General features: G+C 73.5%; 53 protein-coding genes and 1 tRNA gene (2 of these 54 only partly in view). 37 read left to right on the plus strand and 17 right to left on the minus strand.

Translation table 11 applies throughout. From position 1 onward, the window contains the following. The 4 genes in view from ACFY00_RS10700 to ACFY00_RS10715 are tightly spaced (at most 25 nt apart) and all read right to left on the minus strand, a layout consistent with a single transcriptional unit that may run on beyond the window. Positions 1-146, minus strand: the start of a protein-coding gene (locus ACFY00_RS10700) for an N-acetylmuramic acid 6-phosphate etherase (protein ID WP_388029567.1). It extends 784 nt beyond the left edge of the window; only the first 146 of its 930 coding nucleotides appear in the window; the start codon lies at positions 144-146; its stop codon lies beyond the left edge, outside the window. Further along, the gene (locus ACFY00_RS10705) at positions 130-1,362 is read right to left on the minus strand and encodes a discoidin domain-containing protein (protein ID WP_388029570.1); all 1,233 of its coding nucleotides are present in this window, start codon (positions 1,360-1,362) and stop codon (positions 130-132) included. Before ACFY00_RS10705 ends, ACFY00_RS10700 begins: the two co-directional genes overlap by 17 nt. Before the next feature lie 25 nt (positions 1,363-1,387). Further along, positions 1,388-2,263, minus strand: coding sequence for a MurR/RpiR family transcriptional regulator (locus tag ACFY00_RS10710; RefSeq protein ID WP_388029572.1), 876 nt, complete (start codon positions 2,261-2,263; stop codon positions 1,388-1,390). Then, the gene (locus tag ACFY00_RS10715; protein WP_388029573.1) at positions 2,253-3,275 is read right to left on the minus strand and encodes a hypothetical protein; all 1,023 of its coding nucleotides are present in this window, start codon (positions 3,273-3,275) and stop codon (positions 2,253-2,255) included. Before ACFY00_RS10715 ends, ACFY00_RS10710 begins: the two co-directional genes overlap by 11 nt. Positions 3,276-3,498: 223 nt before the next feature. Here ACFY00_RS10715 and ACFY00_RS10720 point away from each other — a divergent pair, with 223 nt between their 5' ends. The 6 genes from ACFY00_RS10720 to ACFY00_RS10745 all read left to right on the plus strand — a co-directional run bounded on the left by ACFY00_RS10720 (position 3,499) and on the right by ACFY00_RS10745 (position 8,905). Further along, positions 3,499-4,536, plus strand: a complete 1,038-nt coding sequence (locus ACFY00_RS10720; protein ID WP_388029575.1) for an ABC transporter substrate-binding protein — start codon at positions 3,499-3,501, stop codon at positions 4,534-4,536. 3 nt (positions 4,537-4,539) lie between these two features. Beyond that, positions 4,540-5,370, plus strand: a complete 831-nt coding sequence (locus ACFY00_RS10725) for an ABC transporter permease (protein ID WP_388029577.1) — start codon at positions 4,540-4,542, stop codon at positions 5,368-5,370. After that, positions 5,349-6,116, plus strand: coding sequence for an ABC transporter ATP-binding protein (locus ACFY00_RS10730; protein ID WP_388029579.1), 768 nt, complete (start codon positions 5,349-5,351; stop codon positions 6,114-6,116). Before ACFY00_RS10725 ends, ACFY00_RS10730 begins: the two co-directional genes overlap by 22 nt. A 115-nt stretch (positions 6,117-6,231) precedes the next feature. After that, complete coding sequence (locus tag ACFY00_RS10735) at positions 6,232-6,789, plus strand: hypothetical protein (RefSeq protein ID WP_388029581.1); 558 nt, start codon at positions 6,232-6,234, stop codon at positions 6,787-6,789. Positions 6,790-6,833: 44 nt separating this feature from the next. Further along, positions 6,834-7,529 (plus strand): demethylmenaquinone methyltransferase, encoded by a 696-nt coding sequence (locus ACFY00_RS10740; protein ID WP_285736149.1) that lies wholly within the window; start codon positions 6,834-6,836, stop codon positions 7,527-7,529. A gap of 95 nt (positions 7,530-7,624) precedes the next feature. Beyond that, the gene (locus ACFY00_RS10745) at positions 7,625-8,905 is read left to right on the plus strand and encodes a geranylgeranyl reductase family protein (protein WP_388029583.1); all 1,281 of its coding nucleotides are present in this window, start codon (positions 7,625-7,627) and stop codon (positions 8,903-8,905) included. Positions 8,906-8,976: 71 nt separating this feature from the next. Here ACFY00_RS10745 and ACFY00_RS10750 read toward each other — a convergent pair whose 3' ends face one another. After that, positions 8,977-9,384, minus strand: a complete 408-nt coding sequence (locus ACFY00_RS10750; RefSeq protein ID WP_388029586.1) for a PIN domain-containing protein — start codon at positions 9,382-9,384, stop codon at positions 8,977-8,979. Next, positions 9,381-9,614: a type II toxin-antitoxin system VapB family antitoxin gene (locus ACFY00_RS10755; protein WP_388029588.1), complete on the minus strand. Its 234-nt coding sequence runs from the start codon at positions 9,612-9,614 to the stop codon at positions 9,381-9,383. The genes ACFY00_RS10750 and ACFY00_RS10755 overlap by 4 nt, the downstream gene beginning before the upstream one ends. Before the next feature lie 222 nt (positions 9,615-9,836). Between ACFY00_RS10755 and ACFY00_RS10760 the strand changes: the two genes are divergently transcribed. The 21 genes from ACFY00_RS10760 to rarD all read left to right on the plus strand — a co-directional run bounded on the left by ACFY00_RS10760 (position 9,837) and on the right by rarD (position 33,822). Further along, positions 9,837-10,742, plus strand: a complete 906-nt coding sequence (locus ACFY00_RS10760; RefSeq protein WP_388029590.1) for a DMT family transporter — start codon at positions 9,837-9,839, stop codon at positions 10,740-10,742. Positions 10,743-11,197: 455 nt separating this feature from the next. Beyond that, positions 11,198-11,557, plus strand: coding sequence for an NADH-quinone oxidoreductase subunit A (locus ACFY00_RS10765; protein WP_014137597.1), 360 nt, complete (start codon positions 11,198-11,200; stop codon positions 11,555-11,557). An 88-nt stretch (positions 11,558-11,645) separates the two neighbouring features. After that, positions 11,646-12,200, plus strand: a complete 555-nt coding sequence (locus ACFY00_RS10770; RefSeq protein WP_388029592.1) for a NuoB/complex I 20 kDa subunit family protein — start codon at positions 11,646-11,648, stop codon at positions 12,198-12,200. After that, positions 12,197-12,916 (plus strand): NADH-quinone oxidoreductase subunit C, encoded by a 720-nt coding sequence (locus ACFY00_RS10775; RefSeq protein WP_388029594.1) that lies wholly within the window; start codon positions 12,197-12,199, stop codon positions 12,914-12,916. The genes ACFY00_RS10770 and ACFY00_RS10775 overlap by 4 nt, the downstream gene beginning before the upstream one ends. Beyond that, positions 12,916-14,244, plus strand: a complete 1,329-nt coding sequence (locus ACFY00_RS10780; protein ID WP_388029596.1) for an NADH-quinone oxidoreductase subunit D — start codon at positions 12,916-12,918, stop codon at positions 14,242-14,244. Before ACFY00_RS10775 ends, ACFY00_RS10780 begins: the two co-directional genes overlap by 1 nt. Positions 14,245-14,261: 17 nt before the next feature. After that, positions 14,262-14,981, plus strand: a complete 720-nt coding sequence (nuoE, locus tag ACFY00_RS10785) for an NADH-quinone oxidoreductase subunit NuoE (RefSeq protein ID WP_388029812.1) — start codon at positions 14,262-14,264, stop codon at positions 14,979-14,981. Then, entirely contained in the window at positions 14,981-16,339 is a 1,359-nt protein-coding gene (gene nuoF, locus ACFY00_RS10790; protein WP_388029597.1) for an NADH-quinone oxidoreductase subunit NuoF, read from the plus strand. Before nuoE ends, nuoF begins: the two co-directional genes overlap by 1 nt. Beyond that, the gene (locus tag ACFY00_RS10795) at positions 16,336-18,777 is read left to right on the plus strand and encodes an NADH-quinone oxidoreductase subunit G (RefSeq protein WP_388029599.1); all 2,442 of its coding nucleotides are present in this window, start codon (positions 16,336-16,338) and stop codon (positions 18,775-18,777) included. Before nuoF ends, ACFY00_RS10795 begins: the two co-directional genes overlap by 4 nt. Further along, positions 18,774-20,099 (plus strand): NADH-quinone oxidoreductase subunit NuoH, encoded by a 1,326-nt coding sequence (gene nuoH, locus ACFY00_RS10800; RefSeq protein ID WP_388029601.1) that lies wholly within the window; start codon positions 18,774-18,776, stop codon positions 20,097-20,099. Before ACFY00_RS10795 ends, nuoH begins: the two co-directional genes overlap by 4 nt. A gap of 6 nt (positions 20,100-20,105) precedes the next feature. Continuing rightward, positions 20,106-20,687: an NADH-quinone oxidoreductase subunit NuoI gene (gene nuoI, locus ACFY00_RS10805; protein WP_388029603.1), complete on the plus strand. Its 582-nt coding sequence runs from the start codon at positions 20,106-20,108 to the stop codon at positions 20,685-20,687. Next, on the plus strand, positions 20,684-21,535 hold the full coding sequence (locus ACFY00_RS10810) for an NADH-quinone oxidoreductase subunit J (RefSeq protein ID WP_388029604.1): 852 nt from the start codon (positions 20,684-20,686) through the stop codon (positions 21,533-21,535). Before nuoI ends, ACFY00_RS10810 begins: the two co-directional genes overlap by 4 nt. Continuing rightward, positions 21,532-21,831: an NADH-quinone oxidoreductase subunit NuoK gene (nuoK, locus tag ACFY00_RS10815; RefSeq protein ID WP_033215314.1), complete on the plus strand. Its 300-nt coding sequence runs from the start codon at positions 21,532-21,534 to the stop codon at positions 21,829-21,831. Before ACFY00_RS10810 ends, nuoK begins: the two co-directional genes overlap by 4 nt. A gap of 15 nt (positions 21,832-21,846) precedes the next feature. Further along, entirely contained in the window at positions 21,847-23,766 is a 1,920-nt protein-coding gene (gene nuoL / locus ACFY00_RS10820; protein ID WP_388029607.1) for an NADH-quinone oxidoreductase subunit L, read from the plus strand. Next, positions 23,766-25,379, plus strand: a complete 1,614-nt coding sequence (locus tag ACFY00_RS10825; protein WP_388029609.1) for an NADH-quinone oxidoreductase subunit M — start codon at positions 23,766-23,768, stop codon at positions 25,377-25,379. Before nuoL ends, ACFY00_RS10825 begins: the two co-directional genes overlap by 1 nt. Further along, a complete protein-coding gene (gene nuoN / locus ACFY00_RS10830) occupies positions 25,376-27,013 on the plus strand; it encodes an NADH-quinone oxidoreductase subunit NuoN (protein ID WP_388029612.1) in 1,638 nt (545 codons plus the stop codon). Before ACFY00_RS10825 ends, nuoN begins: the two co-directional genes overlap by 4 nt. A 143-nt stretch (positions 27,014-27,156) precedes the next feature. Further along, positions 27,157-27,741 (plus strand): Uma2 family endonuclease, encoded by a 585-nt coding sequence (locus tag ACFY00_RS10835; RefSeq protein ID WP_388029614.1) that lies wholly within the window; start codon positions 27,157-27,159, stop codon positions 27,739-27,741. A gap of 151 nt (positions 27,742-27,892) precedes the next feature. Next, positions 27,893-28,906, plus strand: a complete 1,014-nt coding sequence (locus tag ACFY00_RS10840; RefSeq protein WP_388029617.1) for a polyprenyl synthetase family protein — start codon at positions 27,893-27,895, stop codon at positions 28,904-28,906. A gap of 48 nt (positions 28,907-28,954) precedes the next feature. After that, positions 28,955-29,614, plus strand: coding sequence for a LuxR C-terminal-related transcriptional regulator (locus tag ACFY00_RS10845; RefSeq protein ID WP_388029814.1), 660 nt, complete (start codon positions 28,955-28,957; stop codon positions 29,612-29,614). Between the two features lie 140 nt (positions 29,615-29,754). Beyond that, positions 29,755-31,704: a 2-oxoacid:acceptor oxidoreductase subunit alpha gene (locus ACFY00_RS10850; protein ID WP_388029619.1), complete on the plus strand. Its 1,950-nt coding sequence runs from the start codon at positions 29,755-29,757 to the stop codon at positions 31,702-31,704. Beyond that, positions 31,701-32,738, plus strand: a complete 1,038-nt coding sequence (locus ACFY00_RS10855; RefSeq protein WP_388029621.1) for a 2-oxoacid:ferredoxin oxidoreductase subunit beta — start codon at positions 31,701-31,703, stop codon at positions 32,736-32,738. The genes ACFY00_RS10850 and ACFY00_RS10855 overlap by 4 nt, the downstream gene beginning before the upstream one ends. A gap of 160 nt (positions 32,739-32,898) precedes the next feature. Then, positions 32,899-33,822, plus strand: a complete 924-nt coding sequence (rarD, locus tag ACFY00_RS10860) for an EamA family transporter RarD (protein ID WP_388029624.1) — start codon at positions 32,899-32,901, stop codon at positions 33,820-33,822. 10 nt (positions 33,823-33,832) lie between these two features. Here rarD and ACFY00_RS10865 read toward each other — a convergent pair whose 3' ends face one another. Further along, entirely contained in the window at positions 33,833-35,083 is a 1,251-nt protein-coding gene (locus tag ACFY00_RS10865) for an ABC transporter substrate-binding protein (RefSeq protein ID WP_388029627.1), read from the minus strand. A gap of 218 nt (positions 35,084-35,301) precedes the next feature. Between ACFY00_RS10865 and ACFY00_RS10870 the strand changes: the two genes are divergently transcribed. After that, positions 35,302-35,631 (plus strand): hypothetical protein, encoded by a 330-nt coding sequence (locus ACFY00_RS10870; RefSeq protein WP_388029628.1) that lies wholly within the window; start codon positions 35,302-35,304, stop codon positions 35,629-35,631. 192 nt (positions 35,632-35,823) lie between these two features. On the opposite strand, the gene ACFY00_RS10875 is transcribed toward ACFY00_RS10870, so the two are convergent. Further along, the gene (locus ACFY00_RS10875; RefSeq protein ID WP_388029630.1) at positions 35,824-37,032 is read right to left on the minus strand and encodes an outer membrane lipoprotein carrier protein LolA; all 1,209 of its coding nucleotides are present in this window, start codon (positions 37,030-37,032) and stop codon (positions 35,824-35,826) included. 185 nt (positions 37,033-37,217) lie between these two features. On the opposite strand from ACFY00_RS10875, the gene ACFY00_RS10880 reads away from it, so the two are divergent. Then, positions 37,218-39,830 (plus strand): bifunctional FO biosynthesis protein CofGH, encoded by a 2,613-nt coding sequence (locus ACFY00_RS10880; protein ID WP_388029631.1) that lies wholly within the window; start codon positions 37,218-37,220, stop codon positions 39,828-39,830. Between the two features lie 6 nt (positions 39,831-39,836). Here the strand turns inward: ACFY00_RS10880 and ACFY00_RS10885 are convergent, their stop codons facing one another. Beyond that, positions 39,837-40,937 carry a tyrosine-protein phosphatase gene (locus ACFY00_RS10885; RefSeq protein WP_388029633.1) on the minus strand — a complete coding sequence of 367 codons (1,101 nt, stop codon included), beginning with the start codon at positions 40,935-40,937 and terminating at the stop codon, positions 39,837-39,839. A gap of 193 nt (positions 40,938-41,130) precedes the next feature. Here ACFY00_RS10885 and ACFY00_RS10890 point away from each other — a divergent pair, with 193 nt between their 5' ends. After that, the gene (locus ACFY00_RS10890) at positions 41,131-42,234 is read left to right on the plus strand and encodes an ADP-ribosylglycohydrolase family protein (protein ID WP_388029635.1); all 1,104 of its coding nucleotides are present in this window, start codon (positions 41,131-41,133) and stop codon (positions 42,232-42,234) included. A gap of 88 nt (positions 42,235-42,322) precedes the next feature. Here the strand turns inward: ACFY00_RS10890 and ACFY00_RS10895 are convergent, their stop codons facing one another. The 3 genes from ACFY00_RS10895 to ACFY00_RS10905 form a co-directional block, all read right to left on the minus strand. After that, positions 42,323-42,529, minus strand: a complete 207-nt coding sequence (locus ACFY00_RS10895; RefSeq protein ID WP_388029637.1) for a DUF397 domain-containing protein — start codon at positions 42,527-42,529, stop codon at positions 42,323-42,325. Further along, positions 42,526-43,383: a helix-turn-helix domain-containing protein gene (locus ACFY00_RS10900; protein WP_388029639.1), complete on the minus strand. Its 858-nt coding sequence runs from the start codon at positions 43,381-43,383 to the stop codon at positions 42,526-42,528. Before ACFY00_RS10900 ends, ACFY00_RS10895 begins: the two co-directional genes overlap by 4 nt. Positions 43,384-43,829: 446 nt before the next feature. Beyond that, a complete protein-coding gene (locus ACFY00_RS10905; RefSeq protein WP_388029641.1) occupies positions 43,830-44,558 on the minus strand; it encodes a GPP34 family phosphoprotein in 729 nt (242 codons plus the stop codon). A 300-nt stretch (positions 44,559-44,858) separates the two neighbouring features. Here ACFY00_RS10905 and ACFY00_RS10910 point away from each other — a divergent pair, with 300 nt between their 5' ends. Continuing rightward, entirely contained in the window at positions 44,859-47,057 is a 2,199-nt protein-coding gene (locus ACFY00_RS10910; protein WP_388029643.1) for a serine hydrolase, read from the plus strand. Between the two features lie 120 nt (positions 47,058-47,177). On the opposite strand, the gene ACFY00_RS10915 is transcribed toward ACFY00_RS10910, so the two are convergent. Then, positions 47,178-48,080 carry a YhjD/YihY/BrkB family envelope integrity protein gene (locus ACFY00_RS10915; protein WP_388029646.1) on the minus strand — a complete coding sequence of 301 codons (903 nt, stop codon included), beginning with the start codon at positions 48,078-48,080 and terminating at the stop codon, positions 47,178-47,180. Positions 48,081-48,153: 73 nt separating this feature from the next. Further along, positions 48,154-48,915, minus strand: a complete 762-nt coding sequence (locus tag ACFY00_RS10920) for a polyprenol monophosphomannose synthase (protein ID WP_388029649.1) — start codon at positions 48,913-48,915, stop codon at positions 48,154-48,156. A gap of 365 nt (positions 48,916-49,280) precedes the next feature. Between ACFY00_RS10920 and ACFY00_RS10925 the strand changes: the two genes are divergently transcribed. The 4 genes from ACFY00_RS10925 (at position 49,281) to ACFY00_RS10940 (ending at position 52,151) form a co-directional block, all read left to right on the plus strand. Then, positions 49,281-49,353 (plus strand) — tRNA-Arg (locus tag ACFY00_RS10925). Positions 49,354-49,519: 166 nt separating this feature from the next. Next, entirely contained in the window at positions 49,520-50,803 is a 1,284-nt protein-coding gene (locus tag ACFY00_RS10930) for an MFS transporter (RefSeq protein WP_388029651.1), read from the plus strand. A gap of 91 nt (positions 50,804-50,894) precedes the next feature. Beyond that, positions 50,895-51,500, plus strand: coding sequence for a CGNR zinc finger domain-containing protein (locus ACFY00_RS10935; RefSeq protein ID WP_388029653.1), 606 nt, complete (start codon positions 50,895-50,897; stop codon positions 51,498-51,500). Between the two features lie 159 nt (positions 51,501-51,659). Further along, positions 51,660-52,151: an HPP family protein gene (locus ACFY00_RS10940; RefSeq protein ID WP_388029654.1), complete on the plus strand. Its 492-nt coding sequence runs from the start codon at positions 51,660-51,662 to the stop codon at positions 52,149-52,151. Positions 52,152-52,164: 13 nt separating this feature from the next. Here the strand turns inward: ACFY00_RS10940 and ACFY00_RS10945 are convergent, their stop codons facing one another. The 3 genes from ACFY00_RS10945 to ACFY00_RS10955 all read right to left on the minus strand — a co-directional run bounded on the left by ACFY00_RS10945 (position 52,165) and on the right by ACFY00_RS10955 (position 54,625). Next, positions 52,165-52,650, minus strand: coding sequence for an ATP-binding protein (locus ACFY00_RS10945; RefSeq protein WP_388029656.1), 486 nt, complete (start codon positions 52,648-52,650; stop codon positions 52,165-52,167). Positions 52,651-52,874: 224 nt separating this feature from the next. Further along, positions 52,875-53,684, minus strand: a complete 810-nt coding sequence (locus ACFY00_RS10950; protein ID WP_388029657.1) for an ABC transporter permease — start codon at positions 53,682-53,684, stop codon at positions 52,875-52,877. Beyond that, on the minus strand, positions 53,681-54,625 hold the full coding sequence (locus ACFY00_RS10955) for an ABC transporter ATP-binding protein (protein WP_388029659.1): 945 nt from the start codon (positions 54,623-54,625) through the stop codon (positions 53,681-53,683). Before ACFY00_RS10955 ends, ACFY00_RS10950 begins: the two co-directional genes overlap by 4 nt. Positions 54,626-54,900: 275 nt before the next feature. On the opposite strand from ACFY00_RS10955, the gene ACFY00_RS10960 reads away from it, so the two are divergent. Both ACFY00_RS10960 and ACFY00_RS10965 read left to right on the plus strand, forming a co-directional pair. Beyond that, a complete protein-coding gene (locus ACFY00_RS10960) occupies positions 54,901-55,065 on the plus strand; it encodes a hypothetical protein (RefSeq protein ID WP_157845508.1) in 165 nt (54 codons plus the stop codon). A gap of 122 nt (positions 55,066-55,187) precedes the next feature. Continuing rightward, positions 55,188-56,042: the 5' portion of a cytochrome P450 gene (locus ACFY00_RS10965; RefSeq protein WP_388029661.1), read on the plus strand. 396 nt of this gene lie beyond the right edge of the window; only the first 855 of its 1,251 coding nucleotides appear in the window; the start codon lies at positions 55,188-55,190; its stop codon lies beyond the right edge, outside the window.

The following is a 56,042-nucleotide window of genomic DNA, read 5'->3' on the forward strand; positions in this document are numbered from 1 at the left end:
GTGCGGACGGCGGGGGCCACGGTGGCGTCCTGGGCGTTGATCAGTTCCAGCAGGGCCCGGGTGCCGAGGGTGTCCAGTCCGGTGCTGAGCGGGTGGCGGCGTTCGGTCGGGGGCAGCCGGTCGAGGGTGTCAGACGGCGTAGGCATCGAGGCTCCACAGCGAGTAGGCGTAGGCGGTGCCCCGGGCGGTGAGGTCGAGCCGCAGGTAGCGGCCGGTGCCGTGCAGGCCGGTCAGGTACTCGACGCCGCCGGTGCCGCCGGTGACGGTGCGGACGGTGCTCCAGACGGTGCCGTCGGTGGACAGCTGGACGCGGTAGGCGCTGCCGTAGCCGGTGTTCCACACCAGCCGGACGCCCTCCACGGCGCGGACGGATCCGAGGTCGACGGTGATGTCCTGCGGGTCGGCGTAGGCGCTGGCCCACCGGGTGTACGGGTTGCCGTCGACGGCGTTGGGCCCGGTCAGGGTGGAGGCGTAGCTGCTGGAGACGGTGACGGGCCGGCCGGCGGCGAGGTCCTGGGCGGTGGCCTCGGGGCCGGCCGACCAGTCGAGGAAGGCCCGGGTGGCGGGGAGCCAGCCCTGGGCGCCGGCGCCGTCCTGGCAGGCGGTGTCGCAGACGGCGGGGTTGGAGCCGCCCCAGATCACGGCGCCGGGCAGGCCGAGGTCGCGCAGGGTGGCGAGCTGGAAGGCGAACTGGGCGGCGGGCACCCAGGTGAGCGAGAGCGCGCCGGTGCCGTCGTGGTACTGCGGCCAGACGTACGGCAGGACGGGCACCGCCGGGTCGATCTGCGCGGCGGCGGCCAGGTTGTCGCGCAGGGTGGACAGCCAGCTGTCGTAGCCGGTGGCGTAGGTGTACGCGGACGGGAAGAACGCGGTGTTCCGGTCCTGGGCGATCAGCTGCCGGTACAGGCCCTGGTGGGCGGTGGCGGTGTTGCCCAGCAGGCCGTACCAGCCGATGGTCTGGGTCGGGGCGACCTGCCGGGCCCAGGCCTGGAGGGTGGCGAGCCGGTTCAGGTGCTCGGCGGCGGTGGCGGCGGTGCCGGTGAGGTAGAGGCTCTCGCAGTCGAGGACCAGCGGGGCGCCCGGGTGGGTGTCGTACTGGGCGACCAGGGCCTTCCAGTCGGCTTCGGCGGGCAGGGCGCCGCCGGTCACCAGCGGGGTGCAGACCCGGTTGGGCACCAGGTTGGCGGGCACGGCGCCGTGGCCGACGGCGGCGGTGGCGTACGCGGTGTCGTCGTACAGGGTGAAGCCGGCCGGGGCGGCGTGCGCCGGGGCCGGGACGAGCGGCAGCAGGGCGGCGGCGAGGGTCAGCAGCAGGGTCAGGACGCGGCGCGGCCCGGGGGCCGGGCGGGGGGTGGCGGGCATCGGCGGGCTCCGTACGGGCTCGGGGTCAACGGGGGCGGCGCAGGCTGTGGCGGCGGACGGCGTCGTGGGCGCGTTCCAGGCCGTCCAGGATGCGGGCGTGGTCGTGCTGGGCGAGCGTGACGTAGAGGGCGTCCACGACGGTGAGCTGGGCGGTGCGGGAGGCGGTGCCGCCGCTGCGGAACTCGGTCTCGCGGGCGGCGGTGAGCAGCACCAGGTCGGCGGGCGCGGCGGCGGGGGAGCGGGGGTTGCTGGTGACGACGGCCGTGGCGGCCCGGGCCAGCCGGGCCTCCTCCAGCACCTCGACCACCTCGCGGGCCCGGCCGGAGTGGCTGATGCCGAGGGCGAGGTCGTCCGGGCCCAGCAGCGCGGCGGTCATCAGCGCGGCGTGCACGTCGCTGGCGAACACCGCGGCGTAGCCCAGGCGTTGGAGCTTCTGGGTGGCGTCGAGGGCGGCCAGGGCGCTGGAGCCGACGCCGACCACCAGGATCCGGCGGGCCTGCCGGACACGGTCGCCGAGGGCGGCCAGTGCGGCCAGGTCGAGGGCGGCGGCGGTCTCCTCGGCGGCCCGGGCGTTGGCCCAGCCGACCTTGCGGACCAGCTGCTCGGGGGTGTCGTCCGGGCCGAGGTCGGTGCCCAGGCCGAGGTCGGGGCGGGTGTCGGCGCGCAGCCGCTCGGCCTCGGCGGCGAGGCCGAGCCGCAGTTGGGCGTAGCCGCGCAGTTCGAGGCTGCGGCAGAAGCGGTGCACGGTGGCTTCGGAGGTGCCGGCGGCGCGGGCGAGTTCGGTGATGGTGCGGGTCGCGGCGGCGCCGGGGTCGGCGAGCACCAGGTCGGCGATGCCGCGTTCGGCCCGGGGCAGTTGGTCGCGGCGGCTGCGGACGCGGGCGAGGAGGTCATCGGGCACGGAGCGGTCCTTCCAGCGGGCGGTGCGGCGGTCGGTTCCGGGCCAGTCGCCCGGCCAGGACGTCCCACCGGACGGGGCCGAGCCCCTCGCCGGGGAACAGGCAGATGCTGCCCGATCCGGCCGCCAGGGTGTGGTCGAGCAGCGCCGCGAACCCGGCGTCGCCGACCGGCGGGCCCCAGTCGGCGTCCCGGCCGAGCACGGCGGCCGCGTCGGAGGTGGTCTGCACGACGGGCACCAGCGGGACGGCGGACTCGGTGGCCAGGACGGCCCGGGCCGGCCAGTCGGGGCCGCGGTGCAGGATCGCGTGGTACGTCATCGGCAGCAGCAGGTCGAGGAAGCCGGCCAGCCGGCGGGCGTCCTGGCCGACCGCGGCGCGGCGCCCGGCCTCGTCCGCGGCGGGGACCAGGAAGGCGCCGACCGGAAGGCCGGGGCGGGCGGCGCGGGCCGCCCCGGTGAGGAGGCGGGCGGCGGCGGTGACGGCGGCGGTGCGGAACTCCTCCCAGGCGGCGGCGTGGTGCGCGGCGATCCAGCGGGCGGCGGCCGCGCCCGGTCCGGGGGGCCGCAGGCCGGTCCGGGCGGTGAACTGCCGCAGCGTGTCGGGGTCGTAGGAGGCGGAGCGGGGCCGGGCGCCGGGGCGCAGTTCCTGCTCCCAGTGCAGCGGCCAGCGCAGGAAGTCCAGCAGCAGCCCGTCGACCGGGGCGGCGCGCAGGACGGCGGCGAGCCGGTCGGCGAGGCGGGCGTTCCACCCGGGGTCGTTGGGGCGGACGCCGGTGTACCACTCCATGGGCCGCCAGGTGCGGCCGTCCTGGTCGACGGCGGGCGGGCCCTTGGGGCCGCGGAAGCAGGCGAAGCTCCCGTACACCCGCAGGCCGCGGCGGCGGGCCCGGTCGGCGAGGGCGGGGGTGACCGCGTCGAGCTTGGTGACGACGGTGTCCAGCCCGGTCGCGGCGGCCCGGTCCAGCAGCCGGGGCAGCGACGGCGAGCCCGGATCGAGGAGGTAGCAGGAGCGCACGGGCCGACCCTAGCCACGTGGCAGAAAGTCGTAAATAACTTTCACGTCGATTCGAGAGATAGCAGGCCATCGCGTAGTACGGCGCAATGCTGGGAAACACTTCCGCAATTTACCGAGTGAGATTGAAAGTTATTTACGAGATTTCGTTGACACCGGCGGAACCCCGCACCCAGCATGAGGCCACCTCACCCCCAGCCCACACGGCCCGTCCGGGAGTCCCGCCATGCCCACGTACCGCCAGACCGCCGCCGCCCTCGGCACCGCCGTGCTCGCCGCCGCGGTGCTCTCCGGCTGCTCCTCCACCACCGGCCGGGCCGCGCCGGCCGGGCCCGTCGACAAGCCGCTGTCCACCGCCGTGCCGGCCGGCTTCACGCTGCGCGTCGCCGACCAGAACGACCTGCTGAGGACCACGCTGGCCGCCGCCGGGCAGGACAAGGACCTCCCGTACGGGATCAGCTGGTCCTCGTTCCAGGGCGGCCCCGCCGTGCTGGAGGCGTTCCGGGCCGGTGCCGCCGACGTCGGCTTCGTCTCCGACGCGCCGGTGGTCTTCGCCCGGGCGCACGGACAGGACGCCCGGGTGGTCGGCGTGGTGCAGAACAGCCCGGACGCCGTCCACCTGTGGACCTCGCCCGGCAGCACCGCGAGGACCGTGGCCGACCTCAAGGGCAAGAAGATCGCCTACACCGAGGGCACCACCTTCCAGCCGGCCGTGCTCAACGCCCTGGAGAACGCCGGCCTGAAGCCCGGCGACGTCACCCTGGTCAAGCTCAACCCGCCGGAGATCCCCGCCGCACTGGCCGCGGGCCAGGTCGACGCCGGGACCCTCACCGAGCCGCTGGTCAGCAAGTACGCCACCGGCTACCAGGACAGGGGCGCCCACGAGCTCGACGGGGACAAGGGCCTCACCAGCGGCCTGCAACTGCTCATCGCCCCCGGCAAGGCCGTCGCCGACGACGCCACCGCCGCCGCCCTCGCCGACCTGGCCGCCCGCTTCACCCGCGCCGAACTGTGGATCACCCAGCACAAGGACGCCTGGGTGCAGTCCTACTACGTGGACTCCCAGAAGCTGCCCGCCGAGGTCGGCCGCGCCGTGGTCGCCAACAACGGCACCGCCACCATTCCCGACCAGGCCACCGCCGCCGCCCGGCTGCAGAAGATCGCCGATGTGCTGACCGGGGCCGGGGTGATCGGCGGGCTCGACGTCTCCGCCGTCTTCGACCGCCGCTTCGACGCCGTCCAGGCCGCCGCGGCCAGGGGCTGACCGATGACGGCCACCGAAGCCCCCGCCGCCCGACGCCCCCGGGCCCGGCGCACCGGCCCGAGGCCCGGCCCGGGCGCCCGGCGGCGGATCCCGTTCGCCCGCGCGCTCGGCCCGCTGCTGCTGCTCGCCCTCTGGCAGCTCGCCTCCGCCACCGGCGTGCTGGACCCGCAGACCCTCGCCCCGCCCGGCGCGGTCGGACGGCAGGCCTGGGACCTGCTGAGCAGCGGCCAACTCGGCCACCACCTGTGGGTGTCTCTCCAGCGCGCCGCCCTCGGACTGGCCTTCGGCACCACCGCCGGGGTGCTGCTCGCCCTGCTGGCCGGGCTCTCCCGGCTGGGCGAGGCCCTGATCGACGGGACGGCGCAGTTGTTCCGGGCGCTGCCGATCCTCGCCCTCGTCCCGCTGGCCATCCTCTGGTTCGGCATCGGCGAGGAGGTGAAGGTCGTCCTGGTGGCGCTCGGCACCTTCTTCCCGGTCTACGTCAACACCCACGCCGCGCTCACCGGCCTCGACCTGCGCTGGGCCGAACTCGCCCGCACCGTCGGCCTCGGCCGCCTCGGCTTCCTGCGCCGGATCGCCCTGCCCGGCGCCGCACCCGGCTTCTTCACCGGCCTGCGACTGGCGGTCACCGTCTCCTGGCTGGTGCTCGTGGTCAGCGAGCAGATCAACGCCGACAGCGGCATCGGCTACCTGATGGAACAGGCCCGCACCTTCGGCCAGACCGACGTCATCGTGGTCGGCCTGGCCGTCTACGGGCTGCTCGGCCTGGCCTCCGACACCCTGGTCCGACTCCTGGAGAGGCGAGCCCTGCGATGGCGCACGACACTCGGCTGACCACCCCGACCCCGGCCCCGGCCCCGTCGCCGGGCGGGGTGCGGCTGCGCGGCCTGCGCCGCTCCTACGGCGGGCGCACCGTCCTGGACGGCGTCGAACTCGACATCCCCAAGGGCGGGTTCACCGCATTGCTGGGCCACAGCGGCTCCGGCAAGTCCACCCTGCTGCGCGCCGTCGGCCACCTGGACGACGGCGCGGACGGGGACGGCCTGGTGGAGGTCCCCGAACCCAGCGCGGTGGTCTTCCAGGACGCCCGGCTGCTGCCCTGGGCCCGGGTCCTGGACAACGTGGTGCTCGGCCTGCCGGGCCCCCGCGCCGCCGCGCGCGCCCGCGGCCGGGCCGCCCTGGCCGAAGTCGGCCTGGCCGACCGGGAGCGCGCCTGGCCCGGCACGCTCTCCGGCGGCGAGGCGCAGCGCACCGCCCTCGCCCGCGCCCTCGTCCGGGAACCGGAACTCCTGCTGCTGGACGAGCCGTTCGGCGCCCTCGACGCGCTCACCCGGATCCGGATGCACGCCCTGCTGCGCGACCTGTGCGCCCGGCACCGCCCCGCGGTGCTGCTCGTCACCCACGACGTCGACGAGGCGCTGCTGCTCGCCGACCGGGTCCTCGTCCTCACCGACGGCCGGTTCTCCCTCGACCTCCCCCTCCCCGGCCCCGCCGGACCGGACCGGCGCCGCGACCCGGCCTTCGCCGTCCACCGCGAGCGCCTGCTGGCCGCGCTCGGCGTCCCGGACGGCGGGAGGTGAGGGCCGGTTCCCGGAGCCCCGGTCGCCGCCCCGCTTTCTGACTCCCCGTGACCCGGGGAGCCCTTTGCGGCTAACATCCCGGTTCAGACCTCAGCCCGAGTCAGGAACAGGACGTATGCGAGCCGCGACCCCCGAACGTCCTCGGAGCCGCACCGGCCGGGGGTGGTACGTCGGAGCCGTGCTGAGCGCGGTGGTGGCGGTGGCGATGTGCCTGCTGGGGTGGCGCCAGGCCGACCAGGCCGACCGGATCGACGCCCATCCGGTGCGGGTCGAGGGGACGGTCACCCAACTCCCCGGCGGCAGCGGCACGTACAGCCAGGTCGCGTACCCGGTGGACGGGCGGCGGCTGACCGCCGCGGACCTGTGGCTGCCGTCGGACGCGCGGGTCGGCGACCCGATCTGCCTGGAGCACGCGGCGGACGACCCCGGCGCGGTGCGGGTGTGCGGGAAGACCTACCCGCAGCCGGTGGGCGTCGGGTTGGCGCAGACCAGCGTGCCCGCGGCGGTGCTGCTGTGCGCGCTGTGCCTGTGGCGGATCCGACGCGGTCGGGCGGGCGCGGAGCGGGAACGGGCCGCGTTCACGGTCGCGTTCGCCGCGGAGGGGATGCCCGCGCTGACCCACGGCAAGCGCTCCCGGCGCCGCCGCAAGGGGGGCCGCCGCGCCCTGCGGTGAGCCCTGGTGGAGGTTCCCGGCACCGCAAGGTGAACAATGGGCCCGTGACCCGAGCCCATCTGGACAAGCAGCCGCAGGACGTCGCCGCCATGTTCGACGACGTCGCGGCCAAGTACGACCGCACCAACGACGTGCTCTCGCTGGGCCAGGCCCGGCTGTGGCGGCGGGCGGTGGCCGATGCGGTGGGGGCCGTCGCGGGCCAGCGGATCCTGGACCTCGGTGCCGGCACCGGGACGTCCTCGCTGCCGTTCCTGGAGGCCGGTGCCGACGTGGTGCCGTGCGACTTCTCGATCGGGATGCTGACCGAGGGCAAGAACCGCCACCCCGAACTCGCGCTGACCGCGGGCGACGCGACCCGGCTGCCGTTCGCGGACGAGTCCTTCGACGCCGTGACGATCTCGTTCGCGCTGCGCAACGTGCAGGAGCACGAGGTCGCGCTGCGGGAGATGCTGCGGGTGACCAAGCCCGGCGGCAAGTTGGTGATCTGCGAGTTCTCCACGCCGACCTGGACGCCGTTCCGCACGGTGTACACCGAGTACCTGATGCGCGCGCTGCCGCCGGTGGCGACCAGGGTGTCGTCCAACCCGGAGGCGTACGTGTACCTCGCGGAGTCGATCCGGTCCTGGCCGGACCAGCCCGCGCTGGCCGCCCAGTTGCAGCAGGCGGGCTGGACGAAGGTGGCGTGGCGCAACCTGACCGGTGGCATCGTCGCCCTCCACCGCGGCTTCAAGGCCCCGTAGACTGCGGTGGTTCGGCACCCCGTCCGCCGGGAAGGCGTCGGCGGGGCGGCCGTGCCCGACTCCGTGACCCCGACGCGCTCAGGAGAGAGCCCCGTATGACCGAGACCGCCGTCGAGTCCACCGCCGACGTCATCGTGGTCGGCGCCGGTCCGGCCGGCTCCAGCACCGCGTACTGGCTGGCCCAGGCGGGCCTGGACGTGCTGCTGCTGGAGAAGACCGAGTTCCCGCGCGAGAAGGTGTGCGGGGACGGCCTGACCCCGCGCGCCGTCAAGCAGTTGGTCGACATGGGCATCGACGTGTCCGCCGAGAACGGCTGGCTGCAGAACAAGGGCCTGCGGATCATCGGCGGCGGCGTCCGGCTGGAGCTGGACTGGCCGGACCTGGCCGCGTTCCCCGACTACGGCCTGGTCCGCAAGCGCGCCGACTTCGACGAACTGCTGGCCCGGCAGGCGCAGAAGGCCGGTGCCCGGCTGTACGAGAACTGCAACGTCAGCGGCCCCGTCCAGGACCGCACCGGGCGGATCACCGGCGTCACCGCCAAGCTCGGACCGGACAAGCGCGAGGTCGAGTTCCACGCGCCGCTGGTGGTCGCCGCGGACGGCAACTCCACCCGGCTGTCGCTGGCGATGGGCCTGCACCGGATCGAGTCCCGGCCGATGGGCGTCGCCTACCGGACGTACTTCACCTCGCCCCGGCACGACGACGACTACCTGGAGTCCTGGCTGGAGCTGTGGGACACCCGCGGCGGGCAGAAGAAGCTGCTGCCCGGCTACGGCTGGATCTTCGGCATGGGCGACGGCACCTCCAACGTGGGCCTGGGCATCCTCAACTCCTCGCCCGCCTTCGGCGACCTGAACTGGCGCGAGGTGCTGAAGAGCTGGTGCGCCAGCATGCCCGAGGAGTGGGGCTACACGCCGGAGAACATGACCGAGCCGATCCGCGGCGCCGCCCTGCCGATGGCCTTCAACCGGCAGCCGCACTACACCCGCGGCCTGCTGCTGGTCGGCGACGCGGGCGGCCTGGTCAACCCGTTCAACGGCGAGGGCATCGCCTATGCGATGGAATCCGGCCAACTCGCCGCGGGCGTCATCGTCCAGGCGATGGCCCGGATCACCCCCGAGGGCCGCGAGCGCGCCCTGGCCCGCTACCCGCAGCTGCTCAAGGACACCTACGGCGGCTACTACACGCTCGGCCGGGCCTTCGTGAAGCTGATCGGCAACGACAAGGTGATGCGGATCGCCGCCGAGCGCGGCCTGACCCACCCCGTGCTGATGAAGTTCGTCCTCAAGCTGCTGGCCAACCTGACCGACCCGACCGGCGGCGACGTCGCGGACCGGATCATCAACGGCCTGACCAAGGTGGCGCCGCGCGCCTGACCCCGGGCCCCGGAAGGCGGCGGACGGGCGCGGAGAGCGCTTGCCCACCGCCTTTCGCGCGGGGCGGTTGCTCAGCGCCGGGCGTCCCGCTCGCGGAGGTCGGGCACGACGGACGCGACGGTGGTGAAGTCGTTGTCGACGTGCAGCACCGTGAGGTCGTGGTGGGCGGCGGTGGCACAGACCAGCAGGTCGATCGCACCGGCCGAGCGGTGCAGGCCCCGCTGCGTCAGCCTGTACTGGGCCGAATCCACCCACCGCCAAGCCGCCTTGGGCACCGCGGCGGTGCCGCACAGGGTGTCCAGTTCGTCGGCCAGCTCGTCGCGGTGCGCCGGACTCGTGGCGGAGTACAGGAACTCGGCGCGGGTGGGCTCGCAGACGTGCAGCGCCCCGGCGGCGATGTGCCCCTCCCAGGCGCGCAGCGCCCCCGGGACGCGGAACAGGTGCCACAGGGCCGAGGCGTCGACCAGGTAGCCGATCAATCGAGGCCCTCCTGGCGGGCCTGCTTGGCGGCGGCCTGCGCCGCCGCGGCCGCGTCGAACTCGCCCCGGGCACCCCTGGCGGCGAGCCGTTCCGCCGCCTCCAGCCGCTTCATGCGCGCCGTGTACTCGCGGAGGGCGTTGTTGACGGTGTCCTTCTTGGTGGTGGTGCCCATCAGCTTCATCGCCGCGGCGAGGGCCTCGTCGTCGATGTCGATCTGCGTGATGCTCACTCCGCACCTCCAGGACTGTGGCCGATGTTGACGAACAGCATATGTCATCAACATCAGCGCTTCGAGTACGCCGCCGGGTGCTGCGGGCACCGCGACGTCGGCGCCCGCGGCGGGCCGGAAAGCGTTTGCCCGCCGCCTTCCGGGTGCGGGAGAGTGGCGGCTTCCGTACCCCTCCCGTTCGACGTCGCACGGGCCCCCGTCGAGTGCTCCGGGAGCCGTGCCGTGGCCGTCGTGTCGATCGAAGCCGTCCGTCCGCAGGTGGTGCGGGACCTGCCGTTGCTGCTGGTGGCGGTGGTGTGGGGGTCGAGTTTCTGGGCGGTCCGGCAGGTGGCGGAGGACCGGACGGTGGTGGCGGTGCTGGTGCTGCGGTTCGCCCTGGTGCTGCCGGTGCTGGGGGTGGTGGCGTGGCGGCGGCTGCGCGGGCTGTCGGTGGCGCAGTGGGGCGGCGGGGCGGTGCTGGGGGTGGTGCTGGGGGCGGTGTTCCTGCTGGAGACGTACGGGGTGGTGCACACCTCGGCGACCAACGCGGGGCTGGTGATCAGCCTGACGATGGTGTTCACGCCGCTCGCGGAGGCGGCGCTGCGGCGGACGGCGCCGCCCGTGGCGTTCCTGGCGGCGGTGGGGCTGTCGGTGCTGGGGGTGGCGCTGCTGACGGGGCTGCGGGCGCCGTCGGCGGGTGACCTGCTGGTGCTGGGCGCGGCGGTGGCGCGGACGGTGAACGTGCTGGCGACCGCCCGGCTGCGGTCGGTGCGCGGGGTGGACGCGCTGGCCCTGACCTGGGTCCAACTGGCCTTCGCCACGGCGGTGTTCGCGCTGGCGGCGCCGCTGGCGGGCCCGTCCCCGCTGAGCGTGGCGGCCTCCTTCGACGCGGCGCGCTGGGGCCTGCTGCTGTACCTGTCGCTGCTGTGCACGCTGTTCGCGTTCTTCGTGCAGCTGTGGGCGGTGCGGGCGACCTCGGCGTCCCGGGTGAGCCTGCTGCTGGGCACCGAGCCGCTGTGGGCGGCGCTGTGCGGGATCGCGCTGGCGGGGGACCGGCCGGGCCCGGCGGCGCTGCTGGGGGCGGTGGCGGTGCTGGCGGGCACCGAGTGGGGGCGGCGCCGGGCGCCGCGCTTCGCCGGGAGCGCCTGAGGACCCCCGAAGGCCCGTGCGGGCTCTTGAGAGCTTGTGAACGAAGGGTCAAGCGGCTGCCGCTCCGGGTCCACCGCCAGGGTGAGATCCACTATCACGTAAACCCGATCACTCCGAAATTTGCCTCGACCGCCGCAGAATTGATATAGGGCGTGGCCGAACGACGGTCGTTTCGCTCCGGGTTGCGACTGTATGTGGTCAATCGCCCGCTCTGGGTCGAACAGTGGTGATCGATCCGCCTTCGCGGGCCTTCGTCGGGTGGCGAAGATCACAAAGATCATCGGGAACTGCGTGTCGCAGATCACAAGCGGACGGGCATAGGATGCGCTCCAACCTGGCTTTGTGAACTGCCTCACATGGAGCCGGATCCCACGAAGTGGATCATCGTTTCACCCTTGGTGACCTGGTGGTTCCGATATGCAGTCAAGGACGACTGGACGGAGGGAGCGGGGGCTATGAATGCCTACGCGCCGATCCTCGTACTCGGTGCCATCGCGGCGGCGTTCGCGGTCGGCTCCGTCGTGATGGCCTCGCTCACCGGCCCGAAGCGTTACAACCGGGCCAAGTTGGAGGCGTACGAGTGCGGCATCGAACCGACCCCGCAGCCGGTGGGCGGCGGTCGGTTCCCGATCAAGTACTACCTGACGGCGATGCTGTTCATCGTCTTCGACATCGAGATCGTCTTCCTCTACCCCTGGGCGGTCAGCTTCGACGCCCTGGGGATCTTCGGGCTGGTCGAGATGCTCCTGTTCATCGCCACCGTGTTCGTCGCCTACGCCTACGTCTGGCGCCGCGGCGGCCTGGAGTGGGACTAGACCACGGGCCGCCGCCGCGCACGGGACGCGCGGACGTTTGTGAACGGGCGGACAAGCCACCGGACTCGAGGGCATTGAGAGGGAACTGATGGGTATCGAGGAGAAGCTGCCGAGCGGCTTTCTGCTCACCAGCGTGGAGGCCGCCGCGGGCTGGGTGCGGAAGGCGTCGCTCTTCCCGGCCACCTTCGGTCTGGCCTGCTGCGCGATCGAGATGATGACCACCGGCGCGGGCCGCTACGACCTGGCCCGGTTCGGCATGGAGGTCTTCCGCGGCTCGCCCCGGCAGGCCGACCTGATGATCGTGGCCGGCCGGGTCAGCCAGAAGATGGCGCCGGTGCTGCGGCAGGTCTACGACCAGATGCCGAACCCGAAGTGGGTCATCTCGATGGGCGTGTGCGCCTCCTCCGGCGGCATGTTCAACAACTACGCGATCGTCCAGGGCGTCGACCACATCGTCCCCGTGGACATCTACCTGCCGGGCTGCCCGCCCCGCCCGGAGATGCTGATGGACGCGATCATCAAGCTGCACGAGAAGATCCAGCACGAGAAGCTCGGCGTGCACAAGCGCCGGGCCGAGGAGGAGGCCGAGCGCCTCGCGCTGCAGGCCACCCCGACCAGCGAGATGCGGGGGCTGCTGCGATGAGCGAGGAGCAGAAGCCCCAGCGGCCCGAGGTCCCGGCGACCCGGCGGGAGATCCCGGTCGAGGTGGTCGGCGCCCGGCAGGGCATGTTCGGCGCCCACGGCACCGGCGACACCTCCGGCTTCGGCGGCCTGACCGCGCCGATCGTGCTGCCCGGCCCCAGCGAGCGCCCGTACGGGGGCTACTTCGACGAGGTGGCCGACGAGTTCGAGGGCGCGCTGGAGGAGCAGGGCCTCGACGTCGCCGACGTGATCGGGAAGACCGTCGTCGACCGCGGCGAGCTGACCTTCCACGTCGAGCGCGAGCACCTGCTCACGGCGGTGCGGATCCTGCGCGACGACCCGGCGCTGCGCTTCGAGCTGTGCCTGGGCGTCAGCGGCGTGCACTACCCGCAGGACAAGGGCCGGGAGCTGCACGCGGTCTACCACCTGCGCTCGATCACCCACGGCCGGCTGATCCGGCTGGAGGTCACCGCGCCCGACGCCGACCCGCGGATCCCGTCCGTGGTCAGCGTCTACCCGACCAACGACTGGCACGAGCGGGAGACCTACGACTTCTTCGGCCTGGTCTTCGAGGGCCACCCGGCGCTCACCCGGATCATGATGCCGGACGACTGGCTGGGCCACCCGCAGCGCAAGGACTACCCGCTCGGCGGCATCCCCGTCGAGTACAAGGGCGCCCAGATCCCGGCTCCCGACCAGCGGAGGTCGTACAGCTGATGAGCAGCACCCACTACGAAGCAGGCGCCCGGGAGACCACCGAGGGGCGGGTCTTCACCGTCACCGGCGGCGACTGGGGCGAGGTCGCCCAGGCGGTGGCCGGCGCCGACGACGAGCGGATCATCGTCAACATGGGCCCGCAGCACCCGTCCACCCACGGCGTGCTGCGGCTGATCCTGGAGATCGACGGCGAGACGGTCACCGAGGCCCGCTGCGGCATCGGCTACCTGCACACCGGCATCGAGAAGAACATGGAGTTCCGCTCCTGGGTGCAGGGCACCACGTTCGTGACGCGGATGGACTACCTCACCCCGCTCTACAACGAGACCGCCTACTGCCTGGCCGTGGAGAAGCTCCTCGGGATCACCGCGGACGTGCCCGAGCGGGCCACCGTGATCCGGGTGCTGATGATGGAGCTCAACCGGATCTCCTCGCACCTGGTGGCGCTGGCCACCGGCGGCATGGAGATCGGCTCCACCACCCTGATGATCTACGGCTTCCGGGACCGCGAGGTCGTGCTGGACATCTTCGAGCTGGTCACCGGCCTGCGGATGAACCACGCCTACGTCCGCCCCGGCGGCCTGGCCCAGGACCTGCCGCCCGGCGCGGTCGACAAGATCCGCGAGGGCGTCAACCTGCTGCGCTCGCGGATGCACGAGTACGACAAGCTGGCCACCGACAACCCGGTGTTCAAGGCCCGGCTGGTCGACGTCGGCTTCCTCGACCTGCCCGGCTGCCTGGCGCTCGGCGCCACCGGCCCGATCCTGCGGGCCACCGGACTGCCGCACGACCTGCGCAAGTCCGACCCGTACTGCGGGTACGAGACCTACGACTTCGACGTCGCGGTGGCCGACACCGCGGACTCCTACGGGCGGTTCCTGATCCGCCTGGAGGAGATGAAGCAGTCGCTGCGGATCGTCGAGCAGTGCCTGGAGCGGCTGGCCCCCGGGCCGGTCATGGTGGCCGACAAGAAGATCGCCTGGCCGTCCCAACTGGCCGTCGGCCCCGACGGCATGGGCAACTCGCTGGACCACATCCGGAAGATCATGGGCACCTCGATGGAGGCCCTGATCCACCACTTCAAGCTGGTCACCGAGGGCTTCAAGGTGCCGGTCGGCCAGGCCTACGCCGCGGTGGAGTCGCCCAAGGGCGAACTCGGCGTGCACGTGGTCAGCGACGGCGGCACCCGGCCCTACCGGGTGCACTTCCGCGACCCGTCCTTCACCAACCTGCAGACGATGGCCGCGATGTGCGAGGGCGGCCCGCTGGCCGACGTGATCGTGGCGGTGGCCGGGATCGACCCGGTGATGGGAGGCGTGGACCGGTGAGCAGCACTGAACTCGGCCTGCCGGCGCTGCCGGCCAAGCCCTACCCGCCGGAGGTGGAGGCCCGACTCGCCGCCGACGCGCGGGAGTTGATCGACCGCTACCCGCAGTCCCGCTCCGCCCTGCTGCCGCTGCTGCACCTGGTGCAGGCCGAGGACGGCTGCGTCACCCCGACCGGGATCCGGTTCTGCGCCGAGCAGTTGGACCTGACCACGGCCGAGGTCACCGCCGTCGCGACCTTCTACACGATGTACCGGCGGCGCCCCGCGGGCGAGTACCACGTCGGCGTGTGCACCAACACGCTGTGCGCGGTGCTCGGCGGCGACCAGATCTTCGACGAGCTCTCCGAGCACCTCGGCATCGCCAACAACCGCACCACCGAGGACGGTTCGGTCTCGATCGAGCGGATCGAGTGCAACGCCGCCTGCGACTACGCCCCCGTGGTGATGGTCAACTGGGAGTTCTTCGACAACCAGACCCCGGAGAGCGCCAAGCAACTGGTCGACCAGCTGCGCGCCGGGCAGGAGGTCCGCCCCACCCGCGGCGCCAAGCTCTGCACGTTCAAGGAGACCTCCCGGATCCTGGCCGGCTTCGCCGACGAGCGCCCCGGCGCCGTCGACGAGTCCGGCGCGGGCGGCGCGCCCTCGCTGGCGGGCCTGCGGCTGGCCAAGGGCGAGGCGCTGCCCGGCACTTCGGCCACCAAGGTGGTCTCCCCGCGGCACGAAGGGACGGAAGCGTGATGACCTCCGCCGAACCGGCCGAGAAGCTCCTCTCCCCGGTCCTGTCCGCGTCCTGGGACGACCACCGCCCCTGGACGCTGGAGACCTACCGCCGCCACGGCGGCTACGACGGCCTGCGCGCCGCCCTCGCGATGGCCCCGGACGACGTGATCGCCCTGGTCAAGGACGCGGGCCTGCGCGGGCGCGGCGGCGCCGGCTTCCCCACCGGCATGAAGTGGCAGTTCATCCCGCAGAACGACGGCAAGCCGCACTACCTGGTGGTCAACGCCGACGAGTCCGAGCCGGGCACCTGCAAGGACATCCCGCTGCTGTTCGCCAACCCGCACTCGCTGATCGAGGGCATGGTCATCGCCTCGTACGCGATTCGCTGCGAGCACGCCTTCGTCTACCTGCGCGGCGAGGTCGTCCCGGTGCTGCGCCGCCTGCAGGCGGCCGTCGCCGAGGCCTACGCGGCCGGGTACCTCGGCAAGGACATCCAGGGCTCCGGCATCAACCTGGACATCACCGTCCACGCCGGTGCGGGCGCGTACATCTGCGGCGAGGAGACCGCGCTGCTCGACTCGCTGGAGGGCCGCCGCGGCCAGCCCCGGCTGCGGCCGCCGTTCCCGGCGATCGCGGGCCTGTACGCCTGCCCGACCGTGGTGAACAACGTCGAGTCGATCGCCTCGGTGCCGCCGATCCTGGCCCGCGGCAAGGACTGGTTCAAGTCGCTGGGCACCGAGAAGTCGCCCGGCTTCACGCTCTACTCGCTCTCCGGGCACGTCACCAACCCCGGCCAGTACGAGGCGCCGCTCGGCATCACGCTGCGCCAACTGCTGGAGATCACCGGCGGCGTCCGGGCCGGGCACCGGCTCAAGTTCTGGACCCCGGGCGGCTCCTCGACCCCGATGTTCACCGACGAGCACCTGGACGTCCCGCTGGACTACGAGGGCGTCGGCGCGGCCGGGTCGATGCTCGGCACCAAGGCGCTGCAGGTCTTCGACGAGACCACCTGCGTGGTGCGGGCCGTCACCCGGTGGACCGAGTTCTACGCCCACGAGTCCTGCGGCAAGTGCACCCCGTGCCGCGAGGGCACCTACTGGCTGGTCCAGTTGCTCAAGCGGATCGAGGCCGGCCAGGGCGCGCCGGGCGACCTGGAGAAGCTGCTGGACATCGCCGACAACATCAACGGCAAGTCCTTCTGCGCGCTGGGCGACGGCGCGGCCAGCCCGATCGTCTCCTCGCTGCAGCACTTCCGCGCCGAGTACGAGCAGCACATCGACGAACACCGCTGCCCGTTCGACCCGGCGGCCTCCACCGTCTGGGCCGACCGGGCCCCCGTCCACGAGTCCGCCACCGAGAGGGAGGTGCACGCGTGACGGTCACGGAGCCTTCCACCCAGACCGAGCTGGTCACGCTCACCATCGACGGCGTCGAGGTCAGCGTCCCCAAGGGCACGCTGGTGATCCGCGCCGCCGAGCAGATCGGCACCCAGATCCCGCGCTTCTGCGACCACCCGCTGCTCGACCCCGCCGGGGCGTGCCGCCAGTGCATCGTGGAGGTGGAGGGGCAGCGCAAGCCGGTCGCCTCCTGCACCATCCCGGTCGCCGAGGGCATGGTGGTGCGCACCCAACTGTCCTCGCCGGTCGCCGAGAAGGCGCAGCGCGGCGTGATGGAGCTGCTGCTGATCAACCACCCGCTGGACTGCCCGGTCTGCGACAAGGGCGGCGAGTGCCCGCTGCAGAACCAGGCGATGTCCACCGGCGACACCGACTCCCGGTTCGAGGGCGTCAAGCGGACGTACGAGAAGCCCGTCCCGCTCTCCACCCAGGTGCTGCTGGACCGCGAGCGCTGCGTGCTGTGCGCGCGCTGCACCCGCTTCTCGCAGCAGATCGCCGGCGACCCGTTCATCGACCTGGTGGAGCGCGGCGCGCTCCAGCAGATCGGCACCGGCGTCGACCAGCCGCTGGACTCGTACTTCTCCGGCAACACCATCCAGATCTGCCCGGTCGGCGCGCTCACCTCCGCCGCCTACCGGTTCCGCTCCCGCCCGTTCGACCTGGTGTCCTCCCCGTCCGTGTGCGAGCACTGCTCGGCGGGCTGCGGGCAGCGCACCGACCACCGACGCGGCAAGGTGCTGCGGCGCCTGGCCGGCAACGAGCCGGAGGTCAACGAGGAGTGGAACTGCGACAAGGGCCGGTTCGCGTTCCGCTACGCCCAGCAGCGCGACCGCTTCACCACGCCGATGGTCCGCCGCGGCGGCGAACTCGTCGCCGCGTCCTGGCCGGAGGCGCTGGCCCGGGCCGCCGAGGGGCTGCGCGGGGCGCGCGCCGCGGTGCTCGCGGGCGGCCGGGTCACCGTCGAGGACGCGTACGGCTACGGCAAGTTCGCCCGCCTCGCGCTCGGCACCAACGACGTCGACTTCCGGGCCCGGCCGCACAGCGGCGAGGAGGCCGACTTCCTGGCCGCAGCCGTCGCCGGGACCGGCGTCGACCTGGGCGGACCCTCGGTGAGCTACCGGGACCTCGAAGCCGCCCCGGCCGTCCTGCTGGTCGGCCTGGAGGCCGAGGAGGAGGCGCCGATCGTCTTCCTGCGGCTGCGCAAGGCCAACCGGGCGAGCGGGCTGCGGGTCTTCTCGATCGCCTCGCACGCCACCCGCGGCCTGGCCAAGCTGCGCGGCGCGCTGCTGCCCGCCGCCCCCGGCACCGAGGTCGAGTGGCTGGCCGCGCTCGCGGGCGACGAGGTGCTCGCCGACGACGCCGGACGCTGCGCCGACGCGCTGCGCTCCCCGGGCGCCGTCGTGCTGGTCGGCGAACGGCTCGCGCAGACCGCGGGCGGCCTGACCGCCGCGCTGCGGCTGGCGCACGCCACCGGGGCGAAGCTCGCCTGGGTGCCGCGCCGGGCCGGCGAGCGGGGCGCCGTCGAGGCGGGCGCGCTGCCCGGGCTGCTGCCCGGCGGCCGGTCCGTCGCGGTGCCCGCCGCCCGCGCCGAGGCCGCCGCGCACTGGGGCGTCGCCGAGCTGCCCGCCCGCCCCGGCCGCGACACCGGCCAGATCCTGGCCGCCGCCGCCGCGGGCGAGCTGGACGCGCTGGTGGTCGGCGGCGTCGACCCGGACGACCTGCCGGACCCGGCGCTCGCCGACGAGGCGCTGGCCCGGGTCGGGTTCGTGCTCTCGCTGGAGCTGCGCCCGTCCGCCGTCACCGCGCACGCCGACGTGGTGCTGCCGGTCGCGGCGGTCGCCGAGAAGGCGGGCACCTTCCTGGACTGGGAGGGCCGGGTGCGGATGTTCGAACCGGCGCTCAAGCCCGACCAGTTGATGCAGCGCCACCTGCACGCCGACGTCCGGGTGCTGAACATGGTCGCGGACGCGCTGGGCAGGCCGATCGGCCTGCCCGACGTCCGGGCGGCCCGGCTGGAGCTGGACCGGTTCACCCCGTGGACGGGCGACCGTCCGGCCGGGCCCGCCGCCCACCCCGCCGCGCTGCCCCGCCCGGCCACCGGGCAGGCCGTGCTGGCCGGGCACCGGATGCTGCTGGACAACGGCTCGCTGCAGGAGGGCGACGCCCACCTGGCCGGGACGCGGCACGCCGCCGTCGCCCGGCTGTCCGCCGCCACCGCCGCCGAGGTCGGCGCGACGACGGCGCTGCGGGTCACCGGCCCGGCCGGGTCGCTGACCCTGCCGCTGGAGATCACCGACGCGATGCCGGACCGCACGGTCTGGCTGCCGCTCAACTCGACGCCGGACGGCGGCGCGCACCGCACGCTCGGCACCACGGTCGGCCACCTGGTCACCATCGCCCCGGCGGAGGAGTCATGAGGGTCCTTGCTGCTGCCGACACGCTCGGCTTCTTCGGCCGCGACCCGTGGTGGCTGGTGCTGCTGAAGGCGGTGTTCTGCTTCGCGTTCCTGGTCCTGACGGTGCTGATCGCCATCGTCTGGGAGCGCAAGGTGGTCGCCTGGATGCAGCTGCGGATCGGCCCGAACCGGCACGGCCCGTGGGGCCTGCTGCAGTCGCTGGCCGACGGCGTGAAGCTGGCGCTGAAGGAAGACCTGGTGGTCAAGAACGCCGACAAGGCGGTCTACGTCCTGGCGCCGATCGTCGCGGCGATCCCCGCGTTCATGGCGTTCGCGGTGATCCCGTTCGGCCCGGCCGACAACGAGGTGTCGATCTTCGGCACCCGGACGCCGCTGCAGCTGACCGACCTGCCGATCGCGCTGCTGTACATCCTGGCCACCGCCTCGGTGGGCATCTACGGCATCGTGCTGGCGGGCTGGTCCTCCGGGTCCACGTACCCGCTGCTGGGCGGCATCCGCTCCTCCGCGCAGATGATCAGCTACGAGATCGCGATGGGCCTGTCGTTCGCGGCGGTGTTCATCTACTCGGGCTCGATGTCGACCTCGGAGATCGTCTCCTCGCAGCAGCCGACCTGGTTCGCGGTGCTGCTGCCGGTGTCGTTCATCGTCTACATCATCGCGATGGTCGGCGAGACCAACCGGGCGCCGTTCGACCTCCCGGAGGCCGAGGGCGAGCTGGTCGGCGGCTTCAACACCGAGTACTCCTCGCTGAAGTTCGCGATGTTCATGCTGGCCGAGTACGTCAACATGGTCACCGTCTCGGCGGTCGCCTCCACGCTGTTCCTGGGCGGCTGGCGCGCCCCGTGGCCGGTCTCGACCTTCTGGGAGGGCGCGAACCACGGCTGGTGGCCGATGCTGTGGATCGTGCTGAAGATCCAGCTGCTGCTGTTCTTCTTCATCTGGCTGCGCGGCACCCTGCCCCGGCTGCGCTACGACCAGTTCATGAAGCTCGGTTGGAAGGTGCTGATCCCGGTCTCCCTGGTGTGGCTGGTGATGGTCTCCACCGTGCGGGCGCTGCGCAACGAGGGCTACGACTTCGCCAAAGTGGTGCTGTACGTGGGCGCGCCGCTGGCGGCGGTGCTGCTGGTCGCGCTGGTGGTCGACCTGCTGCGCAAGAAGCCCGAGCCCGCGCCGGAGGCCGCCCCGGCCTTCGACCCGATGGCCGGGGGCTACCCGGTGCCGCCGCTGCCCGGGCAGGAACTGCCGCCCGTGCCGCGCCGCCGCCGCCGGACCCCGCAACTCCAGGACGCCCTCAACGGCGCCGACCATTCCGAAGGGAGCTGATCCGAGATGCCTGACGAGTCGTCAGAGAAGTCGGTCCTCGGGCCGGCCGCCGGCTTCGGCGTGACCTTCAAGGCCATGTTCAAGAAGCGGCTCACCGAGCAGTACCCGGAGTACAAGAAGCCCACCGCTCCGCGCTTCCACGGCCGCCACCAGCTGAACCGGCACCCGGACGGCCTGGAGAAGTGCGTCGGCTGCGAGCTGTGCGCCTGGGCCTGTCCGGCCGACGCGATCTACGTCGAGGGCGCCGACAACCGGGACGAGGAGCGCTACTCGCCCGGCGAGCGGTACGGCGCGGTGTACCAGATCAACTACGCCCGCTGCATCCTGTGCGGGCTGTGCGTGGAGGCGTGCCCGACCCGGGCGCTGACCATGACCAACGAGTACGAGCTCGCGGACTCCTCCCGGCAGGACCTGATCTTCACCAAGGAGCAGCTGCTGGTCGGGCTGACCGAGGGCATGGTCGACTCCCCGCACGCGATCTTCCCGGGCGCCGACGAGGGCGCGTACTACCGGGGCGAGGTCACCGGCGCGGCGCCGGGCACCGTCCAGCAGGAGCGGCACGACCGCGAGAAGGAGGAGCAGTCATGACCTCCACCGGCGAGGCCGTGCAGTTCTGGGTGCTGGCCGTGATCGCGGTCGGCGGGGCGCTCGGCATGCTGCTGATGAAGAAGGCCGTGCACTCGGCGCTCTGCCTGGCGGCGACCATGCTGGCGCTGGCGGTCTGCTACATGGCGCAGGGCGCGGTGTTCCTGGGCGTGGTGCAGATCGTGGTGTACACCGGCGCGATCATGATGCTGTTCCTGTTCGTGGTGATGCTGGTCGGCGTCTCGTCGGCGGACTCGCTGAAGGAGCAGCTGAGGGGCCAGCGGATCGCCGCGGTGCTCTGCGGCCTGGGCTTCGGCGTGCTGCTGGTCGCGGGCCTGGCCAACGCGCACCTGCGGAACTTCACCGGCCTGTCCGAGGCGAACGCCGAGGGCAACGTGCAGGGCCTGGCCCGGCTGATCTTCACCAAGTACGTGTGGGCGTTCGAGGTGACCGGCGCGCTGCTGATCACCGCGGCGGTCGGCGCGATGGTGCTGACCCACCGCGAGAAGGTCCGCGCCCCGCTGACCCAGCGCCAGTTGGCCGCGCAGCGGGTCAAGGACAACATCCAGGTGCCGCCGCTGCCCGCCCCCGGCGTGTACGCCCGGCACAACGCGGTGGACGTCCCGGCGCTGCTGCCGGACGGCACGGTCGCCGAGGACTCGGTGATGGGCACCCTGCGCGAGCGCGGCCAGGTCCGCGACGTCAGCCAGGAGATGCTGCGGCGGATGGCCGAGCTGGAGGAGACCACGGCCGACTGGCTGGGCCGCCCGTCCTCCGCCCGCCCGCAGGTCACCGGGCCGCGCCAGGCGCTGGAGACCGTGCCGACCAAGGACAAGGAGGAGGCGGAGTGAACCCGGCCAACTACCTGTACCTCGCCGCGCTGCTGTTCACCATCGGGGCCTCCGGGGTGCTGCTGCGGCGCAACGCGATCGTGCTGTTCATGTGCGTGGAGCTGATGCTGAACGCCTCGAACCTGGCGCTGGTCACCTTCTCCCGGATGCACGGCAACCTGGACGGCCAGATCCTCGCGTTCTTCACGATGGTGGTCGCGGCGGCCGAGGTCGTGGTCGGCCTCGCCATCATCGTCTCCATCTTCCGGACCAGGCACTCCGCTTCGGTCGACGACAGCAACCTGATGAAGCTGTAGGCGGAGGGCCCCTCAGTGAACTCTCTCATTCCGCTGCTGGTCGCGGCGCCGCTGGCCGGTGCTGCCCTGCTGCTGCTCGGCGGACGGGCCCTGGATCGGCTCGGGCACTGGATCGCGACGGCCCTGGCCGCGCTCTCCTTCGCCCTCGGCCTGGCCCTGTTCGCGGACATGCTCGGCCGGGACGCCGAGCACCGCGCCGTCATCGAGCAGGTGTACACCTGGATCCCGGTGGACGGCTTCCGGGCCGACGTCGCCTTCCAGCTCGACCAACTCTCGATCACCTTCGTCCTGCTGATCACCGGCGTCGGCACCCTGATCCACCTGTACTCGGTGGGCTACATGGCGCACGACGAGCGCCGCCGCCGCTTCTTCGCCTACCTGAACCTGTTCCTGGCCGCCATGCTGGTCCTGGTGCTGGCCGACAACTACCTGCTGCTGTACGTCGGTTGGGAGGGCGTGGGCCTCGCGTCCTACCTGCTGATCGGGTTCTGGCAGCACAAGCCGAGCGCCGCGACGGCCGCCAAGAAGGCGTTCATCGTCAACCGGGTCGGCGACATGGGCCTGTCCATCGCGATCATGCTGATGTTCGTCGAGTTCGGGTCCTTCGCCTTCCGGCCGGTGTTCGCCACCGCGGGCGACGCGAGCGAGGGCAAGCTCACCGCGATCGGCCTGATGCTGCTGCTGGCGGCCTGCGGCAAGTCGGCGCAGGTGCCGCTGCAGTCCTGGCTGGGCGACGCGATGGAGGGCCCGACCCCGGTCTCGGCCCTGATCCACGCGGCCACCATGGTCACCGCGGGCGTCTACCTGATCGTCCGCTCCGGCGCGATCTTCAACCTGGCGCCGGACGCGCAGACCGCCGTGGTGGTGGTCGGCGCGGTGACGCTGCTGTTCGGTGCGGTCGTCGGTTGCGCCAAGGACGACATCAAGAAGGCCCTGGCGGGCTCGACCATGTCGCAGATCGGCTACATGATCATGGCGGCGGGCCTGGGCCCGATCGGCTACGCCTTCGCGATCATGCACCTGGTCACCCACGGCTTCTTCAAGGCCGGGCTGTTCCTCGGCGCCGGGTCGGTCATGCACGGCATGAACGACGAGGTGAACATGCGGCACTACGGCGGTCTGCGCAAGTACATGCCGATCACCTTCGCCACCTTCGGCCTCGGCTACCTGGCGATCATCGGCTTCCCGTTCCTGTCCGGCTACTTCTCCAAGGACAAGATCATCGAGGCGGCGTTCGCCAAGGGCGGCACCGAGGGCTGGATCCTCGGCCTGTGCGCCCTGACCGGCGCCGCGGTCACCGCGTTCTACATGACCCGGGTGATGGTGCTGACCTTCTTCGGCGAGAAGCGCTGGCAGCCCACGGCAGACATCAGCGGCTCCGCCGCGGGGGACGGCAACCTCCCGCACCCGCACGAGTCCCCGAAGTCGATGACGATCCCGATGGTCGTGCTGGCCTTCGGCTCGGTCTTCGCGGGCGGCCTGTTCGTCTACGGGAACTCCTTCCTGCACTGGCTGGAGCCGGTCACCGGCCACGCCGAGGGCGACTCCCCGCTGGGCCAGTGGACCGTCACCGGCCTCGCCACCGTCTGCATGCTCGCGGGCGCCGCCCTGGCCTGGCAGATGTACGGACGCAACCCCGTCCCGGTCAAGCCGCCGGTCGGCTCGCTGCTCACCCGGGCCGCCCGCCGCGACCTGCTGCAGGACGACTTCAACCACGCCGTCCTGGTCCGCCCCGGCTCGGCGCTGGCCGCCACCCTGGTCTGGTTCGACAGCCGGGGCCTGGACGGCCTCGTCAACGGCCTGGCCGCCGCGATCGGCGGGATCTCCGCCCGGCTGCGCCGGATCCAGACCGGCTACGTCCGCACGTACGCGCTCTCCATGTTCGGCGGCACGCTGGTGCTGGTCGCCTCCACTCTCCTGATGAGGTCGGTCTGATGAGCTACCTCCTCTCCGCCACCTGTGCCGTCCCGGCCGCCGGAGCGGTGCTCACCGCCGCCCTCCCGGCCGGGACCAGCGAGGCCCGGCGGCGCACCACCAAGACCGTCGCGCTCGCGGTCTCCGTCCTCACCCTCGGCCTGGCCGCCGCGATCGCCGTCGCCTTCGAACCCGGCGGCGCCCGCTACCAGTTGACCGAGTCCCACTCCTGGATCCGCTCCTTCGGGATCAGCTTCTCGCTCGGCGCGGACGGCATCGGCACCGCCCTGGTGCTGCTCACCGCCGTCCTGGTGCCGCTGGTGATGCTGGCCGGCTGGCACGACGCCGACCCGTCGGCCCCCGAGGGCTCCTTCGAGTCCAAGCGGCGCACCCAGGCGTTCTTCGCGCTGATCCTGGCCGTCGAGGCGATGGTGCTGGTGTCCTTCCTGGCCACCGACGTCTTCGTGTTCTACGTGTTCTTCGAAGCCATGCTGATCCCGATGTACTTCCTGATCGGCGGCTTCGGCGACCGGGCGGGCGGCCCCGACGCGGACCGCCAGCGCTCGTACGCGGCCGTCAAGTTCCTGCTGTACAACCTGCTCGGCGGCCTGGTCATGCTGGCCGCCGTGATCGGCCTGTACGTGGTGGCCGCCGACCAGGGGCAGGCGACGTTCAGCCTGACCGCGCTGACCGACGCGATCTCCTCCGGCAAGCTGGTGATCGACCCGAACGCGCAGCGGGCGCTGTTCCTCGGCTTCTTCTTCGCCTTCGCGGTGAAGGCCCCGATGTGGCCGCTGCACACCTGGCTGCCGAACGCGATGGGCGAGTCCACCGCCGGGACGGCCGTGCTGATCACCGCGGTGGTCGACAAGGTCGGCACCTTCGCGATGCTGCGCTTCTGCCTGGGCCTGTTCCCGGACGCGTCCAGGACCTTCGCCCCGGTGATCATGGTGCTGGCGCTGATCGGCATCGTCTACGGCGCGCTGGTCGCGATCGGGCAGAAGGACATCAAGCGGCTGGTCGCCTACGCGTCCATCTCGCACTTCGGGTTCATCATCCTGGGCGTCTTCGCGATGACCAGCCAGGGCCAGTCCGGCGCGACCCTCTACATGGTCAACCACGGCATCTCCACCGCCGCCTGGATGCTGGTCGCGGGCTTCCTGATCTCCCGCCGCGGCTCCCGCCTGATCGCCGACTACGGCGGCGTGCAGAAGGTCGCCCCGGTGCTGGCCGGGACCTTCCTGATCGGCGGCCTGGCGACCCTGTCGCTGCCCGGCATGGCCCCGTTCGTCAGCGAGTTCCTGGTCCTGGTCGGCACCTTCAGCCGCTACCCGGCGATCGGGATCGTCGCGACCTTCGGCATCGTGCTGGCCGCGCTGTACGCCCTGCTGCTGTACCAGCGCACCATGACCGGCCCGGTGAAGGCCGGCGTCGAGGGCGTCAAGGACCTGAAGGTCCGCGAACTGGCCGTCGTCGCCCCGCTGGTGGCGCTGACCCTGCTGCTGGGCGTCTACCCGAAGCCGCTCACCGACCTGGTGAACCCGGCCGTGAACGACACCCTCGGCCAGGTCCACCGCACCGACCCGGCACCGGCCCACCCGGTCGCCGCCACCAACGGAGGCGAGCAGAAGTGATCCCCGTCCACGCACTGGCCGCCGCCAACGGCAGCGGTCCGAGCATCCCCGCCCCGCACATCGAGTACGGGCAGCTCTCGCCGATGCTGGTGGTCTTCGGCGCCGCGCTGCTCGGCGTGCTGGTCGAGGCCTTCCTGCCGCGGCGCCTGCGCGCCACCGCCCAGCTGGGCGTCTCGCTGCTCGGCCTCGGCGGCGCCTTCGCCGCCGTGGTGGTGCTCGCCGCCCAGGGCCACGGCACCACCAAGGCCGGGCTGCTGGCGATGGGCGCGGTCGCCATCGACGGCCCGGCGCTGTTCCTGCAGGGCGTGATCCTGCTCACCGCGGTGCTCGCGGTGCTGACCTACGCCGAGGGCCGGCTGGAGCCGCGGATCAACGGCCACCGGGTCGACGCGTTCGCCGCCCAGGCCGCGGCCGTCCCCGGCGGCGAGCAGGAGCGCGACGCGACCCGCGAGGGCCTGCGCACCACCGAGATCTACCCGCTGACCCTGTTCGCGGTCGGCGGCATGCTGCTCTTCCCCGCCGCCAACGACCTGCTGACCATGTTCGTCGCGCTGGAGGTGCTCTCCCTCCCGCTGTACCTGATGTGCGCGCTCGCCCGGCGCCGCCGCCTGATCTCGCAGGAGGCGGCCGTCAAGTACTTCCTGCTCGGCGCGTTCGCCTCGGCGTTCTTCCTGTTCGGCACCGCCCTGGTGTACGGCTACGCGGGCTCGCTGCAACTGGGCGAGATCGCCGACGTGGTCTCCGGCGTCTCCCAGGTCACCCCGGCGCTCGCCGTCACCACCCAGAACGACGCGCTGCTGCTGATCGGCCTGGCCATGCTGGCCGTCGGCCTGCTCTTCAAGGTCGGCGCGGTGCCGTTCCACTCCTGGACGCCGGACGTCTACCAGGGCGCCCCGACCCCGGTCACCGGGTTCATGGCGGCCGCCACCAAGACCGCCGCGTTCGGCGCCCTGCTGCGGCTGTTCTACGTCGCCTTCCCCGGCATCCGCTGGGACTGGCGGCCCGTCATGTGGGGCGTGGCGATCCTCACCATGGTGGTCGGCGCGGTGCTGGCCATCACCCAGCAGGACGTGAAGCGGCTGCTCGCCTACTCCTCGGTCGCGCACGCCGGGTTCATCCTGACCGGCCTGATCGCCACCGACCGGCGCGGCGTCGCCGCGGTGCTCTTCTACCTGCTGGCGTACTCCTTCGTCACGCTCGGCGCGTTCGCCGTGGTCACCCTGGTGCGGGACTCCAAGGGCGAGGCCACCCACCTGTCCAACTGGGCCGGGCTGGGCCGCCGTTCGCCGCTGCTGGCGGCGGTGTTCGCGCTGTTCCTGCTGGCCTTCGCGGGCATCCCGCTGACCTCCGGGTTCACCGGCAAGTTCGCGGTCTTCCAGGCCGCGGCCGAGGGCGGGGCCACCCCGCTGGTCATCGTCGGCGTGCTGTCCTCCGCGGTCGCCGCGTTCTTCTACATCCGGGTCATCGTGCTGATGTTCTTCTCCGACCCGCAGCCCTCCGGCCCCGCCGTGGCCGTCCCCAGCCCGCTCACCGCCACCGCCATCGGCGTCGGCGTGCTGGTCACCCTCGGCCTCGGCCTGCTCCCGCAGTACTTCCTCGACCTGGCCTCCAAGGCCGCCCTGTTCACCCGCTGAGCCGGCCCCGCCCCGTTCCGGCCCCCGCCCCACCGGGCGGGGGCCGGACTGCTGTTCGGCGGGCGAACAGGGCCCCGGCGAACCGTTTCGCCACTCGTCGCCACCCCTAGCCTGGGCTCCTACACTGGGTGCAGGAGGTGACCATGACTGCCGAACCGATCGACTGGACGTCCCCGCCCTCGGGAGGCTGGACCTACGACCAGGTCAAGGACCTCGATCTGCCCTTCGAGTTCGAGTTGGTGGATGGGGCGATCGTGGTCCGTGGCATGACCAGTCAGTGGCACGACACCGTGCGCGACGAGCTGTACTTCGCGCTCCGCAGCGCTCGCCAAGATCCGTACGAGGTCAACTCCGAACGCTGCGTGCTGGTCGACCCCTCCACCGTGCCCAAGCCCGACGTGGTGGTCTTCGACCGCACCGGGCTCGACTTCTTCACCATGGAGTGCGTGCCCGTCACCACCGTGGCGCTCGCCGTCGAGGTGGTCTCGCACGGCTCGCGCAGCGACGACCGGTTCCGCAAGCCCGGCATGTACGCCGAGGCGGGCATCCCGTTCTTCTGGCGGGTCGAGCGCGGCGAGGACGGCCTCCCGGTGGTCTACGAGTTCCACCTGGACGCGGAGACCGGCGTGTACGCCCCCGCGCCCGGCACGGCCGTCCACCACGGCACCCTGAGCACCGTCCTGCCCTACCCCGTCGAGGTCGACCTGACCCGGATCGTCCCCCGCTGACCGGCGTCCTCCCCGCCGCCTCCCGCCACCAGGGAAGTCGGGCCCATGCCCGTGCAGTGATCCACTCCGGACCGGATACGCTGCCTTGTATGTGCATCGGCGAGGCTGAGGGACCGGCCCGCTGGGTCGACCAGGGACAGGAGTGGTCAGCGTGACCGTCGTGGGGCCCTTCGGGCTGAGCGTGCAGGACCGCGATCTGACCCGTGACGTCCAGACCGGGATGGAGGCCGTGGAGGCCGCCCTGATCGAGGCCGTCAAGAGCGACGTGCCCTTCATCACGGTGACCGCCAGCCACCTCATCGAGGCCGGGGGCAAGCGGTTCAGGCCGCTGCTGGTGATGCTCGCCGCCCAGTTCGGCGATCCCGCGGCGCCCGGCGTGGTGCCCTCCGCCGTGGTGGTCGAGCTGACCCACCTCGCGACGCTCTACCACGACGACGTGATGGACGAGGCGCCCGTGCGCCGCGGCGCCCCCAGCGCCAACAGCCGCTGGGACAACTCGGTGGCCATCCTCACCGGCGACTTCCTGTTCTCCCGCGCCTCCCAGGTGCTCTCCGACCTCGGCCCCGAGGCCGTCCGGATCCAGTCCGACGCCTTCGAGCGGCTGGTCACCGGCCAGATCCTGGAGACCGCCGGGCCGCGCCCCGAGGACGACCCGCTGCGCCACTACCTGGACGTCATCTCCGGCAAGACCGGCTCGCTGATCGCCGTCTCCTGCCGCTTCGGCTCGCTGATGGCCGGGGCCGAGCCGTGGATCGTCGACCTGCTCACCCAGTACGGCGAGCGGATCGGCACCGCCTTCCAGCTCGCCGACGACGTCCTGGACATCGCCAGCGACGGCCACGAGTCCGGCAAGACCCCCGGCACCGACCTGCGCGAGGGCGTCCCCACCCTGCCCGTGCTGATGCTGCGCCAGATGCCCGCCGACCCGGCCGACCCCGAGGACGCCCGGCTGCGCGCCCTGCTCGACACCGACCTCGCCGCCGACGACGACGCCCACGCCGAGGCGCTGCGCCTGCTGCGCCGCCACCCGGCGCTGGAGCGGGCCCGCCGCGAGACGCTGCGCTACGCCGAGGAGGCCCGCGCGCTGCTCGACACCCTGCCCGACTGCCCCGCGAAGTCCGCCCTGCAGGAGCTGTGCGACACGGTGGCGATCCGCACCATGTAGCCGGTGCGCCCATGGCACCGCCCCGTTCTCGATAGGGTCGGTGCCATGTTGCGCGTGGTGATCGCCGAGGACTCCGTGCTGCTCCGGGAGGGGCTGACACGACTGCTGACGGACCGTGGGATGGAGGTCGTGGCGGGCGTCGGGGACGGCGCCGCCCTGGTGCGGACGATCGACGAGCTGCACGGCGCGGGCGCCCTGCCGGACGTCGTGGTGGCGGACGTGCGGATGCCCCCGACGCACACCGACGAGGGCGTGCGGGCCTGCGTGGAACTGCGCGGCCGCCACCCCGACCTGGGCGTGCTGGTGCTCTCCCAGCACGTCGAGCAGCAGTACGCCAGCGAACTGCTGGCCGGCTCCACCCGCGGGGTGGGCTACCTGCTCAAGGACCGGGTCGCCGAGGTCCGCGAGTTCGCCGACGCGGTGGCCCAGGTCGCCGACGGCGGCACGGTGCTCGACCCGGAGGTGGTGCAGCAGCTGTTCAGCCGCAGCCGCCGGGGCGACACCCTGGCCGCCCTGACCCCGCGCGAGCGCGAGGTGCTCGGCCTGATGGCGGAGGGCCGCACCAACGCGGCGATCGCCAAGCAACTGGTGGTCTCCGACGGCGCGGTCGAGAAGCACGTGTCGAACATCTTCCAGAAACTGGGTTTGGGCCAGAGCCAGGGTGATCACCGGCGAGTTCTCGCCGTCCTCGCCTACCTGGCGTCCTGACCCCGTTCCGGCCACCGGAACGGTCTGCGCGAGTTCCCCTCCACTCGCGCCCCACCCGCTTAGGATTCCCTCGGTGCACCAGGCGGACGGGGCACACGGCTCACGCCCGCTGCTGGCTCCCCGACAGGAGGTCCGCGGCAGTGACCAGTCAGGTCGATCAGTCAGAAGCAGTGGACGGCCCGGACGGCGACGGCCCGGCCGGGGCGGCGCGTCCGGCGTCCGGGCGGACGGCCAAGCCGATCCGGCGGTTGGACCGGGTGATCATCCGCTTCGCGGGCGACTCGGGCGACGGCATGCAGCTCACCGGCGACCGTTTCACCTCGGAGACGGCGGCGTTCGGCAACGACCTGTCCACGCTGCCGAACTTCCCGGCCGAGATCCGGGCGCCCGCCGGGACGCTGCCGGGGGTCTCCAGCTTCCAGCTGCACTTCGCCGACCACGACATCCTCACGCCGGGCGACGCGCCGGACGTGCTGGTGGCGATGAACCCGGCGGCGCTGAAGGCGAACCTGCCGGACCTGTCGGCCGGGGCGGAGATCATCGTCAACACCGACGAGTTCACCAAGCGGGCGCTGGCGAAGGTCGGCTACGCGGCCTCCCCGCTGGAGGACGGTTCGCTGGAGGCGTTCCGGCTGCACCCGGTGCCGCTGACCACGCTGACGCTGGAGGCGCTGAAGGACAGCGGGCTGGCCCGCAAGGACGCCGAGCGGGCGAAGAACATGTTCGCGCTGGGTCTGCTGTCGTGGATGTACCACCGGCCGACGCACGGCACCGAGCTGTTCCTGCGGCAGAAGTTCGCCAAGAAGCCGGAGATCGCCGAGGCCAACGTGGCGGCGTTCCGGGCCGGTTGGAACTTCGGCGAGACCACCGAGGAGTTCGCGGTCTCCTACGAGGTGCCGCCCGCCGAGCTGGCCCCCGGTACCTACCGCAACATCTCCGGCAACCTGGCGCTCTCGTACGGCCTGGTCGCGGCGGGGGAGCGCTCGGGCCTGCCGGTGTTCCTCGGCTCGTACCCGATCACCCCGGCCTCGGACATCCTGCACGAGCTGTCGAAGCACAAGAACTTCGGCGTGCGCACCTTCCAGGCGGAGGACGAGATCGCCGGGATCGGCGCCGCGCTGGGCGCGGCGTTCGGCGGGGCGCTGGGGGTGACGACGACCTCCGGGCCGGGCGTGGCGCTGAAGTCGGAGACGATCGGGCTGGCGGTGTCGCTGGAGCTGCCGCTGCTGGTGGTCGACATCCAGCGCGGCGGCCCGTCCACCGGCCTGCCGACCAAGACCGAGCAGGCCGACCTGCTGCAGGCGATGTTCGGCCGCAACGGCGAGGCGCCGGTGCCGGTGGTGGCGCCCGCGACGCCCGCCGAGTGCTTCACCGCCGCGCTGGACGCGGCCCGGATCGCGCTCACCTACCGGACGCCGGTGTTCCTGCTCTCGGACGGCTACCTGGCCAACGGCTCCGAGCCGTGGAAGCTCCCGGAGGTCGACGAACTCCCGGACCTGCGCGTCGAGTTCGCGACCGAACCGAACGGCCCGGGCGGCTCCTTCCGCCCCTACCAGCGCGACCCGCGGACGCTGGCCCGCCCGTGGGCGGTGCCCGGCACGCCGGGCCTGGAGCACCGGATCGGCGGCATCGAGAAGCAGGACGGCACCGGCAACATCTCGTACGACCCGGCGAACCATGACTTCATGGTCCGCACCCGGCAGGCCAAGGTCGACAACATCGCCGTCCCGGACGTCGAGGTCGACGACCCGAGCGGCGCGGCCCGGGTCCTGGTGCTCGGCTGGGGCTCCACGTACGGCCCGATCACGGCCGCGGTGCGCCGGGTGCGGGCGGACGGCGGGCACGTCGCCCAGGCCCACCTGCGCCACCTGAACCCCTTCCCGGCCAACCTCGGCGCGGTGCTGGAGCGCTACGAGCGGGTGATCGTCCCCGAGATGAACCTCGGCCAGCTCGCCCTGCTGCTGCGCGCCAGGTACCTGGTCGACGCGCAGTCCTACAACCAGGTCCGCGGCCTGCCGTTCAAGGCCGCCCAACTCGCCGACGTGCTGCACGCCGCGCTCGGCAGCCTCGACGCGGAGGAGACCCGATGACCGACTTCCCCGCCCTGCGCCTGGTCCCCAAGGCGGACGGCCCGCAGTCCGCGAAGGACTTCAAGACCGACCAGGAGGTGCGCTGGTGCCCGGGCTGCGGCGACTACGCGATCCTGGCGGCCGTGCAGTCCTTCATGCCCGAGCTGGGCATCCGGCGGGAGAACACCGTCTTCGTCTCCGGCATCGGCTGCTCCTCGCGCTTCCCGTACTACATGAACACCTACGGGATGCACTCGATCCACGGCCGCGCCCCGGCGATCGCCACCGGCCTGGCCGCCTCCCGCCCCGACCTGTCGGTGTGGGTGGTCACCGGTGACGGCGACGCGCTGTCGATCGGCGGCAACCACCTGATCCACGCGCTGCGCCGCAACGTCAACCTGAAGATCCTGCTGTTCAACAACCGGATCTACGGGCTGACCAAGGGCCAGTACTCGCCCACCAGCGAGGTCGGCAAGATCACCAAGTCGACGCCGATGGGCTCGCTGGACGCCCCGTTCAACCCGCTGTCGCTGGCGATCGGCGCCGAGGCGAGCTTCGTGGCCCGCACCATCGACTCCGACCGGCAGCACCTGCAGTCCGTGCTGCGGGCCGCCGCGCGGCACGAGGGCACCGCGCTGGTGGAGATCTACCAGAACTGCAACATCTTCAACGACGGCGCCTTCGAGCTCCTGAAGGAGCCCGGCACCCGCGACGAGGCGCTGATCCGGCTGGAGCACGGGCAGCCGGTCCTGGTCGGCGCCGGGCACCACGTGGTCCGCGACCCGGACGGCGAACTGCGGATCGCCCCGCGCACCGAGGGCACCGCGATCGTCCACGACGCCCACGCGGCCGGACCGAGCACCGCCTTCGCGCTCACCCGGCTCGCCGACGCCGACACCCTGCACCACACGCCCATCGGCGTGCTGCGCGACGTGTCCCGCCCGGTCTACGACGCCCAGCTGACCGAGCAGCTCGCCCGCGCCGAGGAGCGGCAGGGCCGCGGCGACCTGGCCGCGCTGCTCGCGGGCTCCAGCACCTGGACGGTGGGCGGGTAGCGGCGCTGCGGCCGGGGCCCGGGGGAGCGGGGCGCCCCCGGGCCCCGGCCCTCCTCCCCATGTCAGGAGCCAAACCCGGAATCGGAGATGACACCGGCGCGTGCGGCCCGCTACCTTTCGGGTGAATGCGACAGCGTGCGGGCGAGGTGAGGGGCAGGCCATGGCGGAGGGTGCGCGGGAGGCCAGGATCGGGTTGTGGAACGGCTTCGCGGCGTACGGGATGTGGGGGCTCTTCCCGCTGTTCTGGCCGCTGCTGGAGCCCGCCGGGGCCCTCGACATCCTGGCCAACCGGATGGTGTGGTCGCTGGTCGCGGTCGGCGCGATGCTGCTGGCGCGCCGCCGCTGGGCGTGGATCCGCCCGCTGCTGCGCCAGCCGCGCCGCCTGGGCCTGCTGGCGCTGGCCGCCGCCACCGTCTCGGTCAACTGGGGCGTCTACATCTGGGGCGTGAACTCCGGCCACGTGGTGGAGACCAGCCTCGGCTACTTCATCAACCCGCTGGTCACCATCGCCTTCGGGGTGCTGGTGCTGCGCGAGCGGCTGCGCCCGGCGCAGTGGGCGGCGGTGGGCGTCGGCGCCGCGGCCGTGCTGGTGCTGACGGTGGCGTACGGCCGCCCGCCGTGGATCGCGCTGGCGCTGGCGTTCTCCTTCGCCACCTACGGGCTGCTGAAGAAGAAGGTCGGCCTGGGCGGCGCGGAGAGCCTCGCCGTGGAGAGCGCCGTGATGTTCCCCTTCGCGCTGGCCTTCCTGGTCTACCTGGGGGTGCGCGGCGAGGGCACCCTCGGCCACGGCTGGGGGCACAGCGCGCTGCTGGTGCTCAGCGGCGTGATCACGGCGGTGCCGCTGATGTGCTTCGGCGCGGCCGCGCTGCGGGTGCCGCTGACCACGCTGGGGCTGCTGCAGTACCTGGCGCCGGTCTTCCAGTTCCTGATCGGCGTCGCGGTGTTCCACGAGACGATGGCCCCGGCCCGCTGGGCGGGCTTCGCGCTGGTCTGGGTGGCCCTGGTGCTGCTCAGCGGGGACGCGCTGCGCCGGATGCGGGCCGAGCGCCGGCGGGCCCCCGTCCTGGAGGCCGTCGCGGGCTGACGGCCGGACCTCAGACCCGCGCGAGCTCGCGGGCCAGCCGGGCGCCGTCGCGGTGCCCGGTGAACGCGCCCGCGGCGGCGACCGCGGCGGCCCGGCGGCCGGGGGCGAGCAGGCCGCCGTGGGCCAGCGAGTCGACCGGGCGGCGGGTGCGCCACTCGTCCAGCGACCAGCGGGCGTACGGGCCGAACAGGGCGCGGGTGGTGTCCGGCAGGTCGGTGCGGGCGGGGACGGCGGCGCGGGCCCCGTTCAGGGCGACCTGGCCGTCTGGGCCCGCGCAGACGTCCAGCCAGGCCAGCGCGGCGGAGCGGTTGCGGGCCCCGCGGGGCAGCGCGAAGGCGTCGAGGCGGGACTGGAACAGGCCCTCGGTGCCGGGCACCGGCACCCAGCCGTAGTCGGTGCCCGGGCGCAGGGCCAGGTCGTCGCGCAGCCAGGTGTCCGCCCAGTCGCCGGTGAGCAGGTACCCGGCCTGGCCGGTGCCGAGCAGCCGGGCGGCGTCCGTCCAGTCGGCCCCCGGCGCGGGCGGGGCGGCCAGCGCCAGCAACTGGTCCAGGGTGTGCAGCGCGCCGGTCGTGGCGGGGGAGTCCCAGGGCCCGCCGGGCCGCCACAGGGCGGCGAAGGCGTCCGGGCCGTGCGCGGCCAGCAGGACGGTCTCGGCCAGGTGCAGCACCTCGGTGGGGCCGCCGACGGCCAGCGGGGTGGCGCCGGTCGCGGCGACGCTCCGCAGCCGCTCCAGCAGCCCCGCGGTGTCCCGCGGGGCGGCGGACGCACCGGCGGCGGCCAGCACCCGCGGGTTGGTCCACAGCAGGTTGGTGCGGCGCGCCCCGGCCGCGACGGCGTGCAGGGCCCCGCGGACGCCCAGCCTGGGCAGCAGCGCCCCCGGCAGCCCGGCGGTCCAGCCGCGGGCCCTGGCGAGGCCGTCCAGCGGCTCCAAGTGGGGCGCGAGTTCGGCGAGTTCGGCCCCGCCGGAACACCGGACGCTGTCCGGCGGCGGGCCGTCGGCGAGCCGCGCCGCGAGAGCGGTGCCCGCCGGGTTGGAGCCGTCCCCCGCGACGAAGGTGACGTTCGGCGCCCGGCCCTTCAGCGCGGCCAGCAGCGCCTGCAGGCCGTTCTGCTCCGGGCCCGCCGTCCAGCCCGTCGAGACCTCCAGCAGCCCCGACGGCCCGCTCCCCGAACTCGCCTCCGCCGACCCGTACCGGGCCAGCGCCGTGCCGCACAGGGCGGCCAGTCCGCCGAGCAGGACCTGACGGCGGCGGATCGGCACGGCGCTCCCAGCGGGTCGAACGGGCGGGCGGGCGAACGACGGACGAACGGTCCGCGGCGGCCCACCATCCCACCGTCCGGCCCGAGCCCGCGTCAAGGGCCCGGCCCGGCACCCGTGAAGAACGCCTCCTCGGGATCTCCTCAACCGGACTCCCGGACTGCTAACGTCCGTGCTGCGCGACCCGGCCGCAGCTGTCCCGGCGCGCGGGAGGAACTCCGATGGTGCACCTCGCCCGGCCCGTGCTCCACCACGTTCCCGCGGTGCGGCGGGAAGCGGGCGGGGCCCAGAGCGGCGAGCTGCGCATCACCCGGCAGGCGGGCCTCCCCGCCGCCATCAGCTGGCGCCCCGCGGGCGGCGACCCGGTCGACCTGCTCCCGCCCTACCGCCTCGACCGGGTCGAACTCCGCCACTCGCCCCGCGCCCGCCTGCACGGCCTCACCGCGGGCGTCCGCCTCGTCACGGCCGGCTGGTCGCCGCTCTTCCTCGTCCCCCCGTCCGACCTCCCGGCCCTGGCCCTGGCGGCGGCGTCCACCCGCCAGGTGCGCTGACAGAGGGGGCCCTTCAGGGGCCCGGGGAACGGCGGGCACGAGTCTGCTGACGGTGCACTGCCGGTGCGCGCATCGGCTCCGGGTTCTGTTACCGCGGCCCGAAGCAGCACGGACCTCCGGTGGGCTCCGGCCGTCAGCAGCTCGGACTCGCCGTTCCCCGAGCCCCTGAATACGCGCCCTCCGGGCCCCGGATCAGCCCTTCGCGGCCTTCTGCAGGGTCTCCGCCGTGACCGCGCCGAGGTAGACGCGCCCGTCGTCGGTGATCAGGGCGTTGACGATGCGGGTGGAGACCAGGGTGCCGCCGTCGACGTGGCGGCCGGCGAACTTGCCGAGGCCCTTCGCGGCCTCGGCGCCCGCCTCGCCGTGCAGGACGGTGGTCCAGCCCTCGCCGATCACGGCGGCGGGGCCGGTGCCGGTGGTGTCGAGCTCGGGGAGGACGGAGGACAGCGGGCTGTCGGGGAGCCCGTCGGCGGGGGCCTCGGTGACCTTGGCGCCCTTGGGGGCGGTGAACTGGAAGGTCCCGGCGTCCGGCTCGGCGTAGGAGAGGCTGCCGAAGCGGACGTCGAAGGCGGTCGCGCCGTCGACGGTGCGGACCTGGACGGCCAGCGGCACGCCCTTCTCGGCGTCGATCGCGACCCGGATCTCGTCGATGGTGGAGCCGGACTGCTTCGGCTTGATGCTGAGCCGGTACGCGGCGTGCCCGGCGACCCGCTCGGTGCCGCCGACGGTGACGGCGGTGGTCGCGTCGGCCTGCTCCAGGAACCGCTTGGCGACCTCCTGCGGGGTGAAGGAGCCGATGCCGGGTTCGGCGGCCCGGTGCCCGTCCGCGGCGCCCGCCGGGGCGGTGAGGTGCAGCGCCTGCCGGGAGCCGCGGTCGTAGGCCCACAGCTGGGTGCCGTTGTGGACGAGCTCGTAGCCGGAGGACTTCTCGCCGGTGAGGACGACCTTCTGCCGGTCGGGCCCGGCGGCGGCGACGGTCAGGGTGTGCGAGCCGCCGAGGAGTTCGACGGCCTTGAGCTGCGGGTCGGCGCCGCCGACCGGGGCGCCGGCGCTGCGGGCCAGGTCGCCGACCGCGCCGGAGCCGGTGAGGGCGTCGGTGACGACGGTGGGCAGGCCGAGGTCGGCGCTGACCCGGACGGTGCCGGAGAAGGTGTCGGTGTCGGCGGCGAGCGCCTTGGCGACGAGGTCCTGGGCGCTGATCGCGGGCAGGTCGGGCGCCTCGTCGCTGGCGAGCGCGGGCAGTCCGATGCCGACGGCGACGGCGGCGGCCACGGCCACCGGCACGCCGACGCGGACGGCGGTACGCCGCTTCGCGGGCCGGGCCGGCCGACCGGCGGGTGCCGCGGGCGGTGCGATCCGGAGCGGTGTCGTGTCCTGTTCTGCGGTGGAGTCGTGCTCCATGGCAGCCCCCTTCCGAGTGCCTGTGCGCTGTCATCGTCCATTAGAGCCCCCGGCGGCCCGCGGGGGCGTCGCCCGGCGGCAGCAGATCCGGCTCCGCCTGGCGTTGTATCCGGGGCATTGCGACCCTGAGAAGCCGTCAGGGTCGTGTAGTCCCGCAGGGGTACCTCTCGCGTAGGGTCGGGCCCATGAGCCCTCAGCACCCCTCCGAGCGCCCGTCCGAGCCCACGTCCGCGCCCGCTCCCGCCCCCACCGCGACCGCGATGCGGCGCGCGCTGCGCCGGGCCAGGGACGGGGTGGCGCTGGACGTCGCGGAGGCGGCGGTGCTGCTGCAGGCCCGCGGCGCGGACCTCGCCGAGCTGTGCACGGTCGCGGCCCGGCTGCGGGACGCGGGGCTGGAGCAGGCGGGCCGCCCCGGCGTCATCACGTACTCGCGCAAGGTGTTCGTCCCGCTGACCAGGCTCTGCCGGGACCGCTGTCACTACTGCACCTTCGCCACCGTGCCCGGCAAGCTGCGCAAGGACGGGCACGGGCTGTACCTGTCCCCGGACGAGGTGCTGGACATCGCCCGCAAGGGCGCCGAACTCGGCTGCAAGGAGGCCCTGTTCACGCTCGGCGACCGCCCCGAGGAGCGGTGGCCCGAGGCCCGCGAGTGGCTGGACGCGCACGGCTACGACGACACCCTGGCGTACGTGCGGGCGATGGCGGTGCGGGTGCTGGAGGAGACCGGACTGCTGCCGCACCTCAACCCCGGCGTGCTGTCCTGGACGGACTTCCAGCGGCTCAAGCCGGTCGCCCCGTCGATGGGCATGATGCTGGAGACCACCGCCGTCCGCCTCTGGTCGGAGCCCGGCGGCCCGCACCACGGCTCGCCCGACAAGGAACCGGCCGTCCGGCTGCGGGTGCTGGAGGACGCCGGGCGCAGCGCGGTGCCGTTCACCACCGGGGTGCTGATCGGCATCGGCGAGACGTACGAGGAGCGGGCCGACTCGCTGCTGGCGATCCGCAGGGTCGCCCGCGCCTACCAGGGCGTGCAGGAGGTGATCGTGCAGAACTTCCGGGCCAAGCCGGACACCGCGATGCGCGCCATGCCGGACGCCGAACTGTCCGAGCTGGCCGCGGCGGTGGCGGTGGCCCGGCTGGTGCTCGGGCCCGCGGCCCGGATCCAGGCGCCGCCGAACCTGGTGGACGCCGAGTACGCGCTGCTGATCGGCGCGGGCATCGACGACTGGGGCGGCGTCTCCCCGCTGACGCCCGACCACGTCAACCCGGAGCGCCCCTGGCCGCACGTCGAAGAACTGGCCGAACGCACCGCCGCCGCCGGGTTCGCCCTGCGCGAGCGGTTGACGATCTACCCCGAGTACCTCCAGCGCGGCGAGCCCTGGCTGGACCCGCGCCTGCTGCCGCACGTCCGGGCGCTGGCCGACCCGGCGACCGGCCTGGCCGTGGAGGGCCGGAACCCGGTCGGCCTGCCCTGGCAGGAGCCGGACGAGCCGATGACCGGCGGCGGCCGCACCGACCTGTTCCGCACCGTCGACACCGAGGGCCGCACCGGCGACCGGCGTTCCGACTTCGACGACGTGTACGGCGACTGGGAGGCGCTGCGCGAGCAGGCCGCGCTGCCCGCCCCCCGCCGCCTGGACGCCGACCTGCGGGCCGCGCTGTCCACGGCCGCCGACGACCCGGTCAAGCTGACGGACGACCAGGCGCTGGCCCTGTTCCAGGCCGACGGCGACGCGCTGGACGCGCTCACCCGGATCGCCGACGACCTGCGCCGCGACACCGTCGGCGAGGACGTCACGTACTGCGTCACCCGGAACATCAACTTCACCAACGTCTGCTACACCGGCTGCCGGTTCTGCGCCTTCGCCCAGCGCCGCACCGACGCCGACGCCTACACCCTCTCGCTGGAGCAGGTCGCCGAACGGGCCGAGCAGGCCTGGCGGGTCGGGGCGACCGAGGTGTGCATGCAGGGCGGCATCCACCCGGACCTGCCGGGCACCGCGTACTTCGACATCGCGCAGGCGGTGAAGGAGCGGGTGCCGGGCATCCACGTGCACGCCTTCTCGCCGATGGAGGTGGTCAACGGGGCGACCAGGACCGGCCTGCCGATCCGCGAGTGGCTGCTGCGGGCCAAGGGCGCCGGGCTGGACTCCATCCCCGGCACGGCCGCGGAGATCCTGGACGACGAGGTCCGCTGGGTGCTGACCAAGGGCAAGCTGCCCGCCGCGACCTGGGTCGAGGTGGTCACCGCCGCCCACGAGCTGGGCATCCGCTCCTCCTCGACGATGATGTACGGCCACGTCGACACCCCGAAGCACTGGCTGGGCCACCTGCGGCTGCTCGCCGGGATCCAGCAGCGCACCGGCGGCTTCACCGAGTTCGTCACCCTGCCGTTCGTGCACACCAACGCGCCGGTCTACCTGGCGGGCATCGCCCGGCCCGGCCCGACCGCCCGCGACAACCGGGCGGTGACCGCGATGGCCCGGCTGCTGCTGCACCCGCACATCACCAACATCCAGACCAGTTGGGTGAAGCTGGGCGCGGAGGGCGCCGCCGAGATGCTCCGCAGCGGCGCCAACGACCTGGGCGGCACCCTGATGGAGGAGACCATCTCCCGGATGGCGGGCTCCTCCTGGGGCTCCTACAAGTCGGTCCGCGACCTGGAGGCGATCGCCGCGCTGGCCGGCCGCCCGGCCCGCCAGCGCACCACCCTCTACGGCGAGGTGCCCGCCGAGCGCCGCGCCGCCGCGCTGGCCTCCGACGGGCACCTGCCGCAACTGCTCCCGGTGCTGGACTGACGCGGGTCAGCCGACCCGGCCGACCAGCAGGTCCCGGCGCAGCTCCTCCGCGTCCGCGCCCAGGCCCTCCAGGTAGGCGTCGAAGCCGCCGTAGCGGGCCCGCACCTCGTCGAAGCCCGCGGCCAGGTACTCGGGGCGGACCTCCAGCAGCGGCCGGTACACCGCCTGGTAGGCGGGCGGCAGTTGGGCCAGCGCCGCGGCGTTGGCCTGGGCCCGGTAGGTGTTGGACGCCAGGTAGTCGGCCCGCACCGTCTCCTGCGGCACGCCGAGGGCGGTGAGCAGGGCGGCCGCGCCCCAGCCGGTGCGGTCCTTGCCCGCGGTGCAGTGGAACAGCACGGCGCCGCGGCCGCCGGCGGCGTCCAGCAGCTGCGCGTAGGCGGCGCGGGCGCTGTCGGCGGAGACCATGGTGCGCTCGCCCGCGATCATCGCGTCGACCGCGGCCTGCGGGCTGCCGACGTCGAACTGCCCGGTGTCGGCGGTGCCCAGCACGTTCGCGGAGACGCTCCGCGCGCCCGCCGGGAGCCGGTCGGGAGCGGCCTGCCGCTCGGCGGGGGTGCGCAGGTCGAGGACGGTGCGGATGCCCAGGCGCTGCAGCTTGGCGAGGTCCTGGTCGGTCAGCTTCGACAGGTCGTCCGAGCGGTACACCCGGCCGAGCTCCACCCACCGGCCGTCCGCCGTCCGGTAGCCGCCCAGGTCGCGAAAGTTGGGGGCGGAGGCCAGGTGCAGCGAGCGGTCGGCGACCACCAGCGGCGCGCCCCGGTCCGGCACCAGCTCGAAGTACCAGCGGTCGGCCGCGCCGAGGCCGGAGACGGTGACGGTGGCGCTACCCGCGCCGGACGCGACGGCCCGGCGGTGCGCGACGTGCTCCCGGTCGGTGCCCGCGTACACGGTGACGTGCCGGGCGCCGGGCGCGGTCCAGCTGAGGGTGAAGCCGCCGTCGGCCTGCTGGGCGGCGGTGGCGGCGGTGAACGGGATCGTGCGCGCCGCGTGCTGCGCCGAGGCGGCGGACGGGGCGGCGAGCGCGGGGGTGGCGAGCGCGGGGGCGGCGACGGTCAGCGCGGCGGTGAGGGCGGCCGCGGCGACCAGCCGGGTGCGGGGGGAGGTCATGGACGCCGACCGTAGGCACACCGACCGCTGGGCCGGTGGCCTGCGGATGTCGTGGTTCCGACGACGGGTTGAACGAATCGGCGTTCGGGGCGGGCCGCCTCTTCGCGCGGCTCTTCGAATAAGGTGCGTCTACCGCCCGGGCGTCCGGTCCGGGCGGTGGACCGTGCCGCCGACCGAAAGGTTCCGTCCCGTGATGCCCCTGTGGTCACGCGCTCAGCAGCAGGACTTCCGCAGCCGGGTCCGGGGCTGTCTGCTCGGCGGGGCGATCGGGGACGCGCTCGGCGGCGGCATCGAGTTCGAGCAGTTGGAGCAGATCCGCGAGGCGCACGGCGGGGCCGGGGTGACCGGCTACGTCCCCGCGTACGGGCGGCGCGGCGCGGTCACCGACGACACCCAGATGACCCTGTTCACCGTCGACGGCCTGATCCGCTCCCACGTCAACCGCGACGGCGGCGCCTGGCACCCGCCGTCCGACGTGCACCGCGCCTACCTGCGCTGGTACGCCACCCAGCAGGACTGGGGCCCGGACGAGCGCCGCACGGACCTGGGCTGGCTCGGCCGCCAGGAGTGGCTGTACGCCCGCCGCGCCCCCGGCCAGGCCTGCCTGTCCGGCCTGGCGGGCACCGAGAACGGGCCGCTGCCGACCGTCGAGGAGCCGCGCAACCCGGGTTCCAAGGGCTGCGGCACCGTGATGCGGGCCGCCCCGTTCGGGCTGCTCACCGCCTGGGACCCGGCCCTGGTCTTCCAGCTCGCCGTCGAGTGCTCGGTGCTGACCCACGGCCACCCCACCGGCTACCTGTCCGCCGGGGCGTTCGCGGTGATCGTCCACTCGGTGGCCCGCGGCGGCACCCCGGAGGAGGGCGTGCACCTGGCGCTGGCCCTGCTCTCCGAGCGCACCGGCCACGAGGAGACCACCGCCGCCCTGCGCGCCGCGCTGGACGCGGTGCGGGCCGGGGCGCCGTCCCCCGAGCGGGTCGAGGAGCTCGGCGAGGGCTGGGTCGCCGAGGAGGCGCTCGCCATCGGCCTGTACTGCGCGCTGGTCGCCGAGGACGTCCGCAGCGGCCTGCTGCTGGCCGTCAACCACTCCGGCGACAGCGACTCCACCGGCTCGATCTGCGGCAACCTGCTGGGCGCCCTGCACGGCGAGACCGCCCTCCCGCCGGACCTGCTGGCCGAGCTGGAGGGCCGCGGCACGATCCTGGAACTCGCCGACGACCTGGTGCTGGAACTGCTGCACGGCCCCGAACTGCACGGCACCGAGGCCTGGGCCGAGCGCTACCCCGCCGCCACCGCCTGACCCGGCCGTCCCGGCCGTTTCGACCCCGGACGCGCAGGTGCCCGCCGCGCGGGAAGCGGCGGGCACCTGCGTGCGGTCCTGCGGTGGGTCAGACCTCGCCGAAGCGGCCCGCACCGGCCGCCGCGGCGAACGCGGCCCAGGACGCTCCGGTGAAGCGCAACTGCGGGCCCTGCGGGTCCTTGGAGTCGCGGACCGCGATCGAGGCCGAACCCGGTACGGCGATCTCCACGCAGGCGCCGTTGCCCCCGCTGTAGCTGCTCTTGCGCCAGGTCAGGCTCTCGGTGGCCTTGCTCATTTCATGAACTCCTCTGCGATGGTGGCGATCATCGACCGACTCTCCGCGACGCTCAGCGCCGCGGCCCTCAGGTGGTCGTACAGATTGGTATAGCGGCGTACGTCGGCTTCCTTCTCCAGGTAGAGATCGCTCGTCACTCCTTCGAAGTAGACGACCGTCGAATCCGCTGACTCGGGGAACTCCAGCAAGGAGAATGTCCCGGTCATGCCGGGGTGCGAGCCGTGGGTGAACGGGATGACCTGCAAGTTGATGTTCGCCCGCTCGCCCAGTTCCACGAGTTGGTACAACTGCTCGGCCATCACCCGCTTGCCGCCGACCTGGCGGCGCAGCACGGCCTCGTCTATGACGACCCACAGGCTGCCCAGTTGGTCCTCGCCGTGGATCCGGTGCTGCCGCTTCAGCCGGACGTCCACCCGGCGCCGGATCGCGGTCGGGTCGGTGTCCGGCTGGGTGCCCGCGACCACCGCCTCCGCGTACTCGCGGGTCTGCAGCAGCCCCGGCACGAACGAGGACTCGTAGGCCCGGATCGAGGAGGCCTCCGCCTCCAGCCCGATGTACACGCTGTACGGGATGTCCCCGAACTCGTGCCACCAGCCGCGCTGGCGCGACTCCTTGGCCATCTCCATCAGCCCGGTGCGGACCCGCTCGTCCTCGACCTCGTAGACGTCGCACAGGTCGCGCACGTCGCGCTGGCTGATCGAGCGGCGGCCGTTCTCCAGTCGGCTGATCTTCGACTGGGAGACCATCAGGCGGCCGGCCACCTCTTCGGCGGTCATCCCCCTGAGTTCGCGCAGGCGCCGCAGTTCGGCACCGAGCCTGCGGCGGCGAACCGTCGGGTTCACGCTGGCGGACACATCGACCTCCGGCCCTACTTCTGGCAACAGTGCGGTAATTGGTACCAACCCCCCTGACGCTGTGCAGCATGCCACCTCAACTGCGGTCCGTGCCCAGGAATCGCAGTACCGCAGTGGAACAGATCATTTGAAAATAGCTCAATCGGGATGCCTGCCCTTGCCAACGGCGCGCCCACCCGCTAATGGGGATTCCGTGCGATGAACGGCACTTGGGGGGCCTCCGGGCCCGGGAACGACCGAGGGCGGGGGGGGGGGGGGGGGGGGGGCGGGCCCGCCCCCCCCCCCCCCCCCCCCGCCGGCGGCCGGGGGGGGGGGGGGGGGGGGGGGGGGTGGGGGGGGGGGTGGGGGGGGGGGGGGCCGCGGGGGGGGGGGGGGGGGGGGGGGGGCCCCCCCCCCCCCCCCCCCCCCGCCCTCTGGTCGAACCGAACGCTAACGGCGTGCGCCGCTCATCGCGCGCCCACCCGACTGGCCACGCCGCGCCCCGCGGCGGCGGGACGACCGGCCGGACCGCGCGAACCCGCGGGCGCCGACCTGCCCTGCTGCTGCTGGGCGGGCAGACCGTTCTGCACGTCCATCACCGCGTGGGCCACCATCCCGCCCAGCGGGTCGTACCTGATCAGGTCCCGCAGCCGGGAGCGCGAGGAGCGCCCCTCGTTGCCCGGGTACAGGTGCTTGCCCAGGCCGACCGCGTGCGCCAGCGCCGCCAGCGCCGCCGTCCGCGGGTCCGGCGGCACGCCGGTGCGGATCGCCGTGTCCAGCCGCTGCTTGATCGCCGCGTTGGTGCAGTCGTCCGACGCCTGGTAGCGCGTCGTCGGCAGCACCCCGCAGACCTGCCCGGGCACCGCCGTCACCATGCCGCACCGCTCCAGGTGCGCCAGGTACGTCTGCCGCAGGCCCAGTCGCGGGCCGCCGATCCAGTGCGCGGCGCGCACCGGGCTGCCGCGCCGGCGCAGTAGTTCCAATGCGTGGTCAAGGGTCGGGTCGCCGGTCGGCCGTGGCACCACCACGGCGATCCGGTCCCCGTCCGGGACTATCCTTCCGGCCAAGGACAGCTCGACGAGCTGCGCCCCGGCAAGTCCGAGGTCGAGGGTCTGCGGCTGCGCGGTGGTACCCGTGGCCGGGTCCAGCGCGAGCAACAGGAGCTCCTCAGGAATGGTTCGACGGCCTCTGCCCATCCAAGCCTCCCCGCGTGGATGAATGACAGGGTGACGCCTCTCACACGGGCTTGTCGAGTACGCCTCCGAATCGTGACCTTGCCCGGACAGGCGGGAACCGCCGTCCGACGGCTCCGCGTCCCACCGGGCAACGCCCCGTACGGGCGGGAAAAACCGCCGGTCGGGCGGGGTACGACGGGCCCTTGCGGGCTCGGTGCCGGAGACTGTACAGGTGCTGGGCCGGGTCGAGAACCCGCCCGAAAAAAACCAGCTTGTGTGATCGGACCGGCGGTGCCGGGCGGACGAGGAGGAGTGGGTTACGTGGGCGAGTCCCCGAAGAGCGAGCGGCCCGACGGCGAGCAGCGGTCGGCCGGAACCGAGGAGACCCCGCGCGAACCCGGCGACAGCGCCGCGGGCAACGGCACCGTCCACCTGCGCGTCCGCGATGCGGACACCCGTGCCGGCGACCCCCGCCTCCCCGCCGACCTCCCCGAGTCCAGCGCCGCCCTCGCCGCCTCCCGTCCCACCCCTCAGGACGAGGACGTCCCGGAATCCGAGACGGAATCGACCGGCCCCCAGCCGACGATGACGCTGCGGCTGTCGGACCTCCCGGAGAAGGACGAGGAGGACGAGGAGGAGGACGCGCCCGCTGCGAAGCCCGAGCCGACGATGACGCTGCGGCTGTCGGACCTGCCGAAGGAGGAGGCCGAGGCCGCGGAGGCGGAGGCCGATGGCGAGGGCGTGCCCGCGCCTGCTGCGAAGTCCGGGGCGACGATGATGCTGCGGCTGTCGGACCTGCCGAAGGAGAAGGGCGAGGCCGGGGCCAGGGACGAGAAGGCGGAAGCCGGGGCGGAGGCCGATGGCGAGGGCGCGCCCGCGCCTGCTGCGAAGCCCGAGCCGACGATGACGCTGCGGGTCGACAAGGAGCGCCCCGAGCAGACCGTGATGCTGCGGCTGCCCAAGGAGGACCCCCGGAAGCCGGAGGCGAAGACGGCGCCGGTCGCGCCCGCGTCCGAGGCGGAGGCCAAGTCCAAGCCTGAGCCCAGGACCGAGCCGGTCGCCAAGGTGGCGAAGCCTGAGCCCAGGACCGAGCCGGTCGCCAAGGTGGCGAAGCCCGAGCCCAGGACCGAGCCGGTCGCCAAGGTGGCGAAGTCCGACCCCAGGACCGTGCCCCTGGCCGCTCCGGCTGCCGTGCCCGCCGCTGCCGCGGCTCCCGTCGCGCCCGCTGCCGCCGAGCCCGGGCCGGAGAGCACGATCGAGGCGCTGGAGGTGCTGAAGGGGCTGAGCGCCCGTCCGGTCTCCCCGTTGCGGCGGGCGTTGAAGCGGGTCGCGATCTGGGGCGCGTTCCTGGCGGTGGTGCTGGGCGTGCTGGTGGCGGCGCAGTTGCTGCGTCCGCTGCCGGCGCCGAAGGCGAAGCTCTCGTTGACGGACTCGTTCACCTTCGGCGGGGAGCGGCCGAACATCCCGTGGCCGACGAAGGGCCAGGCCGCGGCCGAGGTGGTGGGCGTGGGCAGCCTGGGGTCGTCGGGGGAGGAGACGCCCGTCCCGATCGCGTCGGTGACCAAGGTGATGAACGCGTACCTGATCCTGCAGGCGCACCCCCTGAAGAAGGGGGAGAGCGGCCCGGTGATCACGGTGGACCAGCAGGCCGCGCAGGAGTCCGGCAACGGCGACGAGTCGACGGTGACGCTGAAGGAGGGCCAGCAGCTCACCGAGTACGAGGCGCTGGAGATGCTGATGCTGCCGTCGGCCAACAACGTGGCCCGGCTGCTGGCGCGCTGGGACTCCGGCAGCGAGGCGGAGTTCGTGAAGAAGATGAACGCCACCGCCGCGCAGCTCGGCATGGTCAACACCACCTACGCGGACCCGGCCGGGTACGTCAACGACACCAAGTCGACCGCGAAGGACCAGCTGAAGCTGGCCGAGAAGGTCATGCAGATGGAGATCTTCAAGCAGATCGTCGCCGAGCCGGACACCCGGTTCAACGGGCAGCGGATCTACAACACCAACGCGCTGCTCGGGAAGAACGGCAACATCGGCGTGAAGACCGGCTCGTCGACGCCCGCGCAGTCCTGCCTGATGTGGGCGGCGGTCAAGGAGATCGGCGGCGAGCAGCGGATGATCCTCGGCGTGACGCTGGGCCAGCCGCAGACCAAGGAGGAGATGAGCCTGGTGCGCGCCGCCCAGCCGCCGAGCCAGCGGATCAACGTGGCCGCGCAGGCCGCGCTGGCCGGGCAGACGCTGGCCAGGAAGGGCGACGTGGTCGGCTACGTGGACGACGGCGTGGGCGGCAGGGTGCCGCTGGTCGCGGCGAAGGACCTGACCGTCGCGGGCTGGAACGGCGTCACCGCGCACCTGACCCTGACCCCGGTCGGGAAGATCGCGCACACCCTGGCGGCGGGCACCCAGGTCGGCACGCTGGCGGCGGGCGAGGGCGAGGGCCGGGTCGAGGTGCCGGTCACGCTGCGGTCGGACCTGGCCCCGGCGTCCATCGGCTCCCGGCTGCTGCGCCTCGGCTGAGGCCGGGGCCCGCGCCGCGGGGGTGACGCGCGAACCGGCCCGGACGATCCGTCCGGGCCGGTTCGGCGTTTCTCGGGGCGGGCCGCCGGGCCGGCCGCGGCCGGGCTACCAGCGGCCGGGCTACCAGCGGCCGCGCTCGGTGCGGGTGCCGAGGCGGCGGGCGAGGGCGGGTTCCTCGGAGAGCACCCGGCCGAGGACCAGGGCCAGGGTGACGGCGCTGAACAGGGCGATCAGCCAGGACAGCGCGGTGAACACCACCCCGTACGGACCGAACTTGTCCACCGAGGCGGTCATCGCGTGCGGCAGGTAGACCTTCGAGGCGATGCCGAGGCCGACCTCGGCGAGGCCGCACAGCAGGGCGCCGGGCAGCAGCGGGTACCAGCGGATCCGGGCGCCGAGCAGCAGGTGCTGGGTCCACCACCACACGGCGGTGGAGGCCACGAAGGTCAGCGGGAGGCCCAGCCACAGGCCGGCGCCGAAGCCCTTGCGCATCGGGACCTGCACGACCAGGAACACCAGCCAGCCCAGCAGCCACACCACCCAGCGCCACAGGGCCAGCCGGGCGCTGTTCTTCGGCATCTCCCACGCCCGCTCGCAGACCCGCTGCAGGGCCCGGCTGAGCGCGGTCGCGGAGGCCAGGGTGACCAGTGCGCCGAGCGCCCCGATGCTCTGGGTGGTGCCGTCGACCTGGGCGCTCATCAGCTGCTGGACCTGCTGCTGGGCGGGGCCCACCAGGCCGAGCTGCTCGCGCAGCGAGCCGGTGACGCTCTGCTTCAGCGTGGCGGGGGCGAACACCGCGACCACGAACAGGGCCGGCAGCGCGGACAGGAAGGCCTGCGCGGCCAGCCGGGTCGCGTTGTCCAGCAGGTTGACCCGGATCAGGTTGCTGACGGCCCGCCCGACCAGCGGGATCCGCTCGGGGGCGCCCTTGGCGGACTCCGTCAGCCGGGCCGCCCGCTGCTTCGCCGACTCCCACCGGCCGGGGGCCGGGTCCTGCTCCGCTCGTCGCAGTGACTCTGTCACGCCGCAACCTCCGCAAGCTCCGCCGGGCCGGGAACCTCCATCGTCACCCGGCCCGCGGGGCGGAGCCCGGCGCCTACTTCTTCCGGGTGAGCTTGGCGATCCGGTCGTTCACGCCCCAGGCGGTGACCCGCCACAGCGCCTCGACCACGATGTTGCGGCTCATCTTCGAGGCGCCGTGCTCGCGCTCGACGAAGGTGATCGGCACCTCGGCGACCTTGAACCCGGCCTTCACCGCGCGCCAGGCCAGGTCGACCTGGAAGCAGTAGCCCTGCGAGGCGACCTGGTCCATGCCGAGGCCGAGCAGGGTCTCCTTGCGGAAGGCCCGGTAGCCGCCGGTGACGTCCCGGATCGGCACGTCCAGCATCAGCCGGGAGTACGTGGAGCCGCCCTTGGACAGCAGCAGCCGCGACTTCGGCCAGTTCACCACCGCGCCGCCGGGCACCCAGCGCGAGCCCAGCACCAGGTCCGCGCTGCGCAGCGCGGTCAGCAGCCGGGGCAGTTCCTCGGGCTGGTGCGAGCCGTCCGCGTCCATCTCGACCAGCACGTCGTAGCCGTCGTCGATGCCCCAGCGGAACCCGGCCAGGTAGGCCGCGCCGAGGCCCTCCTTGCCCTTGCGGTGCAGCACCTTCACGTGGTCGTCGTCGGCGGCGAGGGCGTCGGCGAGCTTGCCGGTGCCGTCCGGGCTGTTGTCGTCGGCGACCAGGACGTGCGCCTCGGGGACGGCGGCGCGGACGCGGGACACGATCCGTTCGACGTTCTCGGCCTCGTTGTAGGTCGGGATGATCACCAGGATCCTGCCGAGGCCGGCGAACGGGGTCTCCGGGGAGGTGCTCACAGATGGGGGCCTTTCACGAGCGGCTGACCAGGGCGGCGTACATGCGCGTGCCCCCACGGTAGGCCACCGCGCGGGGTGCTCCGGGCACCGGCGGCGCGGTCGCGACGGCGGACGCCGCCGCCCGGACCGCGGCGGGCGCGTCAGCCCGCCGGAGCGCTTCGGGCCGGCGTACCCCGGACCTGACCGGACAGCAGGCGGTTCCTACTTCTACGGCACGGCGCCGTATCGCGCCCATGGATCCGGCTACTTCGCACCCGGCCCCTCCGGCCCGGCCGCCCGCCGGCCCTCCCTCCCGTCCTCCCGGAAACGGGGCACCGGGACGGGGAGCCGATCCGCTAGGCTGTGAGCCGGTCCGCTGACCGCCCGCCTCAGTAGCTCAGGGGATAGAGCACGGCTCTCCTAAAGCCGGTGTCGCAGGTTCGATTCCTGTCTGGGGCACGCGCACCACCGCAGGCCCCCACCCGTCCGGGTGGGGGCCTGCGGCGTTCGCGGACGGGGGTTGCGTCGGGGGCGGAAGGGCGTCACCCTGGGGTCAGTAAGGGTTTTGAATGCTTACACCGTCGTGCCGGGGGAGACCCCGCGCCCGCACCTCCAGGAGCGCACCGTGACCGGACAACTCGCCTTACCCCTCCCGGCCGCCGCCGGGCCGCTGGTCGGCCGGAGCGGGAAGGAGCACACCCCGCGGTTCAAGTGGGGCGTCCTCGGCATCGGGATCGCCGCGCAGGCCGCGTTCAGCGCCGCCTTCCAGGGCCTGCCGACCGCCGGTCCGCTGCTGCAGGACGCCTACCGGCTCACCCCCTCGCAGCTCGGGCTGGTGCTGGCCGCGGTCACCTGCGGGGCGTTCGCCACCGATGTGTTCTGGGGGCTGGCCGCGGACCGGATCGGTGAGCGCAGGGTGCTGATCACCGGCCTGACCGGCACCACCCTGGCGCTCGCCGCCGCGACCCTGTTCCTCACCCCCACCGCGGGCGCCGTCCCCTCGTACGCGGCGCTGGCGGTGGTGCTCTTCCTCGCGGGCTGCCTCGGCGGTTCCGTCAACGGGGCGTCCGGCCGGGCGGTGATGGGCTGGTTCCCGGCCCGCCAGCGCGGTTTCGCGATCAGCCTCCGGGTGGCCGCCGTCCCGGCGGGCGGGGCGGTCGGCGCGGCCGTGCTGCCCCCGCTCGCGGTGGACGGCGGCTTCCGCTGGGTCTTCGCCTTCCTGACGGCCTGCTCGCTGCTGGCCGCCCTCGCCGTGGCGCTCTGGCTGGACGAGCCCCCGGCGGCCGGAGCGACGGGCCGGGACGGCACGGCGCCGCAGGCGCCCAACCCGCTGCGGCGCAAGGACATCTGGCGGGTGGCCGGCGTCGCCTTCCTGCTCGACCTGCCGCAGTTCACCGTGCTCACCTTCGGCTCGGTCTTCCTGCACACCGTCGAGCACGTGCCGTTGGGCACGATCGCCGTCCTGCTGGTCGCCGTGCAGGTGCTCAGCGGCGTCTCCCGGGTCTGGGGCGGACGCTGGACCGACCGCCGCGGCGGACGCCACCGCCGCACCCTGGTCACCGTCTACAGCTGGACCATCGCCGCCGGGTTCACCGCCACCGCCCTCCTGGAGTCCGGACCGTCCTGGCTGGTCGCCGGACTGCTGGTGGTCTCCGGCGTCCTCGCCTGCGGCTGGCACGGCGTGCACTACGCCGAGATCGCCACCATGGCCGGGCCCGAACGGGTGGGCGCCGCACTGGGGTTGGAGAACACCCTGGTCTTCGCGGGCGCCTTCGTCACCCCGCTGCTGGTCCCCGCCGTGCTGTCCGCCGCGTCCTGGCCGGCGGTGCTGCTGCTGGTCGGCGCGCTCCCGGCCGCGCTGGCGGCGCTCGTCATGCCGCGCGAACCGAAGCTCCCGGCGCGGGCGTGACCGCCCACGCCCCCCGCGCCCGCCGCGCCGTGGCAGCATCGCCCCCTGGAGCCGGTGACCCGGCCCCCGAACAGGAGAAGGAGAACGTCCCGTGAGCACCAGCACCGACCTGCGCTTCGACACCGGCCGGATCTGCCTCGACCTGCTGGCCACCGTCGGCGGCAACCTCTCGTCGAGCCCGGTCGAACGGCTCGACGGCGTCGCCCGCCTGGACGCCTGGCTGCGCGGCGCGGGCGTGGTGCCCGCCGGGGAACCGCTCGACCTGGACGCCGGGGCACCGGACGCCTTCCGCGCCCTGCGCACCCGCCTCCACCGGATCGTCCACGCCGAACTCGACGGCACCGGCGCCACCGAGGACGACCTGGCCGCGCTCAACCGCACCGCCGCGACCGGCCCGCTCGCGCTGCGCCTGGCCCGCACCCCCGGGGCGGGCCTGCACTGCCGGACGGCCACCCCGCCCGTCCTCGCCGACCTGCTCGGGGCCGTCGCCCAGGACGCCGTCCGGCTGCTCGGCTCCCCGGACCGCGAGCTGCTGCGCGAGTGCGAGGGCCCGACCTGCGACCTGGTCTACCTGGACGCCTCGCGCGGCCGCCGCCGCCGCTGGTGCTCCGCCTCGGCCTGCGCCAACCGCCACTACGTGGCCGCCCACCGGGCCCGCAAGGCGGAGGCGTCCGGGCCGTCCGCCCCGGCGGACTGACCCGGAGGGCCGCCGGGGCGGGGGCGCCGGCGGGGTGGGCCGGGCGGAGGAGCCGTGACGCTGTCCGCAGATTTGCCTAGCAGGCAACCCTGTTCTTGAAACGTCAACAGTCTGTTTAGGATCCTGGGAACGCGTATCCGCTGCTCAGGAAGGTTCCGCATGCCCACCACCCCGAACGCCGCCTCGCTGGGACGCCGGACGTGGCACGCGATGCGGGCCGGGAGCTTTGCCATGGGGGCACTGCTGGTCCTGGTCGCGGTCGGCGTGGCGCTGCACCAGCCGGTGCTGATCCCGCCGCTGGCGGCGAGCGCGGCGCTGGTGCACGGTGCGCCCGGGCTGCCGATCTCGCAGCCGCGGAACCTGGTGGGCGGGCAGTTGCTGTCCGCCGTGGTGGGGTTCCTGGTGCTCGCGGTGGCCGGGCCGGGGCCGTGGGCGGCGGCGGTGGCGGGCGGGCTGGCGCTGGTGGCGATGCTGCTCGCGCACGTGCCGCACTCGCCCGCGGCGGCGACCGCGGTGATCGTGGTGCTGCAGTCGCCGCGGCCGGTGGTCTTCCTGCCGCTGCTGGCCCTGGCCACCGCCGTCCTGGTGCTGTTCGGCCTGCTGCCGCACCGGGTCGGCGGCCATCCGGTGCGCTACCCCGCGGCCTGGTGAAGCGCCCCGGGGGTCAGCGCCGCTCGACGGGCGGCGGGGCGGTCGGGAGCGCGGGCAGCCGGACGTCGACCACGGTGGTGCGGGCGCCCGGCCCGGAGCCCTCCGCGGCGGGGAGTTCGGCCCAGACGACCTTGCCCTGCGGCGGGGTGCGGTAGTAGCCCCAGCGGGAGGAGAGTTCGCCGACCAGATGCAGGCCGCGGCCGCCGGTCGCGTCGGGGCCGGCCGTCCGGGGGCGGGGCGGACACGGGTCCCGGTCGCCGACCTGGACCAGCAGCGCGCCGTCCTGGAGCACCAGGGAGAGGGTGAACCCGTTCGGGTCGCAGCGGGCCCGGACCGCGTTGGTGGCCAGCTCGGAGACCACCAACCGGGCGGCGTCGGAGAGTTCGACCCGGGCCTGCCAGCACTGCAGCACCTGCGCGGTGTGGCGGCGGGCTCCGGCGACCGACTCGGGGGTGCTGTCGAGCGTCAACAGGCTGAGTCGCGGTCGACTTCGGGACATCACGGGCCTCCGGTGGGTGGCGGGCAGGGAGCAGGACGGGACGCCAGGCCCACGACAGGGGGCGGCCCGCACCATTCAGCATCCGGTGACCGGCCGACGGCCCGCCACGGTCGGAAGTCCCCAGGTGGAGGGGCACTTCGGGACGGGCGGGTCGGTCGGAGGCGAGGCGGCGGCGCTCACCGGCGGCAGTGGACGGCCGCGACGCGCGGGCGGTCGGCGGCGGGTCAGCCGCGGCGCGGCTCCCAGCGCATCAGGCGCCGGGAGAGCACCGCGGCCGCGGCCAGCCAGGCGGCGAGCAGCAGCAGCGACGGCCCGGCGGACGTCCAGCCGTGCACCAGGTCCAGGTGCCGCAGCGGGCCGCCCGCCCAGGTCTCCGCGCCGAACTCGCGGCCGAACCAGGCGGTGCGCAGCCCCCGGACCACCGGGGAGAGCGGCAGCGCGCCGGACGGCCCCCGCAGCCAGTCGGGCAGGCCCGCGACCGGGGTGAACACGCCCGCGCCGAACATGCACAGCACCAGCACCGGCGTCGCCACCAGCGGCGCGGACTCCGTCGAGGGCGTCACCCCCGACAGGGCCACCGCCAGCACCGAGAACAGCAGGTGGCCGCCGAGCAGGACGAGCAGCAGCAGCACCGGGTCGGCGGGCAGCGGCGCCCCGAACCAGCCGACCGCGACGCCGCCCAGCACCAGCGCCTGGATCAGCACCACCACCCCGCCCGCGCCCACCTGCCCGGCCAGGACCGCGCTCGGCGGGCACTCGGTGCCGCGCAGCCGCTTCAGCACCAGCTCCTCGCGGCGCGACACCACGCTGCCCAGCAGGTTGACGAACGAGGTGACCAGGGCCAGCCCGAGCAGCCCCACCGCCACGTACCCGGCGGCGTTCACCCCGCCGATCTCCTTCCCGCGCAGCGGTGCGGCGATCACCAGGTTGAGCAGCACCGGCAGCAGGAACCCGATGAAGGTGGAGCGCCGGTTGCGCCAGAACACCTTCCAGGACAGGGCGAACTGCCCCTTGGCGTAAGCGGACCAGCTCATCGGGACGCTCCCGTCGGAATGGGTGAGTGGCGGTCGGCGAGGTCGAGGAAGACGTCCTCCAGCGAGCCGGAGCGCACCTCCAGGCCGTCTAGTTCGACGCCGTGGGAGGCCGCCCAGGCGTGCAGCGCGGCCAGTGCGGGCGCCGAGCGGGGCACCCGGTAGAGGGCCCGGCCGTCCGCCAACGAGGGGGCGGCGCCCAGCAGTTCGGGCAGCGCGGCGAGGTCGCGGCCGGGCGGCAGCGGCAGGCTGATCAGGTCGCCGCGGCCGGACAGCACCTGGGCGACGGTGCCCGCGGCGGCGATCACCCCGCGGTCCATGACGACCACCCGGTCGGCCAACTGCTGGGCCTCCTCCAGGTAGTGGGTGGTCAGCAGCACCGTGGTGCCCGCCGCGCGCAGCTCCTCGACCAGCTGCCAGGTGGCGCGCCGGGCCTCCGGGTCCATGCCGGTGGTCGGCTCGTCCAGGAACAGCAGCTCCGGGTCGTTCAGCACGGCCAGCGCCAGGTCCAGGCGGCGGCGCTCGCCGCCGGACAGCTGGGCGACCCGGGTGCCGGCCTTCGCCTCCAGGCCGACCTTCGCCAGCACCTCGGCGGTCGGCCGGGCCCGGCTGGTGAAGGAGCGCCAGCAGTCCACGGTCTCCTTGACCGTCAACTCCTTGAAGAACCCGCCCTCCTGGAGCATCACGCCGGTGCGGCGGCGGACCTGCGGGCCCGCCGCGAACGGGTCCAGGCCGAGGACCCGGACCCGGCCCGAGGTCGGCGGGTGGTACCCCTCCAGCACCTCCAGGGTGCTGGTCTTGCCCGCGCCGTTGGTGCCGATCAGGGCGAACAGCTCGCCGCGGGCGATGGAGAAGGAGATGCCGCGCACCGCCTCGTATTCTCCGTAACTGCGCCGCAGATCCACTACCTCCACGGCCGGTGATTTCTCGGAAAGAGGTGTCATGCATGCAGCGTGACGGGTGCGGGCCGGGAACGGCAAGTAGCGTATCGCCGCAGGTCAGAACACATGCAAAATGTCATATCTGGTGGTGACATTTACGCCCCGCGGAATCTGACATCTCCTACTGCACGGATTTTCGGAACCCGGTCATAGTTGAGACATCGCCGAGAGCGGAACCGGAAAAGCGAAAGCCGGACCGGGGAGCGAACGGCGGAAAGGGAAACCGAGGCGACCGACCCGACCGGCGGGCCGGAGCCGCGCAACCGAAGGAGCCTCCCATGGCGCAGAACGAGATCAACAAGGACGAGCAGTTCGACATCGAGGTCGAGGAGCTGGACACCGTCAACGGCGGCGTCTCCGTCTCCTCCCTGCTCTCCGCCGCCTGCCCGGTGTCGAGCTTCAGCTCGGTGTCGAACTCCGTCGCCGAGGTCTCGGCCGAGTAATTCGGGTCCTGTGCGGGGGTGGGGCCCGCGCCGGCGGGCCCCCCCCCCCCCCCCCCCCCCCCCCCCACCCCGCTCCGGCCCCAACCCCCCAGCCGCACCGCCAGATTGAAGGAGAGCCGGGCATGGACAGCCTCCGGCACGAGCTGACGCGGTTCATCCAGCAGCCCGCCGCTCAGCAGGACCCACCCGCGCTCTACCGCAGGCTGCTGGCCGAGGCGCCCGTCCTGGACCTCGGCCCGCTGTACGTGGTCTCCGGCTACCAGGAGATCCTCACCGCCTTGATGAACCCCGGCACCCACGTCGACCCGACCAGCGTCGGACTGCCCAGGGCCGGGAACACCGCCCTGCTCAAGGTGGTCAACCGGATGCTGCCGATGCGCGACGGCGCCGACCACACCAGGCTCAAGCGGCTCGCCACCGCCGCGTTCAGCCACCGCAGGCTGGAGCAGATGCGCGAGCGGATCGAGACCACCGCCGCCCGGCTGCTCGCCCCGCTGATCGCCGCGGGCTCCTTCGAGCTGGTCGCCGACCTGGCCGTCCCGCTGCCGGTCGCCGTCTCCTGCGCGATCCTGGACGTCCCCGACTCCGAGCAGAGCCGGATCACCGGCTGGGCCGGCCTGGTCTCCCGCGCCATGCTCGACCCGTCCGGCACCGGCCCCGGGGCCGCCGAGCTGGACGCCGAGTTCGCCGAATTCCACGCCTACGTCGAGGAGTTGTGCGCCGCACGGGCCGCCCGCCCCGGCGACGACCTGATCAGCAGGCTGACCGTCGCCCGCGGCGAAGGGCGGCTGGACACCGAGGAACTGCTCGCCTTCGTGGTGATGCTGCTCGCCAACGGACTGGAGACACTCACCTCCGGACTGGCCGTCGCCGCCTGGGAGTTGATCCGCACCCCCGGCCTGGCCGCCCGACTGCGCGCCCGACCCGCCCTGGCCGCCGCCGTGTTCGACGAGGCCCAGCGCCTCGGCAGCCCCGTC

Origin of the sequence: Kitasatospora sp. NPDC001540, assembly GCF_042894345.1 — a bacterium.
GTDB lineage: Bacteria > Actinomycetota > Actinomycetes > Streptomycetales > Streptomycetaceae > Kitasatospora > Kitasatospora phosalacinea_C.

Bases quoted from the DNA above. Each gene is read 5' to 3' on its own strand.
- ACFY00_RS10705 (WP_388029570.1), bottom strand. From the start codon at position 1,362: ATGCCCGCCACCCCCCGCCCGGCCCCCGGGCCGCGCCGCGTCCTGACC.
- ACFY00_RS10720 (WP_388029575.1), top strand. From the start codon at position 3,499: ATGCCCACGTACCGCCAGACCGCCGCCGCCCTCGGCACCGCCGTGCTC.
- ACFY00_RS10725 (WP_388029577.1), top strand. From the start codon at position 4,540: ATGACGGCCACCGAAGCCCCCGCCGCCCGACGCCCCCGGGCCCGGCGC.
- ACFY00_RS10730 (WP_388029579.1), top strand. From the start codon at position 5,349: ATGGCGCACGACACTCGGCTGACCACCCCGACCCCGGCCCCGGCCCCG.
- ACFY00_RS10735 (WP_388029581.1), top strand. From the start codon at position 6,232: ATGCGAGCCGCGACCCCCGAACGTCCTCGGAGCCGCACCGGCCGGGGG.
- ACFY00_RS10745 (WP_388029583.1), top strand. From the start codon at position 7,625: ATGACCGAGACCGCCGTCGAGTCCACCGCCGACGTCATCGTGGTCGGC.
- ACFY00_RS10765 (WP_014137597.1), top strand. From the start codon at position 11,198: ATGAATGCCTACGCGCCGATCCTCGTACTCGGTGCCATCGCGGCGGCG.
- ACFY00_RS10770 (WP_388029592.1), top strand. From the start codon at position 11,646: ATGGGTATCGAGGAGAAGCTGCCGAGCGGCTTTCTGCTCACCAGCGTG.
- ACFY00_RS10775 (WP_388029594.1), top strand. From the start codon at position 12,197: ATGAGCGAGGAGCAGAAGCCCCAGCGGCCCGAGGTCCCGGCGACCCGG.
- ACFY00_RS10780 (WP_388029596.1), top strand. From the start codon at position 12,916: ATGAGCAGCACCCACTACGAAGCAGGCGCCCGGGAGACCACCGAGGGG.
- nuoF (WP_388029597.1), top strand. From the start codon at position 14,981: ATGACCTCCGCCGAACCGGCCGAGAAGCTCCTCTCCCCGGTCCTGTCC.
- nuoH (WP_388029601.1), top strand. From the start codon at position 18,774: ATGAGGGTCCTTGCTGCTGCCGACACGCTCGGCTTCTTCGGCCGCGAC.
- nuoI (WP_388029603.1), top strand. From the start codon at position 20,106: ATGCCTGACGAGTCGTCAGAGAAGTCGGTCCTCGGGCCGGCCGCCGGC.
- ACFY00_RS10810 (WP_388029604.1), top strand. From the start codon at position 20,684: ATGACCTCCACCGGCGAGGCCGTGCAGTTCTGGGTGCTGGCCGTGATC.
- ACFY00_RS10825 (WP_388029609.1), top strand. From the start codon at position 23,766: ATGAGCTACCTCCTCTCCGCCACCTGTGCCGTCCCGGCCGCCGGAGCG.
- ACFY00_RS10835 (WP_388029614.1), top strand. From the start codon at position 27,157: ATGACTGCCGAACCGATCGACTGGACGTCCCCGCCCTCGGGAGGCTGG.
- ACFY00_RS10855 (WP_388029621.1), top strand. From the start codon at position 31,701: ATGACCGACTTCCCCGCCCTGCGCCTGGTCCCCAAGGCGGACGGCCCG.
- rarD (WP_388029624.1), top strand. From the start codon at position 32,899: ATGGCGGAGGGTGCGCGGGAGGCCAGGATCGGGTTGTGGAACGGCTTC.
- ACFY00_RS10870 (WP_388029628.1), top strand. From the start codon at position 35,302: ATGGTGCACCTCGCCCGGCCCGTGCTCCACCACGTTCCCGCGGTGCGG.
- ACFY00_RS10875 (WP_388029630.1), bottom strand. From the start codon at position 37,032: ATGGAGCACGACTCCACCGCAGAACAGGACACGACACCGCTCCGGATC.
- ACFY00_RS10880 (WP_388029631.1), top strand. From the start codon at position 37,218: ATGAGCCCTCAGCACCCCTCCGAGCGCCCGTCCGAGCCCACGTCCGCG.
- ACFY00_RS10885 (WP_388029633.1), bottom strand. From the start codon at position 40,937: ATGACCTCCCCCCGCACCCGGCTGGTCGCCGCGGCCGCCCTCACCGCC.
- ACFY00_RS10890 (WP_388029635.1), top strand. From the start codon at position 41,131: ATGCCCCTGTGGTCACGCGCTCAGCAGCAGGACTTCCGCAGCCGGGTC.
- ACFY00_RS10895 (WP_388029637.1), bottom strand. From the start codon at position 42,529: ATGAGCAAGGCCACCGAGAGCCTGACCTGGCGCAAGAGCAGCTACAGC.
- ACFY00_RS10905 (WP_388029641.1), bottom strand. From the start codon at position 44,558: ATGGGCAGAGGCCGTCGAACCATTCCTGAGGAGCTCCTGTTGCTCGCG.
- ACFY00_RS10940 (WP_388029654.1), top strand. From the start codon at position 51,660: ATGCCCACCACCCCGAACGCCGCCTCGCTGGGACGCCGGACGTGGCAC.
- ACFY00_RS10945 (WP_388029656.1), bottom strand. From the start codon at position 52,650: ATGTCCCGAAGTCGACCGCGACTCAGCCTGTTGACGCTCGACAGCACC.
- ACFY00_RS10950 (WP_388029657.1), bottom strand. From the start codon at position 53,684: ATGAGCTGGTCCGCTTACGCCAAGGGGCAGTTCGCCCTGTCCTGGAAG.
- ACFY00_RS10955 (WP_388029659.1), bottom strand. From the start codon at position 54,625: ATGACACCTCTTTCCGAGAAATCACCGGCCGTGGAGGTAGTGGATCTG.
- ACFY00_RS10960 (WP_157845508.1), top strand. From the start codon at position 54,901: ATGGCGCAGAACGAGATCAACAAGGACGAGCAGTTCGACATCGAGGTC.